61 protein-coding genes, 1 tRNA gene and 1 pseudogene (2 of these 63 only partly in view) are annotated in these 54,348 nt (G+C 66.2%); 46 read left to right on the top strand and 17 right to left on the bottom strand.

Annotation, left to right across the window (positions count from 1 at the left end):
* Together pheA and P5G59_RS11355 are read left to right on the top strand one after the other, a co-directional pair.
* A protein-coding gene (pheA, locus tag P5G59_RS11360) for a prephenate dehydratase (RefSeq protein WP_301218954.1) crosses the window boundary here: on the top strand, nucleotides 1-663 show its 3' portion. Its footprint begins 315 nt before the window's first position; 663 of the gene's 978 nt are visible here — the last part of the coding sequence; its start codon lies beyond the left edge, outside the window; it ends in the stop codon at nucleotides 661-663.
* A 30-nt stretch (nucleotides 664-693) separates the two neighbouring features.
* Nucleotides 694-1,284, top strand: coding sequence for a hypothetical protein (locus P5G59_RS11355; RefSeq protein WP_301218952.1), 591 nt, complete (start codon nucleotides 694-696; stop codon nucleotides 1,282-1,284).
* On the opposite strand, the gene P5G59_RS11350 is transcribed toward P5G59_RS11355, so the two are convergent.
* On the bottom strand, nucleotides 1,281-2,297 hold the full coding sequence (locus tag P5G59_RS11350; RefSeq protein ID WP_301218950.1) for a diacylglycerol/lipid kinase family protein: 1,017 nt from the start codon (nucleotides 2,295-2,297) through the stop codon (nucleotides 1,281-1,283). The two genes, P5G59_RS11355 and P5G59_RS11350, sit on opposite strands and share 4 nt — an antisense overlap.
* A 44-nt stretch (nucleotides 2,298-2,341) precedes the next feature.
* Between P5G59_RS11350 and serS the strand changes: the two genes are divergently transcribed.
* The 4 genes from serS to P5G59_RS11330 all read left to right on the top strand — a co-directional run bounded on the left by serS (nucleotide 2,342) and on the right by P5G59_RS11330 (nucleotide 5,947).
* On the top strand, nucleotides 2,342-3,607 hold the full coding sequence (serS, locus tag P5G59_RS11345) for a serine--tRNA ligase (protein WP_301218948.1): 1,266 nt from the start codon (nucleotides 2,342-2,344) through the stop codon (nucleotides 3,605-3,607).
* Nucleotides 3,604-4,407 (top strand): HAD family hydrolase, encoded by an 804-nt coding sequence (locus P5G59_RS11340; RefSeq protein ID WP_301218946.1) that lies wholly within the window; start codon nucleotides 3,604-3,606, stop codon nucleotides 4,405-4,407. The genes serS and P5G59_RS11340 overlap by 4 nt, the downstream gene beginning before the upstream one ends.
* A 118-nt stretch (nucleotides 4,408-4,525) precedes the next feature.
* The gene (locus P5G59_RS11335) at nucleotides 4,526-5,809 is read left to right on the top strand and encodes an LCP family protein (RefSeq protein ID WP_301218944.1); all 1,284 of its coding nucleotides are present in this window, start codon (nucleotides 4,526-4,528) and stop codon (nucleotides 5,807-5,809) included.
* A 50-nt stretch (nucleotides 5,810-5,859) separates the two neighbouring features.
* A tRNA-Ser gene (locus tag P5G59_RS11330) sits at nucleotides 5,860-5,947 on the top strand.
* Between the two features lie 344 nt (nucleotides 5,948-6,291).
* Here the strand turns inward: P5G59_RS11330 and P5G59_RS11325 are convergent.
* Together P5G59_RS11325 and P5G59_RS11320 are read right to left on the bottom strand one after the other, a co-directional pair.
* On the bottom strand, nucleotides 6,292-7,440 hold the full coding sequence (locus tag P5G59_RS11325; RefSeq protein WP_175338678.1) for a site-specific integrase: 1,149 nt from the start codon (nucleotides 7,438-7,440) through the stop codon (nucleotides 6,292-6,294).
* Nucleotides 7,441-7,453: 13 nt separating this feature from the next.
* Complete coding sequence (locus tag P5G59_RS11320; RefSeq protein WP_175338679.1) at nucleotides 7,454-8,035, bottom strand: helix-turn-helix domain-containing protein; 582 nt, start codon at nucleotides 8,033-8,035, stop codon at nucleotides 7,454-7,456.
* A gap of 102 nt (nucleotides 8,036-8,137) precedes the next feature.
* On the opposite strand from P5G59_RS11320, the gene P5G59_RS11315 reads away from it, so the two are divergent.
* The 15 genes from P5G59_RS11315 (at nucleotide 8,138) to P5G59_RS11245 (ending at nucleotide 20,998) form a co-directional block, all read left to right on the top strand.
* Nucleotides 8,138-8,335, top strand: coding sequence for a helix-turn-helix transcriptional regulator (locus tag P5G59_RS11315; RefSeq protein ID WP_208038483.1), 198 nt, complete (start codon nucleotides 8,138-8,140; stop codon nucleotides 8,333-8,335).
* A 478-nt stretch (nucleotides 8,336-8,813) separates the two neighbouring features.
* Nucleotides 8,814-9,563, top strand: coding sequence for a sigma factor (locus P5G59_RS11310; protein ID WP_175338680.1), 750 nt, complete (start codon nucleotides 8,814-8,816; stop codon nucleotides 9,561-9,563).
* Entirely contained in the window at nucleotides 9,560-10,660 is a 1,101-nt protein-coding gene (locus P5G59_RS11305; RefSeq protein ID WP_175338681.1) for a hypothetical protein, read from the top strand. The genes P5G59_RS11310 and P5G59_RS11305 overlap by 4 nt, the downstream gene beginning before the upstream one ends.
* Nucleotides 10,661-10,748: 88 nt before the next feature.
* Entirely contained in the window at nucleotides 10,749-11,402 is a 654-nt protein-coding gene (locus P5G59_RS11300; protein WP_175338682.1) for a hypothetical protein, read from the top strand.
* Nucleotides 11,403-11,407: 5 nt separating this feature from the next.
* Nucleotides 11,408-11,563 carry a hypothetical protein gene (locus P5G59_RS11295; RefSeq protein ID WP_175338683.1) on the top strand — a complete coding sequence of 52 codons (156 nt, stop codon included), beginning with the start codon at nucleotides 11,408-11,410 and terminating at the stop codon, nucleotides 11,561-11,563.
* Nucleotides 11,560-11,883 (top strand): hypothetical protein, encoded by a 324-nt coding sequence (locus P5G59_RS11290; protein WP_175338684.1) that lies wholly within the window; start codon nucleotides 11,560-11,562, stop codon nucleotides 11,881-11,883. Before P5G59_RS11295 ends, P5G59_RS11290 begins: the two co-directional genes overlap by 4 nt.
* A 5-nt stretch (nucleotides 11,884-11,888) precedes the next feature.
* On the top strand, nucleotides 11,889-12,929 hold the full coding sequence (locus tag P5G59_RS11285; RefSeq protein ID WP_175338685.1) for a hypothetical protein: 1,041 nt from the start codon (nucleotides 11,889-11,891) through the stop codon (nucleotides 12,927-12,929).
* A gap of 3 nt (nucleotides 12,930-12,932) precedes the next feature.
* On the top strand, nucleotides 12,933-14,465 hold the full coding sequence (locus tag P5G59_RS11280) for an SCO6880 family protein (RefSeq protein WP_301218938.1): 1,533 nt from the start codon (nucleotides 12,933-12,935) through the stop codon (nucleotides 14,463-14,465).
* Nucleotides 14,466-14,589: 124 nt separating this feature from the next.
* On the top strand, nucleotides 14,590-15,918 hold the full coding sequence (locus tag P5G59_RS11275) for a P-loop NTPase family protein (protein WP_301218936.1): 1,329 nt from the start codon (nucleotides 14,590-14,592) through the stop codon (nucleotides 15,916-15,918).
* Nucleotides 15,915-17,720 (top strand): type IV secretory system conjugative DNA transfer family protein, encoded by a 1,806-nt coding sequence (locus P5G59_RS11270; RefSeq protein ID WP_301218934.1) that lies wholly within the window; start codon nucleotides 15,915-15,917, stop codon nucleotides 17,718-17,720. The genes P5G59_RS11275 and P5G59_RS11270 overlap by 4 nt, the downstream gene beginning before the upstream one ends.
* On the top strand, nucleotides 17,720-18,124 hold the full coding sequence (locus tag P5G59_RS11265; protein ID WP_301218932.1) for a hypothetical protein: 405 nt from the start codon (nucleotides 17,720-17,722) through the stop codon (nucleotides 18,122-18,124). The genes P5G59_RS11270 and P5G59_RS11265 overlap by 1 nt, the downstream gene beginning before the upstream one ends.
* Nucleotides 18,121-18,591 carry a hypothetical protein gene (locus P5G59_RS11260; protein ID WP_175338868.1) on the top strand — a complete coding sequence of 157 codons (471 nt, stop codon included), beginning with the start codon at nucleotides 18,121-18,123 and terminating at the stop codon, nucleotides 18,589-18,591. The genes P5G59_RS11265 and P5G59_RS11260 overlap by 4 nt, the downstream gene beginning before the upstream one ends.
* Nucleotides 18,592-18,703: 112 nt before the next feature.
* Nucleotides 18,704-19,150 carry a single-stranded DNA-binding protein gene (locus P5G59_RS11255; RefSeq protein ID WP_175338869.1) on the top strand — a complete coding sequence of 149 codons (447 nt, stop codon included), beginning with the start codon at nucleotides 18,704-18,706 and terminating at the stop codon, nucleotides 19,148-19,150.
* Nucleotides 19,151-19,352: 202 nt separating this feature from the next.
* Entirely contained in the window at nucleotides 19,353-20,510 is a 1,158-nt protein-coding gene (locus tag P5G59_RS11250; protein ID WP_175338870.1) for an ImmA/IrrE family metallo-endopeptidase, read from the top strand.
* A complete protein-coding gene (locus P5G59_RS11245) occupies nucleotides 20,510-20,998 on the top strand; it encodes a DUF4411 family protein (RefSeq protein ID WP_175338871.1) in 489 nt (162 codons plus the stop codon). The genes P5G59_RS11250 and P5G59_RS11245 overlap by 1 nt, the downstream gene beginning before the upstream one ends.
* Before the next feature lie 137 nt (nucleotides 20,999-21,135).
* On the opposite strand, the gene P5G59_RS11240 is transcribed toward P5G59_RS11245, so the two are convergent.
* Entirely contained in the window at nucleotides 21,136-21,369 is a 234-nt protein-coding gene (locus tag P5G59_RS11240; protein WP_175338872.1) for a hypothetical protein, read from the bottom strand.
* A 546-nt stretch (nucleotides 21,370-21,915) separates the two neighbouring features.
* Nucleotides 21,916-24,639 (bottom strand): AAA family ATPase, encoded by a 2,724-nt coding sequence (locus P5G59_RS11235; protein ID WP_301218928.1) that lies wholly within the window; start codon nucleotides 24,637-24,639, stop codon nucleotides 21,916-21,918.
* 243 nt (nucleotides 24,640-24,882) lie between these two features.
* Here P5G59_RS11235 and P5G59_RS11230 point away from each other — a divergent pair, with 243 nt between their 5' ends.
* Together P5G59_RS11230 and P5G59_RS11225 are read left to right on the top strand one after the other, a co-directional pair.
* Nucleotides 24,883-25,203 carry a transposase gene (locus P5G59_RS11230; protein ID WP_175338873.1) on the top strand — a complete coding sequence of 107 codons (321 nt, stop codon included), beginning with the start codon at nucleotides 24,883-24,885 and terminating at the stop codon, nucleotides 25,201-25,203.
* Nucleotides 25,200-25,988, top strand: a complete 789-nt coding sequence (locus P5G59_RS11225; protein ID WP_175338921.1) for an IS3 family transposase — start codon at nucleotides 25,200-25,202, stop codon at nucleotides 25,986-25,988. Before P5G59_RS11230 ends, P5G59_RS11225 begins: the two co-directional genes overlap by 4 nt.
* A 303-nt stretch (nucleotides 25,989-26,291) precedes the next feature.
* Here P5G59_RS11225 and P5G59_RS11220 read toward each other — a convergent pair whose 3' ends face one another.
* From P5G59_RS11220 to P5G59_RS11210, 3 genes are all read right to left on the bottom strand, one after another.
* A complete protein-coding gene (locus tag P5G59_RS11220) occupies nucleotides 26,292-27,149 on the bottom strand; it encodes an ArdC family protein (protein ID WP_175338874.1) in 858 nt (285 codons plus the stop codon).
* A gap of 534 nt (nucleotides 27,150-27,683) precedes the next feature.
* A complete protein-coding gene (locus tag P5G59_RS11215) occupies nucleotides 27,684-28,835 on the bottom strand; it encodes a PEP-utilizing enzyme (RefSeq protein WP_301218925.1) in 1,152 nt (383 codons plus the stop codon).
* 260 nt (nucleotides 28,836-29,095) lie between these two features.
* A complete protein-coding gene (locus tag P5G59_RS11210) occupies nucleotides 29,096-29,929 on the bottom strand; it encodes a PEP/pyruvate-binding domain-containing protein (protein ID WP_301219611.1) in 834 nt (277 codons plus the stop codon).
* 105 nt (nucleotides 29,930-30,034) lie between these two features.
* On the opposite strand from P5G59_RS11210, the gene P5G59_RS11205 reads away from it, so the two are divergent.
* On the top strand, nucleotides 30,035-30,376 hold the full coding sequence (locus tag P5G59_RS11205; protein ID WP_175338877.1) for a PadR family transcriptional regulator: 342 nt from the start codon (nucleotides 30,035-30,037) through the stop codon (nucleotides 30,374-30,376).
* Nucleotides 30,373-31,002: a hypothetical protein gene (locus P5G59_RS11200; RefSeq protein WP_175338878.1), complete on the top strand. Its 630-nt coding sequence runs from the start codon at nucleotides 30,373-30,375 to the stop codon at nucleotides 31,000-31,002. Before P5G59_RS11205 ends, P5G59_RS11200 begins: the two co-directional genes overlap by 4 nt.
* Nucleotides 31,003-31,135: 133 nt before the next feature.
* Here P5G59_RS11200 and P5G59_RS11195 read toward each other — a convergent pair whose 3' ends face one another.
* The 3 genes from P5G59_RS11195 to P5G59_RS11185 are packed head-to-tail and all read right to left on the bottom strand — an operon-like array spanning nucleotide 31,136 to nucleotide 32,556.
* Nucleotides 31,136-31,651 carry a DUF2306 domain-containing protein gene (locus P5G59_RS11195; RefSeq protein ID WP_175338879.1) on the bottom strand — a complete coding sequence of 172 codons (516 nt, stop codon included), beginning with the start codon at nucleotides 31,649-31,651 and terminating at the stop codon, nucleotides 31,136-31,138.
* Nucleotides 31,652-31,711: 60 nt separating this feature from the next.
* Nucleotides 31,712-32,203, bottom strand: a complete 492-nt coding sequence (locus P5G59_RS11190) for a GNAT family N-acetyltransferase (protein ID WP_175338880.1) — start codon at nucleotides 32,201-32,203, stop codon at nucleotides 31,712-31,714.
* Nucleotides 32,200-32,556, bottom strand: coding sequence for an ArsR/SmtB family transcription factor (locus P5G59_RS11185; RefSeq protein ID WP_175338881.1), 357 nt, complete (start codon nucleotides 32,554-32,556; stop codon nucleotides 32,200-32,202). Before P5G59_RS11185 ends, P5G59_RS11190 begins: the two co-directional genes overlap by 4 nt.
* Before the next feature lie 83 nt (nucleotides 32,557-32,639).
* On the opposite strand from P5G59_RS11185, the gene P5G59_RS11180 reads away from it, so the two are divergent.
* The 6 genes from P5G59_RS11180 to P5G59_RS11155 are packed head-to-tail and all read left to right on the top strand — an operon-like array spanning nucleotide 32,640 to nucleotide 37,707.
* Nucleotides 32,640-33,950 (top strand): NAD(P)-binding domain-containing protein, encoded by a 1,311-nt coding sequence (locus P5G59_RS11180; protein WP_175338882.1) that lies wholly within the window; start codon nucleotides 32,640-32,642, stop codon nucleotides 33,948-33,950.
* Nucleotides 33,951-33,987: 37 nt separating this feature from the next.
* A complete protein-coding gene (locus P5G59_RS11175; protein ID WP_175338883.1) occupies nucleotides 33,988-34,899 on the top strand; it encodes a metalloregulator ArsR/SmtB family transcription factor in 912 nt (303 codons plus the stop codon).
* 54 nt (nucleotides 34,900-34,953) lie between these two features.
* Nucleotides 34,954-35,367: an arsenate reductase ArsC gene (locus tag P5G59_RS11170; protein ID WP_175338884.1), complete on the top strand. Its 414-nt coding sequence runs from the start codon at nucleotides 34,954-34,956 to the stop codon at nucleotides 35,365-35,367.
* A gap of 5 nt (nucleotides 35,368-35,372) precedes the next feature.
* Nucleotides 35,373-36,035 carry an arsenate reductase/protein-tyrosine-phosphatase family protein gene (locus P5G59_RS11165; RefSeq protein ID WP_175338885.1) on the top strand — a complete coding sequence of 221 codons (663 nt, stop codon included), beginning with the start codon at nucleotides 35,373-35,375 and terminating at the stop codon, nucleotides 36,033-36,035.
* Nucleotides 36,032-36,994 carry a thioredoxin-disulfide reductase gene (trxB, locus tag P5G59_RS11160; RefSeq protein WP_175338886.1) on the top strand — a complete coding sequence of 321 codons (963 nt, stop codon included), beginning with the start codon at nucleotides 36,032-36,034 and terminating at the stop codon, nucleotides 36,992-36,994. Before P5G59_RS11165 ends, trxB begins: the two co-directional genes overlap by 4 nt.
* Nucleotides 36,991-37,707 (top strand): aquaporin, encoded by a 717-nt coding sequence (locus tag P5G59_RS11155; protein WP_175338887.1) that lies wholly within the window; start codon nucleotides 36,991-36,993, stop codon nucleotides 37,705-37,707. Before trxB ends, P5G59_RS11155 begins: the two co-directional genes overlap by 4 nt.
* Before the next feature lie 81 nt (nucleotides 37,708-37,788).
* Here P5G59_RS11155 and P5G59_RS11150 read toward each other — a convergent pair whose 3' ends face one another.
* Nucleotides 37,789-38,178: a heavy metal-responsive transcriptional regulator gene (locus P5G59_RS11150; protein ID WP_040347802.1), complete on the bottom strand. Its 390-nt coding sequence runs from the start codon at nucleotides 38,176-38,178 to the stop codon at nucleotides 37,789-37,791.
* Between the two features lie 105 nt (nucleotides 38,179-38,283).
* Between P5G59_RS11150 and merA the strand changes: the two genes are divergently transcribed.
* The 6 genes from merA to P5G59_RS11120 all read left to right on the top strand — a co-directional run bounded on the left by merA (nucleotide 38,284) and on the right by P5G59_RS11120 (nucleotide 43,261).
* A complete protein-coding gene (gene merA, locus P5G59_RS11145) occupies nucleotides 38,284-39,708 on the top strand; it encodes a mercury(II) reductase (RefSeq protein ID WP_005882720.1) in 1,425 nt (474 codons plus the stop codon).
* Between the two features lie 45 nt (nucleotides 39,709-39,753).
* Nucleotides 39,754-40,416 carry an organomercurial lyase MerB gene (merB, locus tag P5G59_RS11140; RefSeq protein ID WP_301218917.1) on the top strand — a complete coding sequence of 221 codons (663 nt, stop codon included), beginning with the start codon at nucleotides 39,754-39,756 and terminating at the stop codon, nucleotides 40,414-40,416.
* A 29-nt stretch (nucleotides 40,417-40,445) separates the two neighbouring features.
* Nucleotides 40,446-40,745, top strand: a complete 300-nt coding sequence (locus P5G59_RS11135) for a hypothetical protein (RefSeq protein ID WP_005882715.1) — start codon at nucleotides 40,446-40,448, stop codon at nucleotides 40,743-40,745.
* Nucleotides 40,742-41,266 (top strand): TlpA family protein disulfide reductase, encoded by a 525-nt coding sequence (locus tag P5G59_RS11130; RefSeq protein WP_005882713.1) that lies wholly within the window; start codon nucleotides 40,742-40,744, stop codon nucleotides 41,264-41,266. Before P5G59_RS11135 ends, P5G59_RS11130 begins: the two co-directional genes overlap by 4 nt.
* 3 nt (nucleotides 41,267-41,269) lie before the next feature.
* Nucleotides 41,270-42,190, top strand: a complete 921-nt coding sequence (locus tag P5G59_RS11125) for a cytochrome c biogenesis CcdA family protein (RefSeq protein WP_058623030.1) — start codon at nucleotides 41,270-41,272, stop codon at nucleotides 42,188-42,190.
* A gap of 69 nt (nucleotides 42,191-42,259) precedes the next feature.
* The gene (locus P5G59_RS11120; protein ID WP_175338888.1) at nucleotides 42,260-43,261 is read left to right on the top strand and encodes an IS481 family transposase; all 1,002 of its coding nucleotides are present in this window, start codon (nucleotides 42,260-42,262) and stop codon (nucleotides 43,259-43,261) included.
* Between the two features lie 37 nt (nucleotides 43,262-43,298).
* Here the strand turns inward: P5G59_RS11120 and P5G59_RS11115 are convergent, their stop codons facing one another.
* Together P5G59_RS11115 and P5G59_RS11110 are read right to left on the bottom strand one after the other, a co-directional pair.
* The gene (locus tag P5G59_RS11115) at nucleotides 43,299-43,967 is read right to left on the bottom strand and encodes a cation diffusion facilitator family transporter (RefSeq protein WP_175338889.1); all 669 of its coding nucleotides are present in this window, start codon (nucleotides 43,965-43,967) and stop codon (nucleotides 43,299-43,301) included.
* A complete protein-coding gene (locus P5G59_RS11110; protein WP_175338890.1) occupies nucleotides 43,964-44,308 on the bottom strand; it encodes an ArsR/SmtB family transcription factor in 345 nt (114 codons plus the stop codon). The genes P5G59_RS11115 and P5G59_RS11110 overlap by 4 nt, the downstream gene beginning before the upstream one ends.
* 925 nt (nucleotides 44,309-45,233) lie before the next feature.
* Between P5G59_RS11110 and P5G59_RS11105 the strand changes: the two genes are divergently transcribed.
* Complete coding sequence (locus P5G59_RS11105; RefSeq protein ID WP_301218912.1) at nucleotides 45,234-46,280, top strand: IS110 family RNA-guided transposase; 1,047 nt, start codon at nucleotides 45,234-45,236, stop codon at nucleotides 46,278-46,280.
* Between the two features lie 28 nt (nucleotides 46,281-46,308).
* Here the strand turns inward: P5G59_RS11105 and P5G59_RS11100 are convergent, their stop codons facing one another.
* Nucleotides 46,309-46,635: a hypothetical protein gene (locus tag P5G59_RS11100; protein ID WP_175338892.1), complete on the bottom strand. Its 327-nt coding sequence runs from the start codon at nucleotides 46,633-46,635 to the stop codon at nucleotides 46,309-46,311.
* A 331-nt stretch (nucleotides 46,636-46,966) separates the two neighbouring features.
* Here P5G59_RS11100 and P5G59_RS11095 point away from each other — a divergent pair, with 331 nt between their 5' ends.
* Nucleotides 46,967-47,269: a hypothetical protein gene (locus P5G59_RS11095; RefSeq protein ID WP_175338893.1), complete on the top strand. Its 303-nt coding sequence runs from the start codon at nucleotides 46,967-46,969 to the stop codon at nucleotides 47,267-47,269.
* Nucleotides 47,270-47,510: 241 nt separating this feature from the next.
* On the opposite strand, the pseudogene ligD reads toward P5G59_RS11095, so the two are convergent.
* Nucleotides 47,511-47,738: pseudogene (gene ligD, locus P5G59_RS11090) on the bottom strand (non-homologous end-joining DNA ligase LigD); the annotation flags it as partial.
* A gap of 12 nt (nucleotides 47,739-47,750) precedes the next feature.
* Nucleotides 47,751-47,885: a hypothetical protein gene (locus P5G59_RS11085; protein WP_283810132.1), complete on the bottom strand. Its 135-nt coding sequence runs from the start codon at nucleotides 47,883-47,885 to the stop codon at nucleotides 47,751-47,753.
* Nucleotides 47,886-48,349: 464 nt separating this feature from the next.
* Here P5G59_RS11085 and P5G59_RS11080 point away from each other — a divergent pair, with 464 nt between their 5' ends.
* The 7 genes in view from P5G59_RS11080 to P5G59_RS11050 are tightly spaced (at most 7 nt apart) and all read left to right on the top strand, a layout consistent with a single transcriptional unit that may run on beyond the window.
* The gene (locus P5G59_RS11080; protein ID WP_175338895.1) at nucleotides 48,350-48,691 is read left to right on the top strand and encodes an NADH-quinone oxidoreductase subunit A; all 342 of its coding nucleotides are present in this window, start codon (nucleotides 48,350-48,352) and stop codon (nucleotides 48,689-48,691) included.
* Entirely contained in the window at nucleotides 48,682-49,875 is a 1,194-nt protein-coding gene (locus P5G59_RS11075; protein WP_175338896.1) for a hypothetical protein, read from the top strand. Before P5G59_RS11080 ends, P5G59_RS11075 begins: the two co-directional genes overlap by 10 nt.
* A 7-nt stretch (nucleotides 49,876-49,882) precedes the next feature.
* A complete protein-coding gene (locus P5G59_RS11070; RefSeq protein ID WP_175338897.1) occupies nucleotides 49,883-50,830 on the top strand; it encodes a complex I subunit 1 family protein in 948 nt (315 codons plus the stop codon).
* Between the two features lie 6 nt (nucleotides 50,831-50,836).
* Nucleotides 50,837-51,400, top strand: a complete 564-nt coding sequence (locus P5G59_RS11065; protein ID WP_175338898.1) for an NADH-quinone oxidoreductase subunit J — start codon at nucleotides 50,837-50,839, stop codon at nucleotides 51,398-51,400.
* A complete protein-coding gene (locus P5G59_RS11060) occupies nucleotides 51,397-51,702 on the top strand; it encodes an NADH-quinone oxidoreductase subunit NuoK (RefSeq protein WP_175338899.1) in 306 nt (101 codons plus the stop codon). Before P5G59_RS11065 ends, P5G59_RS11060 begins: the two co-directional genes overlap by 4 nt.
* A gap of 6 nt (nucleotides 51,703-51,708) precedes the next feature.
* Nucleotides 51,709-53,571, top strand: coding sequence for an NADH-quinone oxidoreductase subunit 5 family protein (locus P5G59_RS11055; protein ID WP_301218907.1), 1,863 nt, complete (start codon nucleotides 51,709-51,711; stop codon nucleotides 53,569-53,571).
* Nucleotides 53,568-54,348, top strand: partial view of a complex I subunit 4 family protein gene (locus P5G59_RS11050; RefSeq protein WP_301218905.1) — the 5' portion only. Its footprint extends 758 nt past the window's final position; 781 of the gene's 1,539 nt are visible here — the first part of the coding sequence; its start codon is at nucleotides 53,568-53,570; the stop codon falls past the right edge of the window. The genes P5G59_RS11055 and P5G59_RS11050 overlap by 4 nt, the downstream gene beginning before the upstream one ends.

Here is a 54,348-nt window from a genome sequence, read left to right as displayed (position 1 = left end):
GTCGCCCGGCCCGGCACCACGCTCGCCGACGTGCGCACGGTGAACGCGCATCCGGTCGCCTACGCCCAGTGCCACCAGTGGCTCGATCGCAACCTGCCGGAGCACGGACACCTGCCCGCCTCCAGCAACGTCGCCGCCGCCGCGTCCCTGTTCGAGGGAAGCGCGGCGGATGCGGCGGTCGCCCCTCCCGGCATCGTCGACCACCACGACGTGGTCGTGCTCGCCGACAACATCGGGGACAACCCGAACGCCGTGACCCGGTTCGTCCTCGTCAGCACCACGCGCAGCGTCCCCGAGCCGACCGGGGCCGACAAGACCAGCCTGATCGCCGAGCTCCCCGACGACCGCCCCGGCAGCCTGCTCGACCTGCTCGAGCAGTTCTCCACCCGGGGGATCAACCTGAGCCTGATCGAGTCCCGCCCGGTCGGCGACGCCCTCGGCCGGTACCGGTTCGTGATCGACGCCGACGGCCACATCCGCGACGAGCGCGTGGCCGACGCGCTGCTCGGCCTCCGCCGTTTCAGCCCGTCGGTGATGTTCCTCGGGTCCTACCCGCGGGCGGACGGCATGCGCATCGAGTTCGACCAGCGCTACCGCGACGAGGTGTTCACCGAGGCCCGCGAATGGCTCGCCTCCCTGACCGACGAAGCGCCGTCGGCGTAGGCTGCGCTCAAGGACAGTCGGGAGGTCATCATGGTCGCCGAGGAGCATGACGGCGAGAATCGGACCGGCGGTTTCGACCCGCGGTTCGATCCCGCGTTCCAGCGCGGATACCAGCCGCGGCCGGGCGAGCGCACCCAGACGAGGGTGCGTCCCGACGCGCCGGACTCCGCGTACCGGAGGCCGTCCTCCGTGCTGCCCGCGGCCCCCGACGAGGTCGCCGAACCCGAGTTCGCGCCGATCCCGGAACGCGCCGCCGCGCCCCTCGACGACCTCGACCTCCCGCCCCAGCCTGCCGCGACGACGATCGTGGCCGGGCCCGGCGTGCTGGACAGGCTCGACCCGAACCCGCGCCGCAACCCCGTCATGCTGGCCCTCTGGCTGGTCGGCGCGGGCTTCGTCGTGCTCGGCATCGTCCTCTACGCCGTCTCGGTGACCTCCTCGTACAACGGCCCCACCCCGAGCACCGACGTGACCGCTCTCGTCTTCGCGCAGCTCGGGTGGATGCTCGCCGGCCCGCTCATCACGGTCGGCCTCCTGACCCTCGTCGGGCTGCTGTTCCTCACCCTTCTGGCGGGACGCCGCTCCCCGCAGCAGCCGCGCGCCCGCGACGAGGTCGACTAGCGCTCGGGCAGGGCGGGCACCCGCACCAGCAGGGCGCGCTCGTCCACCCGGAGGTCGAGCGCCACGATCTCGCCGAACGCGTCGCCGTCGAGCTCGAACGGCTCTGGCGCATCCACCGCCAGCTGCACCGCTGCGCCGCGGAGGTAGCTGAGCCGGGTGCGCACGGCGCGGTCGGTGAAGCGGATGATGCGGCGGCCGAGGGCGGACTTGCGCAGCACCCGGTTCTCCCAGGTCATCTTGCGCCAGATCGCCAGCCAGCCGAACACGGTCGCCGGCTGCAGAATGGCGACATCGAGCAGGCCGTCATCGATCGCGGCGTCCGGGATGAGCTCCATGTTGCCCGGCAGCGCGCCGCAGTTGGCGATCAGGATGGTGCTCACATGCGCCGAGCGCTCGTGCCCGCCGTCGAGGCGGAACCGGATGCGCACCTTGCTCGACTTCGGCAGCGCACGGAACGCGGCGTCCACATAGGCGAGCCAGCCGAACCGGCGCTTCAGCTCCGGCCGGGCGCCGGCGATCATGGCCGCGTCGATGCCGACACCGGCCATGACGAGGAAGGCGTGCTCGGTCGCGTCGCCATCGGGCCGATGCGCGGTCGCGATCCCGAGGTCGATGCGCCGCGTCTCGCCGGCGAACGCCACCGCGCAGGCGCTCTCCACGCTCGTGAACGGCACGCCGAGGTTGCGCGCGAGCAGGTTGCCCGTGCCCGCCGGGATGAGGCCGAGGGCCGCGTCGCTGTCGCGCAGCGCCTCTGCCACCGACCTGACCGTTCCGTCGCCGCCCGCCGCGAGCACCAGCGAGGCGCCGCGGTCGAGGGCCGCGCGCACCTGCGCCTGGCCGCCGTCCTCCGGCGTCGTCTCTAGCCACAGCAGCTCGATGCCCTCGGGATGCCGCTCGGCCTCGGCCGCGGCGGCCGCAGCCTCCACCGCCGCCCTGACGCGCACGACATCGACCCGCACCGGGTTGTAGACCACCGCGACGACCGTGCGCTCGTCCCCACCCCGTCCGTTCACCCTGCTCACGCTACCTGTTGCGCATCGGTCGATAAGCTGGTCAGGTGATCGATCCCGTGCTCCTCCGCGAGAACCCCGATGTCGTCCGGCGCTCCCAGGAGGCGCGCGGCGGCTCCGTCCAGCTCGTCGACGAGGCCATCCAGGCCGACATCGAGCGGCGCGCGGCCATCACCGCGTTCGAGGAGCTGCGGGCCGAGCAGAACGCGTTCGGCAAGGAGGTCGCGAAGGCGCCGAAGGAGCAGAAGAAGGAGCTCGTCGCCCAGGCGCAGCAGCTCGCCGGCCGCGTCAAGGAGGCGCAGCAGGCCGCGAACGACGCCGACGCCCGCTTCGAGAAGCTGATCCGCAGCATCGGCAACCCGATCGTCGAGGGCGTCCCGGCGGGCGGGGAGGACGACTTCGTCGTGCTCAAGACCGTCGGCGACATCCCGAGCTTCGACTTCGAGGCGCGCGACCACCTGGAGCTGGGCGAGCTGCTCGGCGCCATCGACATGGCCCGGGGAGCCAAGGTCGCGGGCGCGCGCTTCTCGTACCTGCGCGGGATCGGCGCGCGGCTCGAGCTGGCGCTGATGAACATGGCGCTCGACAAGGCCGTGCAGAACGACTTCATCCCGATGATCACGCCGACGCTGGTGAAGCCCGAGATCATGCAGGGCACGGGCTTCCTCGGCGCGCACGCCGACGAGGTGTACCACCTCGAGAACGACGACCTCTACCTGACCGGGACGAGCGAGGTGGCGCTCGCCGGCTACCACGCCGACGAGATCATCGACATCGACCAGCCGCTGCGCTACGCAGGATGGTCGACCTGCTACCGCCGCGAGGCCGGCTCCGCGGGCAAGGACACCCGCGGCATCATCCGCGTGCACCAGTTCGACAAGCTGGAGATGTTCGTCTACACACGGCCGGAGGAGGCCGAGGCGGAGCACGAGCGGCTGCTCGGCTGGCAGGAGGAGATGATGCAGGCGCTCGGCCTCAGCTACCGCGTCATCGACACCGCCGCCGGCGACCTCGGCTCCAGCGCCGCCCGCAAGTACGACGTGGAGGCGTGGATCCCGACCCAGGGCCGCTACCGCGAGCTCACCTCGACCTCGAACTGCACGACGTTCCAGGCCCGCCGCCTCGACATCCGGTACCGCACCGAGAGCGGCAAGACCGCTCCGGTCGCGACCCTCAACGGGACGCTGGCGACCACGCGCTGGCTCGTCGCGATCCTCGAGACGCACCAGCAGGAGGACGGCTCCGTGCGCGTGCCCGAGGCGCTGCGGCCGTACCTCGGCGGCCTTGAGCTGCTGGAGCCGGCGCGTTCGTGAGCGACGACTCCCGCCTGCTGATCACGCTCGACGTCGACGGAACCCTCATCCATGAGGACGAGACCGTCGGCGCCGCCGTCCGGGCCGCCGTCGACCGCGTGCGCGACGCCGGGCACGAGGTCATGCTGGCGACCGGCCGCAGCTGGGAGACGGCGCGGCCCATCCACGAGAAGTTCGGTCTCACCAGCGAGTTCGTGGTGTGCGCTAACGGCGCGCTCACCATGCGCCGCGACGACACCGTCGAGGGCGGCTACCGGCGCGAGTTCATCGAGGTGTTCGACCCGACCGAGGTCCTGGAGACGATCCGCCCGCACCTCCCGAGCGGCAGCTTCATGGTCGAAGGACCGACCGGTTTCCGCCGGTACACCGAGGGCATGACCGACTGGGAGCTGGTGAACGCCGAGCAGGTGCCGTTCGAGGAGCTGCTGCAGCATCCCGCGACCCGCGTCGTCGTGGTCTCGCCCGAGCACGACACGGAGGAGTTCCTCTCGATCGTCGACCGGATGGGCCTGCAGCGCGTCAGCTACGCGATCGGCTGGACGGCGTGGCTCGACATCTCGCCCGACGGCGTCAGCAAGGCCACGGCGATGGAGCGGGTGCGTCACGCGCTCGACATCCCGCGGTCGAACGTGGTCGCGGTCGGCGACGGCCGCAACGACATCGAGCTGCTGACGTGGGCCTCCGCCGAGGGCCTCGGCGTCGCGATGGGGCAGGCCCCCGACGAGGTGAAGGCCGTGGCGACGCGGTCGACCGCCCCCGTGGTCGAGGACGGTCTCGCGCACGTCCTCGACGCCCTCTGAGCGACCGACGCGCGCCTTCCAGAGCATTGCCAGCCTGCCGTGCAAGGCTTTAAGACGGCGTGTGCTGCATTTCTGTACGCGCCGCTCCCCGTGCACGACCGATTCCGGAAGGAAGTGAATGAGCGAGATGCACACCCGCGCGCAAGCGCGAGCGCAGGAGAAGGCGGCAGGACCAGCGGTCCGGCACGGAAGACTCAAGCAGCAGCACCCCCTCTCCTTCCTCCTCAAGATCTTCGTCGCCGTGATCGCCGTGATCGGCGTCACCGGCGTCTCCCTGGCCGCCTACGCCGCGGTGGATGTGGTCAGCAGCGTGAAGAAGTCGGTCAAGCTCGTCGACGCGAAGGGCAACGAGACCACGCCGGGCGTCGGCGCGATGAACGGGGCCTTCAACGTCCTGCTCGCCGGCAGCGACAGCGGCGGGGGCAACGCCGCGTACGGTGACCGGGAGGAGAACCTCAACGACGTCACGATGCTGCTGCACGTCTCCGCGGACCACAAGAACGCCACGGTCGTCAGCTTCCCCCGCGACATGTTCGTGTCCATCCCGTCGTGCCCCGACCCCAAGGGCGGCAGCTTCGACGCGATGAGCCGCCAGAAGATCAACAACTCGCTGAGCTACGGCGGCCTGGCCTGCACCGTGCTGACGGTGGAGAAGCTGACCGGGCTCGACATCCCGTACGCGGGTGTGATCCAGTTCGACGGCGTGATCGAGATGTCGAACGCCGTCGGCGGCGTGCCGGTCTGTGTCGCAGGCGACATCAAGGACCCGTACACGGGCCTGGACGTGAAGGCCGGCCAGAACGTGCTGCAGGGCTCGCAGGCGCTCGCGTTCCTCCGCACCCGCCACGGCGTCGGCGACGGCTCCGACCTCGGCCGCATCAGCAACCAGCAGGTGTTCCTGTCGTCGCTCGTCCGCACGATCAAGAGCGCCGACGTGCTGAGCAACCCGGTGAAGCTGTACGGCCTCGCCAAGGCGGCCACGAGCAACATCACGCTCTCGGACAGCCTGAACAACCCGACCACGATCGTCTCCATGGCGATGGCGCTGAAGAACATCGACATCAGCAAGGTCGTCTTCGTGCAGTATCCCAACCACTACGTGGACAACGGGGTCGCCCCGACGGTGGATGCGGCCGACCAGCTGACGAGCGCCCTCCAGAACGACCAGCCCGTCGTCGTGACCGGCGACACCGGCGTCGGCTCGCAGGCCGACCCGAACGCGCCGACCGGGCAGGCTCCCGCGACGCAGGCCCCTGCCACGCAGGCCCCGGCGACGCAGGCCCCGGCGGACGGCTCGGGTTCCGGCTCGACCGCCGGCGGTTCGGGGGCTGTCGAGCTGCCGTCGGACGTGCACGGCCAGACCGCGGCCCAGTACACCTGCTCGAAGCCGTTCGAGGGCTGACACCACTCCGGTTCGCTAGAATCGGTCGACGCCGGCTCGCGCCGGCGCCAGGAGGGCTGTCCGAGCGGCCGATGGAGCCAGTCTTGAAAACTGGTGGGCAGAAATGTCTCGTGGGTTCGAATCCCACGCCCTCCGCCAAGGAACGGGCGCCTCGATCCCAGTAAATCACTGGGATCGAGTCTTTGCTGCCAGACCTGCGGCGCTCGATTTGACAACAAACTGACAACAAACGCCGCCGCGAGTTGGTGATCCGGGGCCTCTTTCTGCGATCGCGGCCGTCGCAAATGCCGATTGTCAGCGGCTACCGCTTCAATGTGGACATGATCGATGTCGGTTGGCTTCTCGATACGTGGCGCGCTGCCCGGTGGGAAGCGATCGTCATGATCTGGAACGCGATCGTGGCAGACGTAATCGCCTACCCGTGGTTCGTTTTCGTGCTCGCTGTCCTTGTCCTAGGGGCCGGCGTCAAAGGATTGGGCAAGCTAGCCAAGTACGTTGGCGGCGCTTACTGGTCTGCTCACCACTGAGGACTGACGCTCAGCGAGATGCGGTCGTGCCACAGAACGTCTGGCTGCGCCGTCCAGAGCTTCAGCTACCGCGTCCAGGTCGTCGTCGAAGAGGTCCGCGTAAACGTCCAGCGTCATCGCGGCTGAGGCGTGGCCGAGCATCCTTTGGACCGCCTTTACGTTGGCTCCCGCGCTCACGGCGAGGCTGGCGGCGGTGTGCCGCAGGTCATGGACGGTCATCGGGTCAAGGCCGGCCCTGTCGAGTGCGCTCTTGAACCATGTCCGTTGACCCCGTGTGGCTCGCTTCATGTGCTCACCGAACCGGCCGGAAAACAGCAGGTCGTTCGGCTCCTTGCCTGCGGCTGCGCTGGCCAGCGCGTCGATGAGGAATGCCGGGAACGGTACCGACCTGCGCTTGTGGCTCTTCGGGGTTCCGACGATGGTGGCGGGACCGACCTCTACCGCGTTTTCCGAGACGGCGAGTCGGCGACGAGTGAAGTCGACGTCGCGCACGCGGAGGGCGATGACTTCGCCCCAGCGAAGGCCGGTGTAGGCAAGTAGGAGGACGAGAGCTTCGTGTTTGCCGCTGGCATAGGCGAGGTCGTGAACCTGTTGATGGGTGAGGTACCGGTGAGCGCGAGGAACCTTGCGGGGTAATCGCGATCCGCGGGCTACGTTGACAGGCACGCGCCGGTCCTTCACGGCGATGTCCAGGATTCCGGCAAGCACACCGAACGCGCGCAAGACGGTCGTAGCGGACCTTTCTGCGCTCAAAGACGTAACCCAGGCCTGGACATCCGAGTGTCGTACATCACCGACAGGGACGCGTCCCCAACGCGGCTCGACCTGGAGTCGCCACGCGATCTCGAGCGGTCGGAGCGAGGACGGTTTGAGGTGAGTCTGGTTGGCTAGCCACTCATCGCCGAGGGATGCGATCGTCACCCTCGCCGCACTTGCATCGATGTACTCGCCGCGTGCCTTGTTCGTCTCGACCGTGGCTAAGTAGAGCTCGGCTTCTCGCTTCGTCTTGAATCCGCGCTTCGTGGTCTGACGGTGATCAGGGGTGCGGTACATGACGCGATAGCGTCGACCACCGGCAGATTCATACGACAGAACGCTGCCCATCTCGCCCTCCTCTTTAGGGTGCTGCCACCTCTTCGATGCCCGCCGAGGTGAGAAGCGCTGCGACGCGCTCCAGCTCGTGCTCGACCAGCTCCAGGCGCGCCTCGACGCTTGAGTCGAAGGTGAGATCAGAGACTCCGGACGCCGCTCCGACGTCGCGAACGATCCGGAGGCGGTCGAACTCACGTCGAAGGGTCCCGAGTTCGCGAAGCGAGTTCAGGACGGAGATGTCCACGCGTTCGGCGGCCAATCGGGGCCGATACGAACTCGAGGGGGTCGCTGAAAGCCAGCAATCGAATTCGGCCACGGTCATTCCGTCGAAGTCTTCGCCGAGATTTTGCAGGTCGAGTTTGTCGTTGGGCCGCCCGATTGGCGAGAGCAGCATACTGATCGGCACATCGAGGCCCCGTGCGATATTCAAGAGCTGGCTGACGCTGATGTCGGCCTTCCGGCCGGATTCGATGTTCTCCAGGATCGCGGGGGTGATGTTCCCACCGGGAATCGCCGCTGCCAGGTCGCTGGTCGTTCGAAATCCACGTTCACGTCGCGCCAGTCTGATGCGCGCGCCGATGCTGGTCTCCGATCGAAAGTCTGCCATTTCGACAGCCTATCGCCACTTCTGTTGTCAAGTCACGGATTTCTTGCTATGGTCGTTTCAACAATTGCAGCACTCCTGAGTTGTCGAAACGGAGGAGATGAGATGACAGGAGAGTTCATTCAGCCCGCTGAGGTGGTTGAGATCACCGGGCTGTCGATCGCAGCGCTCGCCCAACTCCGGTATCACGGTAAGGGCCCGCGCTTCTATAAGCCGACCCCACGCACCGTGCTTTACAAGCGGGCGGAGGTGTTGGCATGGCTGGAAGCGAGCGCGCAGACGAGGACCGGAGCGTACGCGTAGCCGAACCCCCGACAGAGCCTCCCGGCGTCATTCAGGACTTCGTGGACGGATATCTCGTCCCGGTGGATCCGATGGATGATCTGCGGTGCGAGAGCTGTCAGTAGAACAGCTGGTTCACCTCGGCGTGCCGCCCAAGCGCGACCCCTGTTCGGGGGTAGCGTGCGGCACCAAATGGAGCGGCTGATTCTTACCCTCTTCACCGTAACGCTGGCCTCGCTAAGCGAGTCAGGGCGGCGGTGAGGCATCGTGGCTGAGATTCCCCAACTTCAGAGTCGAAGCCGCCACTCCACCCTCGAATCCGGGCGCGCCGCCCCGGAGCCCATATCCCCGGCGCAGCTCGGAACATCCAACCTTCCTAATCCAAGGAGGGCTCCTGCGCGCCCATGCGCGCTGACATAGCCCTGTTCTGACGAGCCGTCGCCGGCTCGAACCCGGTCCTTCGCAGTAGCCACTTCCATGCAAGGAAGGTTGTGATCTCGTGGCTGGAGGAACCCAAGTCCGCTCGCGGGCGGATGCTTTTCTCACGGAGTTGCTCCGTGAAGTCGACACGTTGCGGCCGTACGTTCGCTTTCAACTGCGCGGCTGGCCGAATGAGGTCGACGCCGTTCTGCAGATCGCCCGGGAGACGGTCTGGCACCGATCCTCCACGTATGACCCGGAGCGTGGATCGCCGCACGCGTTCGTGTTCGGGATCACCCGTCACGTCGTGCTCCGGCAGATCGAGCGGAAGTACGGCCCGACGGACGATGTCACTGTCGACGCGGACGTGGAGTCCGAGTCGGACATCGACCCGCTCGAGGCGATGATTCGCCGCTTTGACGCGCACCGGTGGATGGTGCTGGTTGCCGATTACGTCGGCGCATCCGACTGGCACGTGATGAGCGACCTGAGCCTGGCCGACGGCGACGCCGAGCGGGTGGCAGAAGCCCACCAGCTGTCCAAGCGCGGTGTCCGCACGATCCGTGAGCGAGTCTGCCAGACCGCACGAACCGTGCTCGCCGCCCTTGCAGCGGCGGACGCGGGACTGCCAATGACCGGTTCGGTGATCGTGTCCTGCGTGCCCGAGACCGGCGGTTTTCGGGAAGTCGCCGAGATGATCGGCGACGACGCAGACACCATCGCAGCCACTCTCCACATCCATCCCGGATCGGCGCGAGCCCGAATCGCGACCGCCAAGCGATTGCTGATGATCGCTCGGGACGTCCTCGAGCTGGAGGTGGCGGCATGATCAGTGCGGGCGCGGCGGCCGCTCATGCCGTGACGCATCCGAAAACGACGCGGAACCTGCTGATCGTCGCGGCCATCATCGTCTTGGTCGTCCCCGTCACGCTTGTCGCCGTGCCGGTCAGCTTGGTTCTCGCGATGGGAACCAACGGATTCGGCGGCGGGGGAGTGTGTGGTGGATCCTCGCCCTCGGTCGAGGCGGGTCAGAATGTGGACGGGTACGGGCCGCAGCAGTTGAAGATCGCCGCGACGATCATCACCGTCGGCCAGCAGATGATCGTGCCCCCGCACGGGCAGACACTCGCGCTGATGGTCGCGATCGGTGAGTCCGGCCTCCGCAACCTGGACCATGGCGACGCGGTGGACAACACCACGATCGGCGTCTTCCAACAGGGCGCCGGTTACGGCACCCCAGCGGAGCGGATGAACCCGGCGACCGCTGCCGCCGCCTTTTACACCCGCATGCTTCACGTCCCGGATTGGCAGACCCTCGCGCCAACCCTGGTCGCCCACGCGGTCCAAATCAACGCCGACCCGAACCACTACGCCCCGTTCTGGACTCCCGCCGAGCAGGTCCTCGCCGCCCTGACGGGAGCAAGCGCCGGAGCGTGTCAGGTACCGGCGGACGCTCGCGCGGCCGCCGCGGTCCTGGTCGGCGCGATCCAGGCGAAGAAGCTGAACTTCCTCGAGCCCCGCTACCAGCAGCAGGTCGTCAACATGGCTGACGGTACTGCGACGCCGGACTGCACGATCGACCCGCACATCCTCCAGCTGATCGTCGTGGCCGTCCAGTCCTTCCAGCAGGTCGGGGTCAGCGATCTAAACCGGCGCTGCACCGGCATGACCCCAGGGGCGGGAACCGCGTCCGCGCACTGGAAGGGCAAGGCCGTCGACTTCTACGCGATCAACGGCCAATCACTGACCGGCGCGGACACTCTCTCGGTTCAGCTAATCCATGCCCTGGACCCGTACGCCCCGCACGGGTCATCGATCGGTCAAAGCGACTGCCGGTCCCGCGCCCGCGTGACGCTCGGTGTCCTTACGAACCTCACCAGCGATTTCCCTGATACCTGCAACCACCAGCACATTCAGGTGCCCTGACCAAACGAGTCTCCAAGATGCGCGCCACAAATCGCTCCGAGCCGGAAGTTCTAAGTGAAGGGCGCATACGAAACCGAGGTGAACTGAGATGAACAAGAAGCTGATCGCACTCGCTGCCCTCCTCCCGTCCCTGGCACTTGCCGGCTGCGCCGCCGCAGCCCCCGCCAGAAACCCGTCGTTCACTACCGTCGCGCCGACCAAGCCGACACCGACCGCGTCGAACGTTGCGACCCCCGCCGCCGACGGGATCGTCGACACCGTCTACGTCCAGGTCTTCCCCGGCCGCACCTTCAAGTCGGCGCACGGCTGCCGGTGCACCCTCCCGAACTCCCCGCAGGAACTCTTCACGGTCGGAACACCGGTCGTGTTCATGAAGATCACGATGATCGGCGAGTGGAAGCCCTCCCAGGGTGGCCAGACCTACCAGGACGTCACCGGCACCACGCTGAAGGGCACCCAGTTCGACGGCCGTCCCGAGCCGGCGGTCCTAGACACGGCCGATGGGCCGGCGGCAGCGAAGGCGGCTGGTTTGCCTTGGCTCCCATCCGGCCTGTTCGGGAAGAAGTCCGATTGGACGATCCCGAACGATAAGCAGCGTTCCTTCGGCGCCGCTTGGTACCTCCCCGCTGGGGTCGACCGACTGATTCTCACTGTCGACGTGCCCTCCGAAGGACAGCCGCTGCAGTTGGTCGTCCCGCTGCCGACCTCGGCAACGAGCGCTTCGGACGCGAGCGGGGAGTGACCGTCATGGACCTCATCCTCAATCTGCTTCGTCTCCTGCTCATCGTCGGCATCGCGCTGCTCGGGATCCTCGGATCCGGGCTGCTGGCGGCCCGGCGGATGAGCGAGACCACAGAGCCCGAACCATCGACCGACCTCACGGAAAGGAACCAAGAATCATGAACACCCTCAACGAATCCCTCGTGACCGTCCACGCACGCACCATCACCGTGGCGGCCATCCCCAACCCGAGCCCGGACTTCTCTGGTCCCGGCGTCGGAGCGTTGCAGGCGATCGCCAACGTTGTGTTCGCGATCGTGCTGATCTTGGCCATCATCGGTGGGCTGATCGCCGCCGGGTTCATCGTCGTCGGCCACGTCTCCAGCAACGGGCGCGTGCAGAAGGCTGGCATCATCGGCCTGCTCAGCTGCGTCGCCGGCGTCGCCGTGGCCGGCAGTATCGCGGGGCTGATCAACTGGGGCCAGTCGCTCCACGTGGCGTGATCCTCATGATCGACATCGCCGCCGCCCCGCCTGACCCGTTTGCACCGAACTACGGATGCTTCCTCTCCGATTTCGGTTGCCAAGCCTCCCAGACGATCGCGCAGTTCATGGGGTCCACGATCAAGAACCTCGGCGACTTCATCGCCACGATGATCGCCGGGTCCTTCAACACGAACATTGACCAAGGCAGTTGGAACATCGCGCACTCGCAGTTCCTGTTCTGGATCGCCGTCACCGCGCCGGTCATCCTGATCGTCGCGCTCGTCCAGATCGGGATCGCGATGATCTTGCAGGACTGGTCCCGGATCGGCCGCACTGCCGCCGGCGCCGCCCTCGCCATCCCGTTTAGCGCGATTTGCGTGTGGGGGATGCAGAAGGCTTCCGGGATCACCGACGACATCACCAGCAGCCTCACCACCGTCGCCCAAGGCGGCGACCTCGGCAAAGGCCTCCTCCGGGTGGTCGGCCTGCTCGACGTTCCCGGGCAGGCGGCCAACGCGGTCATGCACAGCGCGAAGTTCACCGAGGGCGGCGTCATCTTCACGATGGCGGCCCAAGGCGCGCACGGCCCGGCCGCCGTCGGCGATTACGTCATCGCACTCCTGGTCGTGGGGTTGATGATGATCGCCTCCCTGTTCTTGTTCATCGCTATGTCGATCCGGGAGTTCGGGCTCCTCGCCCTGGCCGCGATGGCCCCGGTCGGGTTGATGATGATTGGCCAACCCAAGCTCACCGCGTGGGCACAACGCTGGATGAACCTCTCCGTCGGCCTGCTGATTGCCAAACCGCTCGCGGCAGGCGTCGTGCTCCTAGCGGTGGAGCTGACGAAGACGTCCGTGAGCATCGGGGTCATTCTCGTCGCGGCCGGCGCGGTGATCGCTGCCTCGTTCAGCCCGTTGTGGGCGACGAAACTCGTCTCCTTCGCGGGAGCCGAGGTCGGCACCGCCCTCCACCATCGCTTCTCCGTCCGGGACCAGTTCTCGCGCGCGAGCACCGCTTCCGCACCCGTCCGCACCGCGGCACGGGTCATCAAGGTTGGGAGATAACTGATGACCACCCTCACCGCCGACCAGATCATCACCGAAGAAGGCGCACCCCGGGTGCGCTTTGCCGCCCGGGAACGCCGCGGGATCTTCCTGGGACTGACCTTCCTGCAGCTGGTTGTGATCGGCGCCGCTGTCGCGATCCTGCTCTCCACCCTCTTCATCGACAGCAACGCCATCTGGGTGATGCTGCCGATCGTCGCCGTCGTCGTGTTCTTTGCCCTCGCCACCTACCGCCGCGAACCGGTCATCGTGATCGTCGCCCAAGCCGTCCGCTACCTGTTGCGGAGTATGGCCGGGCAGACCGTGTTCCGCCGCGACGTCTGGTTCCGGGTCACCGTCGCCTCCCTCAACGTCGGCCACGCCCAGGTCGCTGCGGCGACCCCGGTCGTGACCTCCAAGTTTCTGCTTCCGGGTGCGCTGGGGGATGTGCAGATCGTGCAGATCCCCGGTGCTGGCGGGTTCATCTACAACGCCCGCGGCCGGCTCGCCTCAGTCACCGTCAAGGTGGGGTCGAAGGCGTGGGCGCTGCGCGACAAGGGCACTCAGGAGGCCGCGTACGACGGGTTCGTGGAATGGCTCAGCTCCCTGGAGAATTTGCCCGGCGTCCGGGAAACCACCATCCGGATCCGCGTCGACCGGGCCTCCTCGAACGAGCTCCGCGACTATCTGGTCGTTCGCGAGAACGAGCACGACCCGCAAGTCACCGCAGAGTTGCGCGGCGAGTATTGGGCGTTGACGCAGGCGGCGTCGAAGCGGTCGATGGGGTTTACCAATTACATCACCCTCACCTTCGACACCGCCGCCCTCAACGGCGCCATCCGCGACGCCGGCAAGGGCCTGACCGGGCTCGCCGCTGTGCTCAAGGAGCGGGTGGCGGGGATCGAGACCTCGATGGAGCACGCCCGACTCACGCCCGCAGGCTGGCTGACCTCGGATGAGCTTGACCAGCTGAACGCTCTGTCCGCCGACCCTGTGGCCGCGGCCACACGGCGTGAGCAGGACTCGAGCGTTGTGTCCGCGCCGTCGCCGGTGATGGGGATCGACGAGGGCTGGGATGCGCTGCGGGTGGATGAGTCCTGGCATCAGACGTTCTGGGTTGCCGAATGGCCCCGCACCGACGTCCGTACCGGGTTCCTCGAGCCGCTCCTCTATGCCGGGGACGCGACCCGGGTGATCACCCTGCAGGTGCGGCCGGTGGCGACGCACAAGGCGCTGGCCCAGCTGAATCGGGCCCAGTCCGACATGGAAACCGCCGCCACGATCCGAATGAAGCTGTCTTCCCGTGTACCACTCACCCACCTGCGTGAGGAGGAGGACCTCGCGGTGCGCGAGCACGACCTCGTCGACGGTTTCGGCGACGTTCAGTACCGCGGTTTCGTCACCATCTCCGCCGAATCGAAAGACGCGCTGGCGAAAGCCCGCACGGACATCGAGCAGGCCTCCCACCCGGCACGGCTGGTGCTGGCCTCCATGTCCGGGCAGCAAGCCGCCGGATTCGTCACCGGCGCCCTGCCAGTACCGCTGGAAGGGGAGTGAAACCATGAAGCCGAACACGGTCATCGGCCGCATCCCCGCCAATGAGAAGCCCGGCGCCAACGGCCGTCATGGCCGGAGCGCCGACCCGGAGAAGAGCTCGTCCTGGAAGCTGCAGAGTGCGGAGTTGCCGGCGTCGAAGATGCCGGCGTGGGGGTGGAAGCAGCCGCACAATCTGCGTGGCCCACTGCGCGCCACCCCGCCCGCACACCGATGCAGCTCGAAAGTCCTCGGGGGCGCGTATCCGTTCCTGGCTGAGACCGGGGACATCCTCACCGGTGCGTATATCGGCGAGAACCTGCTCTCCCGGGCGCCGTTCTGCTTCGACCCCTGGGACGCCTATTCTGCCGAGGCCGTCCGCTCGCACTCCGTCGCCATCCTCGGGGTGAAGGGGACGGGCAAGTCGATGCTCGCGAAGTCCTGGTCGTCCCGGCTCGCCCGGCTGGGCCGGAAGGTCGCGGTCCCGCACGACCCGAACGGGGAGTGGGTGCGCGTCGCCGCGTACGTCGGCGGTACCTCCATCTCCGTCGGTCCCGGTAAGGCCGCCCGGATCAACCTGCTCGATGAGGGGCCACGCGACCTGTCGTTTTCGGATGAGGACTGGAACCAGAACGTCCTCCAGTACCGGCGGGCGACGGTGAAGACGATCATCCGCCGCCTCCGCGAAGGCGGGAACCTGGAACCGGTCGAGCACACCGCCCTCGACGTCGCCCTCGACGCACTGCGCGGTCAGTCGACCGTCACCATCACGCACGTCTACAGCCGTCTGGTGGACCCCGATGAGGCGCTGCCGGTTGAGGTTGCGGACGCCGGCCATCGGCTCGCGCACTCGTTGCGCCGGATGGTGTCCGGTGACCTGACCGGGTTCTTCGACGGACCGTCCACCGTCCGCTTTGACGCTGACGCCCCGATGATGGTCGTCGACACCTCCGCACTGAAAGGCGCATCACCGGAAGCGCAGGCACTGGCCCGGCTCGCGACCGCGAACTGGATCCGCCGCTCCAGCCTGGGTGCGAACCGGCAAGCCCGAGTCATCATCCACGAAGAGGCGGCGGTCGAGCTCCTCAACGATGTCTCCGGTGGTGATGGTCTCGCCGACAGGGTCGAGGACGAGAAGGTCGCACGCCACCTTGGCACCTCCAACTGGTACCTGCTGCACCGGGTCGCGGACCTCGATGCATTGGGTGATCGCAACAGCGCTCTGCACTCGCGTGCGCTCGGACTTCTCGCGGACTGCGAGACCCGCATCTCCTACGCGCAGCACTCGGGCGAGATCGCCCGGTCGCGGGAGATCCTGGGCTGGAACGACACCCAAGCCGACCTCGTCCGCAAGCTGCACAAGGGCGAAGGGCTGTGGCAGATCGGGCAGGACCGGGTCGCGAAGGTGCGCAACATCTGCACCGATTATGAACTCGGCATCTTCCGCACCGACGCCATGGGCGGTGAACGAGCATGAGAACTCACGGCTCTTCGTGGACTCAGCTCGCGCTCTACTGTCTCTTCGCCATCGTCGCCGCCGGCGCCCTCACCACCGGCATCGCCAGCGCTACCATCACCGCCACCTGCGGCGCCGGCGGCCAGCCCGGAAGCGTCTTTGCCGGCCTCCAACTGGCCATTGGCGGCGACCCCAGCGGATTCGCACTCGCTGCCGGATGCATGGCACCCGTGACCCTGATCCGAGTCCTCGACATCCTCGCGGTCTTAATTCTTCTGAGCCTCGTGGCGGCGGTTATGGTCTGGTGGCTTCGGTACCGCCAGTCGGATCGGCATTTCATCCACGAACTCCGCGGCCGCGACGGCGTTGCCAAACCTGGCGAGGTCCGCAAACACACCTCCGCCCGCACCGCCCTCCTCCGCGCCAAGAACCTGCGCCCATCGTTGGTGAACCCGGAGCCATCTGCCGCCGGGTGGAAGGTGGGCAGTGCGCACGGGCAGGACGTCTACGTGTCGATCGAGGACTCAATCGTCGTCGAAGGCGCACCACGCTCCGGCAAGGGCTACCGGTTCATCATCAACGCCATCCTCGACTGGGACGGCCCCCTCATCACTACCTCGACCCGCAACGACAACCTTTCCGCCACCATGCGCGAGCGCGCCCGCGTCGGCGAGATCACCGTGTTTGATCCCCAGGAGCTCACCGGTGTCCGCTCGGCGCTGCGGATCTCCCCGGTCGCCGGGTGCGAGGACCCCCTCGTAGCGGACCAGCGCGGGCAGGCGATCATCGCCGGCACCGCCCTTGGTGCGTCGAAGACCAATCAGGAATGGGCGCAAGTGTCCTCCTCGGTGCTCTCCCGCCTGCTCCACGCTGCAGCAGTATCCGAACGTGGCGCCGATGCGTTGGCGCGGTGGGGTTCCAACCCGCGGCTCGCGCGCGAAGCCGTGAGCGTGCTCGCAAGCCAGGGGTCGCCCGGCTGGTCGGAAGACTTGGACGCGATCATCAACGGCGATGAGAAGCTCCTGGCGAACTCCTGGTTCGGCGTCTTCGGCGCGCTCCGCCCTCTCTCCATCCCGTCGATCCGGAAGGCGATGACACCCGGGCCGGGGGAACAGTTCGACCCCGACGCGTTCCTCGCCGGCTCTAACAGCCTCTACCTGGTCGGCACCGGCGCTGGCGCTGGCTCGGTTGGTGGGTTCCTCGGCGCGGTCCTCGACGACATCGTCGAGACCGCACGACGGAAAGCCCTTGCCTCACCCGGGTCGCGGCTGGATCTCCCGCTCGCGCTGATCCTGGACGAGATCGCGAACATGTTCTCCTGGCCCGCACTGCCGCGCATTATGGCGGACGGCGGCGGCATCGGCATCTCCACCATCGTCGTCCTCCAGGCCCTCTCGCAGGCCGAGACCGCCTGGTCGCGGTCCGAGGCCGACACGATCTGGTCGGCCGCCACCGCCAAGCTCCTCCTCGGTGGCGCATCCGACGTCGACCACCTCCGCGACATCGAATCCCTTCTCGGGACCCGGCGGATCCGGAACACCGGGCACTCCTACAACGACAACGGATCGTCCACGAACGTGCAGAACGAAAAGGTCCCGGTCATGACGATCGACGAGATCCGCCGCATGCCCGAGACCGTCGGACTGCTCGCGTATCGCAACCGGCGCGGCATCCTCCTCGACCTGCGCGGCTGGACCGACCGCGACGACGCCCGACAGGTCAGCGACGGGAAGAAGCTCACCGAGCTCGACCAGCAGGCCGTGTTCGCCGAACAGTACCAAGCCGCGCTCGATCGCCGAGGATCAGCGGGAGAGGGAAACTGATGTCCAACCGTCGCCGTCCCGCCCGGGACAACACCTACCGGACCAACTATCTGCACTCTGGAGCCTGGTTCGCCCGCCGCGACTGCTGGTTCCTCGAGGAAGGGTCGCGCAACGGCACCATCCGCTGCGCCCTCTGCCTCGGCGCTGGCAGCGCCCGCAGCCTCGAGCTGCACCACCTCGACTACCGCGGTGTCACCCAAACCCCGCACGGCTGGACCGCCCACGAGCGGCATGAGGACCTGACGGCCCTGCACCCGCGTTGCCATGAGTACGTGCACCAGCTGATCGACCGCGACCGCGCCCTCTCGGGGTTCGTCTCGCGCCGCACCGCTTCCGTCCAAGCGATCGCCCGGCTGCAGGCCAAGATCGCCCACTACATCGAATCCGCACTGGAACAGCAATGACCGACGACACCCCCCTCGAAGACCTCGTCGCCTCACTCGCCGAGCGATGGGAGGACCAGCCTCCTCGGCAAAGTCCCGGCATGCTCGGAATCCGGGTCATCAACTGGCGCACCCTCGACGACGCAGATGCGGCAGAGGTCTGGACCAACTTACGCGGCTGGGTGATCTGGTTCACCCGCCGGTACAACCTCCCCACCCGCAAGATCCCGCCCTGCTGGTACAAACACGGGGCCCTCGTCGAAGAACTCTCCGCCCTCCACACCGCATGGCTCGTCTCGTTCGACAGCCTCGACGCCGGCTACGGACCCATCGGCTGGCACGAGCGCCTCGCGGTCGCCATCCCGCGGCTTGCGTCTTGGTACAACGGCGAATGCCACAACGGGCATACGGAACTCCCACAAGCCGGCGGCAATGCCGTCCCTGCGGAGTGGGCCGACTGGATCCGCCAAAGCCACGCCCATGAGTGAGCGTCGGCGAGGCGATTTGCGCGCGCCCAGCGCGCATTTTCCGACCTCGGACCGGAAGTTCTAGGTGAGAGCGACCCGACCAACGGGGCGCGAAAGGAAAGGAAAAGGAACGATGAGCACTCGAGTCCCGATCAGCATCGAAGGCAACCTCGTCGCCGACCCCGACTACGGCGAATCCCAGAACGGCACCAAGTTCGCCAAGTTCACCGTCGCCGTCACCGACCGCAAGCTCGAAGACGGCAAGTGGGTCGACGGCGACACCCAGTACCACCGCACCACCGTCTTCGGCCGGACCGCCGAGAACGTCCGTGCCAGCCTCGCCAAGGGCGACACCGTCATCGTCAACGGCAACCTCGAGTTCCGCCACTGGACCGACCAGGCTACCGGCGAACCCCGAGCCGCCACAGAAGTCGTCGCCGACAGCGTCGGGCCGTCGCTCCGCTACACGACAGCGGAGGTGACCCGTCGCGGCCCAAAAGCTGACGGCCTGGACGCATCCGCATCCGCGTCCGGGCCGGTCGCAGGTGCGAGCGGCCCGGCGGGCATTGGAATCGCATGACAGGAGGGCGGGCGAGGGTGTAACGATCGACCTCGCCCGCCCTTGCCGCACGGCTTGCTGCCCCACAAGAGGGGACTCGCACCAGCGTTCTGACGACGGTGGTACGCCCTAGGATTTCAGGTGCCCAGATGAGGCAAATAGTGCTTGAGCGGAAATGCGAGCCGCCTACGATAGGGATCAGTTGGTGACTGGAGGGGCTGTGATGACTGTTCGCATCCCCGTGAGCCCGGAGGTGCTCCGATGGGCGGTCGATCGTGCCGGCTGGAGCGAAGAAATTGTCCACGGCCGGTTTCCTCGCTTCGAAGATTGGCTGGCTGCTGATCCGGCGCCGACTCTAAAGCAGTTGCAGTCCTTCGCGAACGCTGCTCACGTTCCTTTCGGTTATCTAATGCTGGAAAGCCCACCGGAGGAAACCGTTCCGATCCCTGATTTTCGAACGCGGGGCGATGAGCATCGGGACGAGCTTTCTACAGATCTTCGAGACACCATTTATGCGTGTCAACGTCGTCAGGCCTGGTACCGCGACTTCGCCATTGCGCACGGTTTCGATCGAGTTCCCCTAGTCGGCTTCGCTGCTATCGGGGACCCTGTTGAGCCCGTAGCCGAACGCATTCGTAACGTAATCGGCTTCGGTCTTGAGCGACGCAGCGCGTTTCGAAGCTGGGAGGCAGCGTTCAGGCAGCTCATCGATCTGATCGAAGAAGCAGGCGTCCTGGTGTCTGTCAACGGCATCGTTGGCGCCGACACGCATCGTGCACTAGATCCGGAAGAGTTCGGCGGCTTTGCACTCGTAGACGACTATGCCCCACTCATCTTCGTCAACGCGGCCGATACGAAAGCGGCTCAGATATTCACGATCGTGCATGAGCTGGCGCATATTGCGGCAGGAGAGTCCGCGCTTTCTGACGCCGGAGTGGCCAGGCCAGATCGCGACGCGCACGAGCGTTGGTGCAATCAAGTCGCTGCCGAGGTTCTAGTTCCCCGCGCGACACTGAAGAACGCATACGCCGGAGAGGCCAGTACCTCTGAATTGGAGCGCTTGGCTGCCCTGTACCGAGTAAGTACTCTCGTGGTTCTTCGCCGGCTCTTCGACGTTGATCTGATCAGTTGGGATGAGTACCGGCCACGGTACCGAGAGGAGCTGGATCGAGTGCGGGAGCTTGCCCGTCGAGTCAAGGATGGGCCGGGCGGGGGAAACTTCTATAAGGTTCAGCCCCTGCGGCTTGGGCGCCGATTTGCGCGTGCGGTCGTCGCAGACGCTCGAAGCGGAGGCACGGCTTATGGGGACGCCTATCGTCTTCTCGGAACGACGAAGCCCGAGACTTTCGGCAAGCTTGCCGATGAATTAGGGGTGGCGTGATGTACCTCCTCGACACCAACGTGTTCATCGAAGCGAAGAATCGGTACTACGCGTTCGATCTAGCACCGGGTTTTTGGGAATGGCTTGAGGCTGACGCGGCGGCAGGCGCGATTGGGAGCATCGACGAGGTGAAGGACGAGCTCACGGACGGCGCGGACGAGCTCGCGCAATGGGTCCGGACCCACCCGGGCATGTTTGCCTCGGCTGACGCTCTCACCGCGGTGAAGCTTGCGGAGCTGTCGAAGTGGGCTAGCTCCGGACAGTTCACCCAGGCAGCGGTCGACGAATTTCTCAGCGTGGCTGACTACTACCTGGTTGCGCATGCAGCGGCTCACGGCCACACGGTTGTAACTCATGAGGGGTACCAGGCTGAGGCAAAGAAGCGGATCCTCATCCCCAACGCGTGCCGTGCTTTGGGAGTTCCGTATTGCAATACGTTCGCCATGCTCCGCTCGCGAGAGGTGCGTCTGAGTCTGGATGCGGCGTAGGCCGTGTTTTAGTGCGAGCGAATGAACAGGGACAGCAGCCACACATAGCCCAAGATGGGCAGGCCAACTAGCGCATCCATTGCAAGCTCAAGTAGCAGCCGCACGCTCCAGTGAGCCCTTGCTCGAAGCGGACGAATTCACACGCCGACCGCGAGCGCCAAGAGTGCCGTCCCGATCAGCACGATGATTCCCAGCACTACGATGCCCACGATCGACCAATCGATCAACCCGGCCACCGCTGCGAAGAAGGCGCCGACCAAAAGCACGATGAATCCCGCCAGCATCTTGCTCGTCACACCGCGCCAGAACTCTTCGCTGCGCGCCCAGCTTCCTACCCAACTACGCGGCTTGCTTTGCTGCTGCTCACCCACAACCCGAGCTTGGCACAGGTTGGTGAGCGCAGGCGTTGAAGCGTGCAGATGGGACTGCGGAACGGTCTGCAAAGAGTTGAGGAGCGATTCTCTAGAATCACGAGCGGTCGTCGCGGGCCTGCAGGACACTGGTGAGATGAACGTTGATCGACCACAACCGCGACAGTGGGGCGCTACCGGACGTGAAGCGGCAGAACTCTGCCGAGAGTGGATGCGCTACCTCGGCGCGGTCGACACAGTGTTGTCGCAGGGGCCAGCAAGCGAAGTCTGTGACTTGTACAGCTCCCGCTGGCTCGCGTGGGTCGCGAGTCGTCGCGGAAATCTCGACGCCGAACTGGTAGAGAGAGCAGCAACCACTTGCGCGAACGACGGACGCCAAGCGTTGGTTTTTGTTGCCGGCGGCGTTTTCCCGACGGTGCAGGACCGCGCGGACGCCCTAGCAGTCGGGTTGCTACGGTTTGACGCGCGTGGCGGCGATCTCGACGGTGCGAATGCTCTAGGCCGCCGTCTAGTCGCAAGCGGTCTTGCTGTGGTGTAGCGGCAACATCACCCCAAACCAGGGCCGTTGGCACTCGTGGGGGATTCACTCGCGACCGTGCCCACGACCTGCCGAGCGGCCCGGTTGAATTCCCTTCGAGCAGCTGCACGCGATTTATCCATGGTCTCCTCTAGGGATCCACGTTGCATGGTTTCGACAAGTTTGGTCCGAGCGGATGCTTCGGTCGGAGCAACAACGACCGCCATGTTGTGCGCCTTGCCCCTCGTCAGCCCAACGTAGAGGCCGGAGGCATCGACGTCGGGGCCAACCACCGATAGGTCCGTCGTTTCACCTTGCACGCCGTAAACGGTCGTTGCATACGCCAGGTGGAGATGCGATCCGGCGTACTCGTGAGTTATCCGTCTGAGATCGGTCGAATCGCTGGCTGCCGCCAGCAGTACATGCCGATCGGTGACGCTCTTCACTACCCAGTTTTGCCGGTTCTGGACGTCCGCCGAGGTATCGTTTCGACGGGTCTGAACGACATCTCCGGCGAAGATTGCCTGGCCGTTCTGGCCAATCGCCAGTTCGCGAGTATCGACTGTCCCAGCCGCAATTCGGTGAGCCTGGATTTCTTCGCTGACAGACTGCGCCTCTGCGTGTGTTGCGGTTACGAGCGCAATCGACCGGTGTGCGTCCGCGGCGCTCAACCAGGCGCCGACCATTGCGTTGCGGGCATCAGCGTCGCTGCTTGCGAGCACCACGTGCCCAGTGCTTATGAGCTCCTGAGCCGTACGCAGCGCCTCTTCCTTGTCATCAGGCCTGCGCAGTCTGAGGCTCAGGTCTCCCCACGTTGGATCCTCGAATCGATGGATCGTCGTGAGCTCAACTTGTCGAGTAGCGCGCCGCCAGAACAGAGCCATCGCGCCGGAGTGACCGACTGGTAGAGCTTGGTGCTGGTCGCCTACAAGGGCAACGCCGGCCCCCGTTCGGCTGACGACATCCAGAAGGGCGCGCGCAGCTTCGAGATCGAGCATCCCAGCTTCGTCGACGACGATTCGGTCGCCGGGGCGAATCGCCATATAGGGTCCCACGTACGTTCGTCCCGTCGTCGGGTCAACGTCACCGATCTTCAAACAAGACCACTCGACAGCGCCAGCTTCGTTGTTGATCCAACGCCAGCCATGATCATGCAGAAGTTGATGAAGGGACGACGATGAGCTCTTCGTTTCGCGACCCGCTACCGCAGACGCCTTCTTCGTCGGTGCGACGATGATCATGGCGCGACCCCGACGGCGGAGCGACGCACCTGCCACCTTGAGCATGGTCGTCTTGCCCGTGCCGGCCGCCCCGGAGATTGTCACGATGCGATCCGAACTTGCGATTGAGGCGGCACCCTCCACCTGTCCCTCATCGAGCGTTCGGTCGGGACCAATAGCCTTCGCGACGTCAGCGATTTCCGCAGCACTAGGCGCCTCGCCGGGCGCCGCGAGCGACTCGGTCAGATGTGCAACGGTGGCCTTGAGAGTTGCGGTGGAGGTCGCCATACGCCTCTTGATGTGTGCAGGAATGTCCGGATCCGACAGCAGCGTCACCGTGTACGTCCGCGCGGCGAGGGAAGTCACTTCGTCCACGATGTCCACGAGGTCGGTCCGGTCCGCGATGACACCAGATGCGGCGATCGCCCGGATCGCCCCGGCTCGGACATCCATGTCGCTGAACCTACCTCCTGTCGCGGTCGACCGTGAGTCGGCATCAACGATCGCCTTGGCCGCAAGCAGCTGCAGGTCGAGGTCCTCGATGGCTACTGACATTGCCGCATTCACGTCCCGCGTTCGGCCGAGCTCCGGATCGATCGCGTGGAGTTCGGACATCACGACGGACGCCCAATCCTCCTCGTTCAGCTGACCCGGCTTGTTCGGCCGGCCCGCTGCCCAAGCCCACTGATCAATCTGAGTCAGAAGGGTGGCGGAAGGCTCCTCGCCGGAATGCTGCTCCTTCCACTGACGCAGATGCGTCGCCTTATTCGCTTCGATCTGCGCAGAGCGCTTCGACAGTGGCCGCACCAGATGCTGTAGTTGCGCGATCTCCCCATCCGAGTTCAGGGTCAAGCCCTTCGCAGCCAGCGCAGCGACCCACGTCGGGTCGGTCCTTGAGGCCAGATCGCCTTCGGCGTTCACGACGTTCTGGAAGCGCAAGGCCACGCGAGTGTCGACGTTCGACCACTTCCCATCGAGCCCTAAGACCTTGACGTTCAGCCAGAGGTGGCGGTGCTTGTGCGGGTCCAGCGAACGCGACCGCTCATGCTGCAACTCGACGACTTCGATGCGAGCCAGATCCTCCCGAATGGCACCTTGCTTCCCTCGGCGGGCGTTGAGCTCGGACTGCCAGAGCTTGATGATCCGACCCCGCAGCCGGTCCTGCAGATCCTCGTACGCGTCCGCCAACTCCGTGTCCAACATCGCCGCGATCGAGAACGACTTCGGTGCATTGATCGTCGCATCCAGAATGAGATCCGCGACCGCAGACTCCAGATCGCGGCCCCGGCGTTCACTGGTGACAGGGTCGACGCCGTCGACCCAATTCTTCAGCTGGGAACGGGTGAGCAGGTCGTCCCGGATGGTGCCATTCTCGACGATGTAACGGGTCATCACCGCGTCCGCGTAGCCGGCCGCGGCTAGGGCGCCGTCGGCAGTCTTGGCCGTCAGGGTCGCGTCGCAGACGCCACCGAAGGCGTAGCGGACCGCCTGCTTGACCCCTTGGGCCGCCTGCCCGCGCTTCCAACGCGCCACTCCACCTCTCACACTTAGAACTTCCGGTTGCGCGCGCATTCTGGCGCGCACGGAGCGCGCACACTCGAAGAGTGCCTACGTGCATTCGCTCTTTTCCTTTGGCTTGTCGTCCCTCTTGTCTGCTCTCGTTTCTGGTCTCGTTCTCTCGTTGGTCTCTTTCGCCTTGGTTCCCTTCGTTGTGGTGTTCCCCCGTTTCTTCGGTCACTTATCATCGGCCTTGTTTGGTTCGGGAGGTTGGTCTTTATGGCTAGACGTTTCCCTCGGGAGTTCCGTGTTCGTGCGATCGAGTTAGTCCGGATCAGCGACCGCCCGTTGTCGCAGGTCGCCCGCGAGCTCGGCATCTCGAACTCCGCGTTGTATCGGTGGGTGGCCGAGGACGACTTCGCGAAAGAGCAGGCGGAGAAAGCCGCCGGGGTGGTGCCGGTGCTCGATGCTGATGAGCAGGCCGAGCTGGTCCGGTTGCGCAGGGAGGTGCGCCGCCTGGAGACGGAGAACGAGATCCTGAAACGCGCGGCAGCGTATTTCGCGAAGGAGAACGTGCTCCCAAAACATCTTTCCGACTGATCGAGCAGCTGACGACCGAGAACCCGAAACGGTTCAAAGTCGCGACGGTCAGCCGGTTGTTAGGGGTCTCCCGCTCCGGCTACTACACCTGGGCCAAGCATCATGTCTCTGCCCGCAAGGCCCGGGATGAGGAGATCGCCGCGGTGATCGGACGACTCCGGTCGGAGAAGGGGGCGTTCTTCCACACCTACGGGTCACCCAGGATGCACGCCGAGCTGCGAATGGGGCACGGGTTCAGGATCGGTCGGAAGCGGGTGGAGCGGATCATGCGCGAGCGCGGCTGGGCTGGCGCGGTCAAACGCAAGTTCCGGTTCCGCGCCAACCCGGCCACCAGCGAAGATAAGGTCAACCGCAACTTCCACGTTCCGGGCCCGAACCGGCTCTGGCTGGGTGACATCACCGAGCACCACACCGCGGAGGGGAAGGTCTACTGCGCCGTCGTCCTGGACGCTTACAGCCGGCTCGCGATCGGCTGGTCGATCGGATCCCGGATGACCGCGGACCTGGTGGTGGATGCGTTGCAGATGGCCCGCTGGAGGCGGTTCGGGGTCCGCGGGGCGATCATGCACTCCGACCATGGTTCCCAATACACCTCCTGGGCCTTCACCTCCCGCGTCCACGAAGCCGGCCTGATCGCCTCCATGGGCAGCGTCGGCGACTGCTACGACAACGCGATGATGGAATCCTTCTGGTCCGGGATGCAGATCGAACTCCTCGACAGCCAACCCTGGGCCACCAGACGGCAACTGGGGACGGCGATGTTCTCCTGGATCGAAGCCTGGTAGAACCCCCGCCGCAGGCACTCCTCCCTGGGCTACCACTCACCGGCCGACTACGAGAAAATCGTCCCGACGACAGTCACCCTGGCTGCCTGAAACGACACATCAAACTGTCCGAAGAACCGGGGGAAGATCACCTTGGTTTCCTTCGTTGCTTCTTGTCTCTTCGTCTCGCCTCTTCTTGTCACGGCCATCTCTCCCGCTCAGCATTTGTCGCCTCTTGCTCCGACCCCGCCTCGCGCCGCTCCCGAGCGTGAAAGAACCCCGACCCACTCAAGATGGGTCGGGGTTCTTTTCGCTCGCTCGTGATTACTGGTCGAGCATCCCCGCGATGCTGTGAACCGCCGCGAGGACGCGGGAGGCCGAGTCGCGAATCACAGTGACATCCTCGTCACTCCATCCGGCGATGTAGCCGATGCTGTACGCGCTGGTATCGAATCCGCACAGACCAGCGACCACGAAGGCGACCGACTCAGCCTCGACCTCCATGCGGCCGCGGTGCTGTCGATACTCCTCGACGCTGTCGATATGGCGGAGCTCAATGTGCGCCGTCTCGTGAATCAGAGTCTTCGCGGACTGCTCGACGCTGATGCCTTCCGCGAGGATCACTCGCAGCGTCTTGGGGTCGGTGTATCCGCTGGCACGGGTCAACGGCTCGCGGCTGATCGTCCATCCTCGGGACTCCAGGTGATCGCTCAGCGGAGCAATCAGGCCGTGGTCTTGGTCGCCTGTGAGTTGCTGCGTGGGATCACTTGGGAGCGGGTCGGCTCCCTCGATCGGGTCGGTCTGCGCGATGTCGAAAACGGACAGAGTCGGGAAGTACCGGACGACACGCCCTTCATCGGACGAGGTGTCATCGTCAGCAGCGGTCTCGGTCTTTTTCTCGCGATACCCGAAGATCTTGATTGACTTCTCACCCTTGCGGACCTGTCGCCCTTTGGCCTGCCATTGCCGGAAACCGGCGACCATGGTCGCGTCCGGTTTCTGCGCGAGGATCAGCAGAAGGTTGTTCAGGCTGTAGTTGTGGAATGAGCGGGCGAACTCAAGGAATGCCCGCCACTGGCCGCTGTCGGCGAGCTGCTGGACCTGCTCCACGATCGACGCGTGCAGTGCCTCCGCCTCTGCCTGTCGGTCCGCCGCGTCTCGGGTGATGGTCGTGTTGCTCATGATTCGCTTGCTCCTTTGTCCACTCGTCTTTCTCGCCGTCCCGGCACGAAGATCAAGAACGGGTGGAGGTCGAGCAGCGACCGACAGGAGCGGTTGCTAAGTGGAGGAGCGCAGCGACGGAGTCTGCAAATAGCGAGGGTCGGGAGCGGAGCAGCCGGAGGCCGTTACGATCGCAGGCCGGAGCGGGGAGAAGACACACATATCGCGCCGACACAGTCGGCTCCGCGCAAAAGGTCCAAACTCAGTTCCGGAAACCCCCATGCGCGTCCGCGCGACTGGCCCATCTGCCGAGTCGCGCTGTTTGCGTATCGGGTGCCATGTCGCGGAGTTATCGTGAACTATGTCGACCAATGGCTCGGTGGAGTGCTCTTGCTGCGGTCGGGAACGGCTCCGGCGCCAGGTTCATGCGCTCGGTGAGCGCCATGACGTGTACGTGTGCCGACGCTGCGGCTTCTGGATTGCCTTCTTCTGGCGCGGAGACCGCACAGACGTCACTGGTTGAGGAGCTCGTCGGATTCCTCAGTGGCGGATCCGTCAGTCGAGCACGGGTGCGACGGTCCCGGCTCCGCCATCGACCGTAACCGTTTGCCCGGTGCGCAACCGTGCGGTTGCGTCGCCCGTGCCCACGACCGCGGGGATGCCGTACTCGCGAGCGATCAGCGACGCATGGGCTGCGAGCGTGCCGCCGTCGGTGACGACGGCCGCAGCGAGCGAGAACAGCTGGGTCCAGGCAGGTGCGGTCGCTTTGGCGACGAGGATGTCCCCGGACCGGAAGTCGGCAAAGTCTTCCGGTCCGGTGACGACCCGAACCGTGCCCGTTGCCCGTCCGACGCTGGCGGGGTGGCCAACGATGACGCCGTCAGGAAGAGGCGTCGCGCCTCGGGCTCGATTGACTGCGCGGGCGATGGGGTCCCCGATCAGTCGCGGTGGCGTGCCGAGTGTGAGCGGCGCATCTAGGCGTCGTTGCCTCTCCCAGCCGGCGAGTCGGCGGACCGCGTGCTCGTGGTGATCGGTAGTCGGGTCGCGGAGTTCGTTGTGGGTGAGGAAGAAGTCATCGTCAGGGTCCGCGATCGCTCGGGCAGTTGTCAGTTCATGACCGATGTGCTGAGCGCATTGGCGCAGCAGGGGCCAGCCGAGCGTGAGGTCGCGGGTTTGTTCCTCGCGGAGGATCGCGTATCGCTGCGCCACTTCGACGAGCGCGTCGAACCTGACCACGAGGCGCGGACGGTCACTCAGTGCTGCCCGTGCGGCGGCTTCGACATCGGATCGCTTCTGCGGGAGGGCATCGATTCGTGCGCGGTCATCGGGTGCCCTTTCTGGCGCCGTCGTCTGAGGGGACGAGTGTTCTCCGGCTGTCGGGAAGTACCAGTCCAACGAGTAGACCGCATGAGCGGGAGGGGTGGTTTCGGTTCGCGTGAGGCCGCGCAGCAACGCTTCGGCGCCCGCTTCGCCGGCTGCGGTCCCGTCGAGGCGTGAAGCCAGGTGTTTCGACCAGAATGTGGAGAGCGCGCCCTCCATCTTCCAGGCGGACCCTCCTACGACCGCGAGCCACCAGAGGTACTGGCCGGCGAGTGAACAGATGTGGTCGACAAGCTCCTCCGCTTCGCTCACGGTCGTGGGAGCTGGGGCCGCTTCCACGAAAGCTCGATAGGTCGGAAGGATCCGCTCACGCCAGTCGGCCTCCATGCCCCGCAGGGTCGCGTGATCGGCCGCGGGAGGGTTGCTCGAGACCCGCGCGAGCACGTTGTAGAGGAACCATGGCGCGCGCCCCCGGCTCTCGATTAGGACGTGCCAGAGCGTGGGCGCTGATGGTGTCGGGGTCGTGTTGTAGTACCAGCCATTCACGGTGGCGTAGGGGAACGGGACTTTCACTCGTGCTGATGCCCACATTCCTGCGAGGTATCCCGCTTCCAGACGCGGAATGATCCATTCGGCGAACAGTGGAGTCATTGCTTCGGGGAGCCATTCGCCGAGACGGAAGTTCCTGGACCACAGTCCCGGTCCGGGCGGGTCCAGTCGACCGGTTCGGGAAGCGCCGTCATCGGTCGGGCCTGGATGAGGAACAGCCGGCCCCCATCATCGATGGCCCACTCGATGTCTTGCGGTGAGCCGAAAACCCCTTCCGCCTGATACGCGAGCTCCGCAACCGCAATCGCCTCGGCGGGGCTGAGGACATCTTGGTTCTGCGCGCGGTGGGCGTGGCCGTGCTTCACGATCCATTGCTCGGCGGTCGCCTCTCCGGAGACAAGCGGTTCAGCTAGGCCGCGGACAGCGCTGACCACTGCCTCGTCTCTGGTCCCCGTCAACGGGTTCGCGGAGAAGGCGACTCCCGCTGCGACCGGGGCAACCATCGTTTGAACGAGAACCGCCATCGGCGATCGGGCCACAGGGGACCGCCGTGATTCGTACGCGGAAACCCGCTCGGTTGCAGCTGAGGCGAAGACACTCCGAATCGCCTTCGCGAGATCGGGGATCTCCACGTCGAGCAGGGTCTCGTACAGACCGGCATAGGACGCGTCGGCGAGGTCTTCGGCGGACCCGGATGAACGCACCGCGAAGCGGCCGTTTCCGAGGTGTGCAGCAGCGCCCGCGACGGCTTCATCGAAGCGCCGGCCGAGCTCCGCTAACGCGTCGTCAGTGATGACGAATCCCTGGGGCACCCGAAATCCGGCCGCTGCGGCGACCGCGAGGTTGGCGGCTTTGCTTCCCCAGAGCGTCCGGTCAGCAGCGGCGTCGGACAGCTCAGGAAGTGCTCGTTGTTCATCCAACTGAATCACCACCAATACGTAGCGACACTACATGTAGCAGTGCTACTATAAGTCTCGCCGGGACGGAACACCAGCGCGTTCTCTTCGCCCCGTCGCTACGCCGGAGGTGGTGGGGTCGTGAGATCTGAAGCTCTCAAAGGGCACCTGGACGGGCTTCTCCTCGCGGTGCTCGAGAACGAACCGCGCCACGGGTACGCCATCATCGAAGCGTTGCGTGCCGGCAGTGGGGGAACGTTCGACTTGCCGACCGGCACCGTCTATCCGGCGCTCCACCGGCTGGAGCGAGCCGGCCTCGTGGGCAGCCACTGGCATGTCATCGGAGGCAGACGACGCCGGGAATACGAGCTCACCGCCTCCGGTCGGCGCGCGCTCCGCGACGAACGGGCGGGCTGGGCGGAATTCGCAGATGCCGTCACTGCCCTCCTCCACGGGAGTCGTCCGTCGGAGGGCGCATCATGAGACGGACTCTCGGCGCTCGCGCGGAGTCATGCGAACAGAGCGACGTCATCGAGGCGTATGTGGCTGAGCTGCGTTCCTATCTGCGTGGACCCGCCATGGTCAAGTCGCGGGTGGTCGAGGAGATCGCCGTCGATCTCGAATCGGCGATCGGAAAGTTCAGGAGGCTTGGCCTTGATGCCTCGGAAGCCGCCGCGGCGGCCGTTGCGGAGATGGGGCAGGCGAAGGAAGTCGCGGAAGGCTTCGCTGATGAGCTCGCGATCGCGGAAGCGCGTGCAACGCTCCGGTCGCTACTGATCACCGGACCGTTGGTCGGCTTCTGGTGGTTGATGCTTCTGGCGCCTGCCGGCTGGATGTCGCAGCCTGGTGAGCTGATCGCGGCCATCCCGATCCTGCCCGCTGTGGCAATGGCCCGTCGCAGCCGGCGTTCTCACGCTCGCCACGACAGGATCGCTCATTCGTTGGCTAGCAGCGTCACCACCGCGACGCGCGATTCTCGCCGCTGCATCCGTGGGGACGGTCTGCGTCGCGGCCGATCTGCTCGTTCTCACAACCTTAACCGTGCGACTGGCGAGCGGATCCGGGGGATCAATCGCGGTGGGACTCGTCGCTATGGCCGCCATTGCTAGCCTTGTGCGTCTGCCTTTTGCGGTCTGGGCGACGTCACGCTGCCTGTGCACGCGATCACTCCTCCCGCCGGTTCGACCTTTGACGACCTGAGCGTCAGCCCGCCGGCGAAACGAAAATGTCGAGCGGGATCTCTCACCCGCGGGTTGTCACTGGTGACCTGTGGTTGCGGTGTTTGAGCACGGCGCGGACGATGAGCGGAGTCCCGACGATCGCGGGAAGGAACCAGAACGACCAGGTGGGTAGGAGGCGCCAAACGGGGAGTTGGGGTCCGTTGTCGACGTAGAAGGCAGTGAGCATGGCTACGTACGAAATACCCATAGCGATGATGTGGGGTGCATCCCCTGGCCGGTGGAGCCGCCGATAAGCGAAGCCATACGTGGCGGCGGCGGCCGCGACCGCTCCGGCCGCAACGAGGGGTGCGTCGGTCGGCCAGCGGAATGCCGACATCGCGCAGGCGGTCGTGAAGACGACCAGGATCGCACCGAAGTAGAAGCGCCCGGCGACAATGTGCCGGCCTGAGCCTTTGCGGCTGAACATCGCGATGAGTCCCGTGACGATCGCAACCAGCGCGGTCGTGACGTGGATTCCGAGCAGCACCAGGAAGGCGAGGGAGAGCGACGCGACGTCGAGTCCGAGTAGGGGGGCCATGTGCACGAGCGCGTCTCCCTTCGTCGCGCTCAGGCTAGACCTGGAGGCGGTGTCCTCGGGCTACGCCTTCCGTCGCTCGATGAGGATGGTGTCTCGCCATTGCCCCGCCCACGGCCCGTAGGTCATGAACGCGATGCGTTCACGGTGGCCGACTTGGCGGAAACCGGCGCGGTCGTGGAGGTGGAGGCTGGCAGTGTTCTCACGGAAGATGCTGGACTGGATGGTCCAGATGTCGGCGGCGTCGCAAGCCGTGATGAGTGCGTCCAGGAGTTGTCGTCCGAGTCCGCGACCGCGTGCGCGGTCGGCGACGTAGACCGAGTGCTCGACGACGCCGCGGTACACCTCCCGGCTCGACACGGGCGACACCGCCGCCCAGCCCGCCAATCCGTCGTCGTCAACCGCCACCAATCGGCCGACCGTCAGCTTTCCGGCGTCGAAGTGCTCCCAGGTCGGTGGAGCGGACTCGAAGGTGGCGTTGCCTGTGGCGATGCCCTCCGCGTAGATGCGCTCGACTTCCGGCCAATCCTCCGGCCTGAGCGCCCGGATGGTCATGCCGCCGCGGTAGCCAGGAGTGCGGAGACGCGGTCGAGGCTACCCGGGACGAGCTTGTAGTACGCCCAGGTACCCCGCTTGGAACGGGTGAGGTAACCGGCGTCCATCAGGATCTTGAGGTGGTGGGAGACCGTCGGCTGGCTGAGGCCGATCGGTTCGGTGAGGTCGCAGACGCAGGCTTCGTCGCCGTCGGAGGCGGCCACGATCGAGAGCAGCCGCAGCCGGGTGGGATCGCTGAGCGCCTTGAACGCGACGGCCATCGCTTCGGCGTCCGCGAGTGAGAGCACGTCCTTGGTGACCGGTGTGCAACAGGCACCGACAGGGGTGATGGGGAGTGCTTCCAGGGTGCTCATGGATCCATCCTAGCGACAATATTGACAAACTTCGATGGATGGGTGCAGGATCAACGCATCGAAGAACATCAATGGAGGATGAGATGACTCTGGTCGACCTGACCACCCCCGCCGCGCGCAGCAGCCGTCTCGACGGGCTGCCTGTCGCGATCATCGGCGCCGGCCCGATCGGACTGGCCGCGGCAGCGAACCTCGTCGAACGTGGCATCGACTTCGTCGTCTACGAAATCGGCGCCGACGCTGGAGCGAGTATCCAGAAGTGGGCGCACATCAGGTTCTTCTCGCCGTGGCGGCACCTGGTCGACCCGGCTTCTCGCCGCCTTCTGGAAGCCACCGGGTGGACCGCTCCGGAGGCCACGGGGCTGCCGACGGGCGGCGAGTTCGTCACCGCGTATCTCGAGCCGCTTTCGAAGCTGGACGCGATCGCCTCCCGCATCCGCTACGGCGTCGCCGTGGACGCGGTCAGCCGGGAGGGCATGGACCGCACACGCAGCGCCGGCCGCGCCGACACCCCGTTCCTGCTGCGCATCACCGACGCCGACGGCGTCCAGGAGGTCACCGCCAGTGCCGTCATCGACGCCTCTGGCACCTACCTCACCCCGAACAGCCTGGCCTCCTCCGGTCTCGACCCGCTCGGGCTCTCAGCGGTCGCCGAGCATGTCTCGCACGCGCTCCCGGATGCGGTCGGCCGTGAGCGCGACCGGTTCGCGGGCAAGCGCGTCACCGTCGTCGGCGCCGGGCACTCGGCCGCGAACACGCTGCTGAACCTCGCCGCGCTGAAGCGAGAGGTACCGGAGACGCAGATCACCTGGCTGATCCGCAACGCCAGCGCCATCCGGGTCACGACCTCCGAGGATGACGAACTGATCGCCCGCACCGCGATCGGCAAGCGCGTCGACCGGCTGATCGCCACCGGCGCGATCCAGCAGCTCGACCGGTTCGAGATCCTCCGCCTGGCTCCCATCGACGGCGGTGTCCGGCTGATCGGGCAGCGCGCCGGCGAGCTGGTCGAGCATGACACCCACGTGGTCGTCAACGCGACCGGGTTCCGCCCGAACCTGGACATGCTGCGCGAGATCCGGCTGGAGCTCGATGACATCGTGGAGGCGCCGGCTCGGCTGGCGCCGCTGATCGACCCGAACGTCCATTCGTGCGGCACGGTCGAGCCGCACGGGTTCGCCGAGCTGCGGCAGCCGGAGCCGAACTTCTTCCTGGCCGGGATGAAGTCCTACGGCCGCGCCCCGACGTTCCTGCTCGCCACCGGATACGAGCAGGTCCGCTCGATCACCGCCTACCTCGCCGGCGACATCGCCTCCGCGACGAACGTTCAACTGGTGCTGCCCGCCACGGGCGTGTGCTCCACCGGGACGTCCGGGTCGTCCTGCTGCTCCTGATCTCACTCCGGCACCGCGTGCGCATAGACTTGCGTCTATGGGTGGGGTGCCGGAACCGGACGCGCTGCGCAGCTTGAAGCGAATCAGCGATCCCACGCGGGCGCGCATCCTCCGACTCCTGCTCGACGCCCGCGACGGACGCGGCTCGGTCACCCGCCTCGCCGAGAAACTCGGGCTGCGGCAGCCGACCGTCTCCCATCACCTGAAGCTGCTACGCGAGGAGGGCCTGGTCGAGCGCACCCAGGAGGGCCGCACCGCCTGGTACACGATCACGGCGGATCAGCTAGACAGGGTCGCCGAACTCGTCCGCCACGAACGACCCGCCGAAGACGGCGCAGCGACGGATCGGATCATCGAGGACCTCGCCCTCCGCTACCGCGGCGTCCTGTCCCGGGAGAGCGTCGAGCAGTACGTCCAGGACAGCTACGACCGCCTCGACGGCCGCAAGAACCGGGCATCGCTGACCAGCGCGTTCGCCGTCTCCCGCCTCGACGCCCTCCTCCGATCCACCGGCGAGCGGGCCGGGGTGCCCGAGGTGCTGTTCGTGTGCGTGCAGAACGCCGGCCGCTCCCAGCTCGCGTCGGCGATCCTTCGGCAGCTCGCCGGCGACCGGGTCCGCGTCCGTACCGCCGGTTCCGAACCCGCTGACGCGGTCCGCTCGACGATCGTGACCGTGCTGGATGAGGTCGGCACCCCGCTCGGTGGTGAGTTCCCCAAGCCGTTGACCGACGAGGCGGTTCGGGCTGCGGACTACGTGATCACGATGGGTTGCGGCGACGCCTGCCCGATCTACCCGGGTCGCGAGTACCTGGACTGGGACGTCCCCGACCCCGTCGGCCAGCCCCTCGCCGCAGTTCGCGCGATCCGCGACGACATCGAGGAACGCGTCCGCGGCCTCCTGACCCGGATCGATGCTGAACGGCTCGTGAACACCCCGGCGACCGACTAGCAAAACCATAGACGTGCATCTATGCTTTCTGTACGAGAGAAAGCGAGCCCCGCCATGTCTGACACCAAGCCCACCGTCCTCTTCGTCTGCATCCACAACGCCGGCCGCTCCCAGATGGCCGCCGGGTACATGCGCGAACTCTCCGGAGGCCGCGTCGACGTCCTCTCCGCCGGCTCCGAGCCGAAAGACCAGATCAACCCGGTCGCGATCCAGGTCATGGCCGAGGAGGGCATCGACATCGCGGGCGAGCAGCCGAAGATCCTCACCACCGAGGCCGTCAAGGAGTCCGACGTGGTGATCACGATGGGCTGCGGCGACACCTGCCCGATCTTCCCCGGTAAGCGCTACGAGGATTGGGACCTCACCGACCCGGCCGGCCGCCCGGTCGAGGAGGTCCGCCCGATCCGCGACGATATCAAGCAGCGCGTCGAGAACCTGCTCGCCGAGCTCCTTCCCGCGGCGGTGTGAGACCCATGACCATCGACGCGACGGGGCGCCGAGCCCAACCGGAACTCGCCTACCCGGAACAGTATCTGCGCCGCCTGGCCGACGAGCTGGCGGCCAAGTTCGAGGGCATCTTCAACCGGGAGACCGTCGAACGGTACGTGCTGGAGTCCTACACCGCCTTGCTGCGCACCGCGACGGTGAAGGCGCACCTGGCGACCCGCACCATCCACTTCGCGACCGAACGGCTGACCGCGCTCGCGCAGGCCAAGGGCGCCCTGCCGGTGATCTGGCCCGAAGTGCTGTTCGTCTGCGAGCAGAACTCCGGCCGCTCCCAGATGGCTGCCGTCCTCACCGAGGCACTCTCCGGCGGCCGCGTCCACGTCCGCTCCGCCGGATCGATGCCCGCCCACGAACTGAACCCGGCCGTCGTCGAGGTGATGACCGAACTCGGGCTCGACATGAGCCGCGAGTTCCCCAAGCCCCTGACCGACGACGTCGTCCAGGCCGCCGACGTCGTGGTGACGATGGGGTGCGGCGACGCCTGCCCGATTTACCCTGGCAAGCGCTACCAGGACTGGGAACTGCAGGATCCGCAGGGCCAGCCCGTCGACACCGTCCGGGGCATCCGCGACGAGGTGGAGCAGCACGTGCGCGAGCTGCTCAAGAGTCTGGAGGTGACGCCCGCGTGAGCGTCGAGAACGTCGTCGTCATCGGCTCCGGCCCCGCCGGCTACACCGCCGCGATCTACCTGGCCCGCGCCGGCCTAGAACCGATCGTGCTGACCAGCTCCGTCGAGATCGGCGGAGCCCTGGTCAACACCACCGAGGTCGAGAACTTCCCCGGATTCATCGACGGCATCCAAGGCCCCGACCTGATGGAAAACCTGCGCCAGCAGGCCGAACGCTTCGGCGCCCGCCTCGTCTACGACGACGCCACCGCCGTCGACCTCGCCAGCGACATCAAGACAATCACCACCGGAGGCGGCGTCACCTACCAGGCGCACGCCGTCGTCCTCGCGATGGGGTCAGCGCATCGCAAGCTCGGCGTCGCCGGGGAGGACCGGCTCTCCGGATATGGGATCTCCTGGTGCGCGACCTGCGACGGTGCGTTCTTCCGCGACCAGGACATCGCCGTCGCCGGCGGTGGCGACTCCGCACTGGAAGAGGCTATGTTCCTCACCCGGTTCGCCAACTCCGTCACCCTCATCCACCGCCGCGACGAACTCCGCGCCTCCCAGATCATGCAGGACCGGGCTCTCGCGAACCCGAAGATCACCGTGCGCTGGAACACCCAGATCGACGAAGCCCACGGCGACGACAAGCTCAACGGGCTCACCCTGCGCGACACCGTTACCGGGCAACCCGGGACTCTTGATGCCACCGGACTGTTCGTCGCGATCGGCCACGACCCCCGGAGCGCCCTCGTCGCCGGACAGATCGACCTCGACCCCGACGGCTACGTCAAGGTCGCCCATCCCACAACGGCGACCAACCTGCCAGGCGTGTTCGCCTGCGGCGACCTCGTCGACCGCCGCTACCGGCAAGCGATCACTGCGGCCGGCACCGGCTGCGCCGCCGCGCTCGACGCCCAGCATTACCTCGCGGGACGTGCCCCGGTCGTGAAGCAGGCCGTGGCAGTCAACGCATGAGCGCGACCACGGAGGCTGCGAAACAGATCCGGATCCCAACTATCGCGGTCCTCCGTCCGGCGCTGGCCGAGTTCGTTGGAAGCGCTGGACTCACTGCGGTGGTCGTGGGGTCTGGGATCGCGGCTCAGCATCTCTCGCCCGGAGACACTGGGCTCCAACTGCTCGAGAATGCCCTAGCCACGGCCCTGGGACTGACCGTGCTCGTCCTGGTCTTCGCACCGAGCTCCGGCGCTCAATTCAACCCGGTCGTCTCGCTTGTCGACGCGGCCGCTGGCGGGAGGCCCTGGCGAGGCCTGTGGTCGTACATCCCCGCGCAGGTCCTCGGCTGCCTTGTCGGGGCGGTGCTGGCGAACCTGATGTTCGAGCAGCCGGCTGCCCGATGGAGCAGCACCGAACGCGCGACTCCAGCGCACCTGCTCGCCGAAGTCGTCGCAACCGCCGGGCTGATCCTGGTCATCTTCGTCCTCGCCCGCACCGGCCGCGCTGCCATCGTCGCCCCAGCAGTCGGCGCGTACATCGGAGCCGCCTACTGGTTCACCAGCTCCACCAGCTTCGCCAACCCCGCCATCACCATCGGCCGCACCATCACCGACACCTTCGCCGGCATCGCACCAGGAAGCGCGCCCTGGTACATCGGCGCTCAGCTCATTGGGGCAGGCCTCGGGCTGGCAGCTGTGCGAGTCTTCGCCCCCAACTCCAGCGTTACGCGCTAGATGTTGCTGGCCATAACGTTGTGGTCACGTAGGAAGGTCGCGGCAGGAGGCTCCGCCTCTGCGCGCGTCATCTCGGATTGGCTACAGGTACCTGCAGACCTCGTCGGCGTTGCAGGTCTCGGGTTCGGGTTCTGCGGCTGCGTCGCGGAGGGCGGCAACGTTGTCGCGGAGGGAGACGAGATCCGAGATCTGGCGCTCAATGTCCTTCAGACGAACGTCTAGGAGGTCCCGGACGTGGCCGCAGGGAATCTCGCCTCCATCGCGGATGTCGAGGATCTGTTTGATCTGCGCGAGGGTAAGTCCGGCAGCCTGGCCGCGGTGGATGAAGTCGATCCGAGTCGCTGCTTCCGGATCGTAGTCGCGGTATCCCGACGCGGTGCGCTCGGCCGCGGGAAGCAGGCCCTGCTCCTCGTAGAACCGCAGGGTCTTGGCGGTGGTGCCGGCCGCCTCGGCGAGTTCGCCGATCCTCATCTGGGTCTCCGATGTGTCACAGGTCGCACTTGACCTTCCCCCGTACTGGAAGGTCCATTGTGGCTGCATCAAGAGCAATTCTCAAGACTCAGGGGAGGAATCGGGATGCAGTCCAGGTACGACCTTGCGATCATCGGATCGGGTGGCGCCGCGTTCGCCGCCGCCATCCGCGCGACCACGCTCGGCAAGTCGGTGGTGATGATCGAGCGCGGCACTTTCGGCGGCACGTGCGTGAACACCGGCTGCGTGCCGTCGAAGGCGCTCATCGCCGCCGCTGAGGCCCGCCAGACCGCTGCCGAGGCGGGCAACCGTTTCCCGGGGATCGCCACCACAGCGGACGACGTGGACATGCCCGCGCTGATCAGCAGCAAGCAGGACCTCGTCGAGGAACTTCGGGGTGAGAAGTACGTCGACGTCGCCGACGCCTACGGCTGGCAGATCCGCCACGGCGACGCTGCGTTCGCCGGCACGCCAGAAGCGCCCGTTCTTGAGGTCACCGCGACTGACGGTGCGGTCGAGACGATCGACGCTGATCACTACCTGGTCGCCACCGGCGCCAGCGCATGGGCCCCACCGATCGACGGTCTTGAGGAGGCCGGCTACCTGACCTCGACCACGGCGATGGAGTTGACCAAGGTTCCCGACTCGCTGCTGGTGCTCGGCGGCGGCTACGTCGCCTTGGAGCAGGCCCAACTGTTCGCCCGGCTCGGGTCGAAGGTCACCCTGCTGGTTCGTTCCCGGCTGGCGTCGAAGGAGGAGCCGGAGGTATCCAAGGCGCTGCAGGAGGTCTTCGCCGACGAGGGCATCCGCGTGGTCCGCCGTGCGGTCCCGACCCACGTTGCCCGTGACGACGTCAGGGGCCAGGTTGTTGTCACCGCTGACATCTCCGGCGGCGAGCAGGAATTCCACGCCGAACAGGTCCTCGTCGCCCTCGGCCGCCGACCGGTCACCGATGGGCTGAACCTCGATGCGGTGGAGGTGAAGACCGGCGACACGGGCGAGATCGTGGTCACCGACCAACTGCAGTCCTCCAACCCCCGGATCTGGGCAGCCGGCGACGTGACCGGGCACCCCGAGTTCGTCTACGTCGCCGCCCACCACGGCAACATGGTCGCTGAGAACACGTTCGCTGGCGCTGAGCGGTCGGTGGACCACAGCCGGCTGCCGCGGGTGACCTTCACCAGTCCGGCGATCGGCGCGGTCGGGATGACCGAGGCCCAGGTGCTCGCTGCCGGGATCCGCTGCGACTGCCGCGTCCTGCCGCTGGACTACGTGCCCCGGGCGCTGGTCAACCGCGACACCCGCGGCTTCATCAAGATCGTCGCCAACGCTGAGACCGGCGAGATCCTCGGCCTCACCGCCGTCGCCAAAGACGCCGGCGAGCTCGCCGCCGCCGGTGTCCACATCCTCGGCAAGACCGTCACCGAGGTCGCCGACGCATGGGCGCCCTACCTGACCATGACCGAAGGCATCCGGATCGCCGCCAAGGCCTTCACCACCGACATCTCCAAGCTGTCCTGCTGCGCGTGACCCGCAGCCGACAGCCTCCACCCGACTCATGAAGAAGGTACCGCCATGTCGGAGCTCACGACGCAACTGCCCGAACGACTCAACAACACCGAAGAGACCGGCCTTGACGCCGTCCTATTGATCCCGCTGCTGCGGCTGATCGTCGAGGGCGGCCCGGTCACCGTCGAGCAGTTCGCCGCGGCCGCCGGCCGTCCGGTCGACGACGTACGCACGGGTCTGGCCGCGGTGCCGGACACCGAGTACGACGACCAGGGCCGCATCATCGGCCAGGGCCTCACCCTGCGCCCCACCCCTCACCGGTTCACCGTGGCCGGTGAGGAGCTCTACACCTGGTGCGCCCTGGACACCCTGATCTTTCCGACCCTGCTCGAGCGCGCGGCGAGCGTGGAGTCGGTCTCCCCGACCAGCGGCGAGCCGATCCGGGTCACCATCAACCCCGTCGCCGGCGTCACCAGCGTCGAACCCGCCACCGCGGTGGTGTCGCTGGTCAACCCCGACCAGATCACCTCGATCCGGTCCTCCTTCTGCAACCAGGTCCACTACTTCACCTCCGATGAGGACGCCGCGGGCTGGCTGGCCGAGCACCCCCGCGCCGAGGTCGTGCCCGTGGCCGTTGCCTATCGGATCGGTACCGACCTCACGACCGGCTTCCTCAACCAGTTCCAGGCCAACGCGGCAGTGGCCGACGACGGCCACTGCCGCTGCTGACCAAGAACACCGAAGGGAACTCCACTCCGATGAAGTCCAACCACGACGACCAACCGGGAGGCAGCGGCCTGCTCCTCGGAGCCGGGGCCGCGCTGCTCATGGTCGCCTGCTGCGCCCTACTTCCCTTGCTCCTCGCCGGTGGTCTGCTGGCCAGTGTCGGCGGGTTCCTCGGCAACCCCTGGGTGATCGGCACCGGCATCGCCGTCCTGGTGCTCGCGGTCCTCGCGACCACGCGGCGCCGCAGCGGCGGCAACAACGCCAGGCATGGCTGTTGCCCGCCTGTGAACTCCACCCACCCCAGCGACACGAAGGACGACCAGAACCGATGACGCTTACCCGCACCCGCCGCGCGACCCTCTCGGTCGCCGGCCTCCTGCTTGCAGGCTCCCTGGCTCTGACCGCCTGCGGAAACACCGACGCCACACCAGCCGCAGATGCGGGCACGCCAGCGGCGGTTACTAGCATCGACGGCCAGATGGTCAGCCTGCCCGCCAGCGGGAAGCCGACCGCGGTGTTCTTCTTCTCCGTCGGCTGCGGCGAATGCGTTGAAGGCGTCCGCTCCCTCGGCGAGGCCGCCACCGCTGCCGAGAAGTCGGGTGCTGGGGCGAGCTTCCTCGCCGTCGACATGGACCCCGGCGAGTCCAAGGAGACCATCGAGGGATTCATGGAGTACGTCGACGCCGAACACGTCCCGGCCGCCATAGACGAGGGTGCCGCCTTGTCCCAGCGATTCGACGTTGCCGCCCTGTCCACCCTCATCGTCATCGACGGCGACGGCAAGGTGACCTTCCGTGCCACCGAGCCCGACGCGAAGACGATCACCGCCGAACTCGTCAAGGCCGGAGCCTGATCCATGGGCGGATTGCTCAGCCTCGCCTTCGCCGCCGGCATGGTGGCGCCGGTCAACCCATGCGGGTTCGCGCTGCTGCCGGCCTGGATCAGCCAGACCCTCGGCGACGCTGACGCCTCGCCCGTCCCGGTGCGGCTGCTGAGGGCCCTGCGGTCCGGAATCGCACTGGCGATCGGGTTCGCCGGCACCCTCGCAGCTGCGGGCCTGCTGGTGAGCGCCGGGGCTCGGGGCCTGATCCAGGCAGCGCCCAAACTCGGTCTCGCCGTAGGCGTCCTACTGGTGCTCCTCGGCCTGTGGATGCTGGCCGGCCGTTCGATCTCCGTGCGGTTGCCCCGGATCACCGGCCGAGCAACCGAAGGCCTCCCGCCAACCGCCCGGATGCTGGTCTTCGGGATCGGCTACGCCCTCGCCTCCCTGTCGTGCACCTTCGGAGTGATCCTTGCTGTCATCGCCCAGGCACAGGCCACCGCCAGCTACGCGGGGCTGCTGCTGGTCTTCGGTGTCTACGCCGCCGGCTCAGCCAGCATCCTGCTGCTGCTCGCACTCGCGACCACCGCCGCGGGTACCGGCCTAACCCGCCACGTCGCACGCCTCGGGAGTTATGGCCCCCGGATCACCGGCGCCGTCTTGCTGCTCACCGGCGTCTACCTCGCGTGGTACTGGTGGCCCGCCGCCACCGCCGACAACAACCTCGTCGCGACCGGCCGTGCCGGCGGTGTCGCCAGGCTCTCAACGACCCTGTCCGGCTGGGTTCAGGCTCACACGGCGCCGATCGCGGCGCTCGCGGTCATCTCCCTCCTCGTAGTACTCGCCCTTGGCGCCGCCCATAGGCGGCGTCGAGCCAGTTCCGAATCGCCGGAGGCCTGCTGCGACACCACGAACGTCGGGCTCGGCGTGTCAGGCGGCGACCACGAGGGTCAGTAGCCGACGGCTGAATGGGGGGCTTGGTCCGGGACTCAGCGACTCGACTGGAACATTCTTCGAAGGACGTGCATGACTCACCGCAACTCGCCACTGTCAGTCGAGGGACGTCGGCGGCTGGTCGAGCGTTGCAAGACCCGGCCGATCGCTCACGTGGCAGCTGAGATGGGAATCTCCCGCGCTACCGCGTCAAAGTGGGTCCATCGCCATCGTGAGTTCGGTGAGGTCGGTCTGCTCGACCGCTCATCGACGCCTAAGCAATCCCCGACAGCCACCCCCAACGTCGTTGTTCGCGAAGTCGAACGCATGCGGCGCGAGCACAAGTGGTCAGCGGCTCGGATCACGTTCGAGCTCGAACAGGTCGGCATTCAGATCAGTCGGCGCACGGTGAGTCGCATCCTCACCGACCTGCAGCTCAACCGGCGCCGCTTCATCGACCCGACCGGGGAAAGTAACCGCGAAGCGAGGAAGATTGTCGCTCGGTGCCCCGGCCACATGGTTCACCTGGACGTCAAGAAGGTCGGCCGAATCCCCGATGGCGGCGGATGGCGGGCTCATGGCAAGGACAGCCCGGAAGCTCGCGCCGTCGCGCGGACGAAAACCCGCGGCACGCGAGCCGGCTACGTCTACCTCCACTCAGCGATTGACGGCTACTCACGCCTCGCGTACACCGAGGCTTTGCCGAACGAGCAGGCCGCGACGGCCGTTGCGTTCCTCGCGCGAGCGCGGGCATGGTTCGCGGCTCATGGCATCACGCACATCGAACGGATCGTGACCGACAACGGATCCTGTTACCGCGCCTCAGCGTTCGCCGATGCACTGGCCGGGTCGCGGCACCAACGGATCACGCCCTACACGCCCCGCCACAACGGAAAGATCGAGCGGTACAACCGGATCCTTGCCGAAGAGTTCCTCTATGCACGGACATGGACCTCAGAAGACGAACGCGCCAACGCCCTCGAGCGCTGGAACCTGCACTACAACTACCACCGCCCGCACGGTGCCGCGGACGGTCAGCCGCCGGCCACGCTCGTGCCAATTCGCGTCAACAACGTCCTGGCCTCATACAGCTAGACGTCGCATAGGGCGGTCTCAAGAGCGCTCCTGTGTGTCAGCTCTGACGGTGCCAACTATCGTCGCTGCCGTCCTCGAGCACCATCCCAATGGAGGTCGCGCAGGCGTCCCCGCGCCACGCCTCGACGCCCTCGCGAAGAGCGAAGGCGGCGATGACGACTCCCGCGAGCGAGTCGGCCCACCACCAGCCGAACCCGCTGTTCAGGAGCAGGCCGATCAGAACGGCAGCCGACAGGTAGCTGCAGATCAGCGTCTGCTTCGAGTCGGCCACCGCGGTCGCGGAGCCGAGCTCGCGTCCGGCACGGCGCTCGGCGTAGGACAGGAACGGCATGATGATCACGCTCAGTGCTGTCAGCACTATCCCGACGGGGGAATGCTGGACCTCGACACGGACGAACAGCGTCAGTAACGAATTGACAATGACGTACGCAGCCAGAGCGAAGAACGCGACCGCGATCACTCGGAGAGTGGGTCTCTCCCAACGCTCCGGATCACGCCGGGTGAACTGCCAAGCGACGGCTGCGGCGGAGAGGACCTCGATCGTCGAGTCCAATCCGAACGCGACAAGCGCCCCGGACGATGCGACACTGCCGGCCGCGATGGCCACGACGGCCTCGATGAGGTTGTAGCCGATCGTGGCGGCGACGATCAAGCGGATGCGCCGTTGAAGGATAGGGGATCGTTCGTGCGTGATGGGTGCGGTCATGCGCAGTGGCAGTCCTCACCTGCGCAGCACCCCGGCTCCACGAACAGTGTGACGCGTAGCAGCTCGTCCAGTGCCGGGGCGATGTGGCCGTCGGCCAGTCGATACCAGGTTCGGCGGCCCTCAGGGATGGCTTCGACCAGCCCGCACCCACGCAGGCAGGCGAGTTGGTTCGACATCACCTGGCGGGAGACGCTGAGGGCGTTGGCGAGGTCGGACGGAAAGGCCGGCGCTTCACGCAGAGCGAGCAGGATGCCGACGCGGGTGGGGTCGGAGAGTGCGTGGCCGAAGCGGGCCAGGGCGGCGGTGTGCGTGATGGTGGCCGCGGGGGCGATGGTCGTCATGGGTCTCTCAGTGGGTGAGGGCGAGGGCTTCGATCTGCTCCGGCGTTCCGGTGACGACGAGCCGAAGGTCGTTGTCATCGGTCTCCACAGACCAGGTGACGAACGCGCAGCACGACTGTTCAGCGGCGACGAGCTCGCTGAGCTCTGCGATCGAGTCATCGCTGCGGGTGTAGTCATGACGAGGCGGTCGTCGGTTCTCGTGCGACTGACGGCGAATCGGTCATCGAAGCGATGCCAGCGCTCAACCTGGGCCCGGCCGGTATCGGGCGAAAGCGTACACGCGATTGGAATCGAGTTGAGGGGGCCGACATGGGACATACCGCGATGATACAGCGTTCGCTGTATCAAGTGGCAGGCTGCTCGAAATCGCGACAGCCGATCTCGCAGGAGATACGCGGGTCGCGGGCGTCGGAGATCGACTGGACGTTCCCCAGTGCGATACCGCTCGGGTAACGACGGGAGGAGCCGCCTCCGGCGGCGCTGTTCCCAGAGCTTTCTGTGTCTTTCCGCCGCCCGATCGTAGCTCGTTCCCGGTGCTTCCGTGCCGGGCTTTCGCGGCATATCCTCCTTCCGCTTCGCTTTAGTCCGGTATTCCACGGTCCCGGCACTCCGCACCTCCCACTCGCCACTGATCTCCCCGCCGGAAAGGCAAACAAGACTCTAATGAGACCGGTTGGTCTGGGACTGGCTGGCAGACTGACGTCCGGTTCGACGTCGCGTGACTCAAAACAAAAATGGCCCCCCGGGTGCCTTTCGATCGATCTGTCCGCGCGCTGAACTGGGCGTCGGTTTGTCTGTTCCGATGGCTTGATAGAAGGTCGTCCGCGGCCGGGGAACCGGCTTGCGTGACTCATAAGAGTTCCGCCTCGAAACACTTCCAGACCGACGAACTGCACTGTTCGCCAACCGGAAGGGGACCATCGGAGTGAGCTCCGTGGCTGATCACTATGACCACGTCGTCGGCGTCGACACGCATGCACGAACACACACCTATGCCGTGCTGGAATCAGGGACCGGACGCCGCCTCGACGCGGCGACGTTCCCGACAACTGCGAACGGTCTCGGCCGAGCACTGGCTTGGATTCGGCGGCGCGCTCAAGGTCGCGTCCTGGTCGCGATCGAGGGTGCGAGTTCCTATGGTTCGGGTCTCAGGCGAGCGCTGATCGCCGCTGGCGTCGACGTTTGCGATGTCCGGCCGCCGAAGCGGGCCGCTCGCGCTGGCCACGGCAAGTCGGACGAGATCGACGCCATCGCCGCGGCCAGGACCGCGCTTGCCTCCGACGTCGAACGGCTGACGACCCCGCGATCGGACGGGCTGCGCGCAGCGCTGCGTGTGTTGCTGGTTGCCCGACAGGCGATGGATAGCCGGCGAACCGCGGAGCGGAACGCACTAGCCGCCCTGCTGCGCAGCTTCGACCTCGGCATCGACGTCCGCAAGCCACTCACCGACACCCAGGTGAAGGAGGTCGCCGGCTGGCGGCAGCGCTCAGCCGAGGACGCCGCGATGGTCACGATCCGGCAGGAAGCGCGTCGGCTGGCGGTCTCGGTCCTAGCGCTCTCCGCGCAGCTGGCTAAGAATCAAGCGGCGTTAGCCGGGCATGTTCAGGAGCTTGCGCCCGGGTTGCAGCAGTTGCTCGGAGTTGGCGCTGTCACCGGCGCCATCCTGGTCACCGCGTATTCGCATCAGGGGCGTGTCCGCAGCGAGGCGGCGTTCGCCGCTCTGGCCGGAGCGTCTCCGCTGGAGGCCTCGAGCGGGAACACGACCCGGCATCGTTTGAACCGGCACGGCGATCGGCAGTTGAACCGGGCGTTGGATGTCATCGCCCGGGTCCGGTTGAGTTGTGATCCTCCAACCCGCGACTATCTGGCCAGGCGGCTGGCCGAAGGCAAGAGCAAACGCGAGATTCGACGCAGCCTGAAGCGCTACATAGCCCGGCAACTGTTCGGTCACCTGAACTCGGTTATGGCGTGACCGCGGCGCTCACAGCCAAGGGATGTGATCAGTGCCCTCTGTTCCAGGCGACATCGTGAAGAAGATGTCTGCGGATGATCTGTCGGATCAGTTGTTCGGGCGTCGTCTTAAGCGCTGCAGCCAGCCTCAGGATCTCGATGCGCTCCTCCTGAGAGAAGTGCAGCGTCAACAGCGACCCCCCGCTGTCTTCCGTTCTGGCCAAGAACGCGTTGTTGTCGGCTATCCCACTCATGCCCACAGGATGGTCCACGTGAAGCGTCGCCACTAGCACTCTGAATGCCTTCTCATCCGCGTGGTCGGCGAATTGGGCACAGCGGTCGTTGTGTCCGAAGCGGCCAAGGAAATGGAGCCGCACGGAGGCGGCGCCGTATTTGTCGGATGGAACGCCTCCGGCGTGCTGTTCCCCTTGGTTTTCTTTCCGATCCGGCAGCCGATCATAGCGAGCTCCACCAGCTCCGTTCCCTCCACGCGCTATTTGCAGACTCCACTCGCTGCGCTCCCTGCGCTTAGCAACCGCTCCCTCCGGGCACTGCGCTGCCTCCGCCCGCTCTCGATCTCTGTGCCGGAACGGCAAGAAAAACGATCAGGAGCAGGACAGCACAAACGCCCCCAACTGATCGGCCGACCCGGCAGACCAATTTGACACCGGCCCATAGAAGGGTCGATCAACCAGGGGAGTGATTGAGATGCGGGTATTCGCCATCGATACGAGCAACATGGGTCCGGAACTGCAAGGCGGACTGGTCGGGGTGGTCGGCTCGACGAGCCCCTCGGCCGAGGAGAAGCGGGAGTGCGTGGAGACGGTTAGCCGGTACGCCGTCGATGGATGGGCGATCGCCGCCGATCCACGCACACCGATCGGCCGTCTGGCGGCGCTCACGGCTGAGACGGCGTGTGTGCCGTTCGTCGCCTTCAACCGGGTAGCCCAGCGGGGTGGTCCCGTTGTCGGGCCGGCGACGGTCGCGGCGACGACTCGCGAACTGTCCTGACGGGGCAAGCGAGAAGCGGGCCCGGTCCGCGGGCCCGCTTCCGTCCGGCGTGGTCAGTCACCTACGCCAGGGTCCGAGCTGACCGTTGCTGCGTCTCCTTCCTCGTCGGCTGCCTTGTCGGCGGTCACGATCTGCTCCTCGTCGCTGGGGCTGTAGCCCCACGCGGCGCGCTGGGTGAAGTAGTTTCGCCCGGATCGAAGTCGAGCAGCATCCGTGTGGGGCGGCGGTCCGTGTTGAACTGCTATTGCGGGACGTGGATTTCGAGCGCAGCAGTTTGAGCTACCCAGACGAGTGTCGCGCGATCGGTGACCACCGGATAGCGCTTCTCCCGGCCGGAGTGAAGGATGGTTTGGCGCAACACCCAGTCCGGGACGCCCATGCCCACATCCTTCTCGAAGAACGCCTCGATCGGCGCCGAAGTCAAGCCGACGCCATCAGGCCAGCGGTTCCGTGTCACGGGCCGGCCGGCTAGGTGGGGGAGTTACGCCGCCGCGATGCTCGCGTAGTAGTGGATGACGTCGCCCTTGGTGGTCCCGGTCTCCAGGTAAAGCACCTTGTCCAGGCTAGTTAGGCGCAACCGTCTCCCGTCTACATCGACAACGGAGGTGGCCGGCATGGCACGACAGTACTCCGGCGAGTTGAGGTCGGCGACTGCACATCCGACCCATCCCTGCTGCTAACTTCCGACTGCGGTGTAGCGATGATGCCACAGCAGATGAGCGGTTGGCCAACCAGCTTCGCCCCTTTCGAGTCGATCGCGACCACGTGGGCAACGGGCAACGGGCAACGGGCAACGGGGAACACGATCTTGAAGCCCCGGGTCGGAGGCGTGAAGGAGTTGGCTTACGTAGCGGGCATGCCTGGAGGAGACGTCGAAACCTTCCACGAGAACGGCGCCTTGCACGACCGCAACGCGGGTCCGGGCGAAACCGTGACTCGCCCCGCCGCCAAAGATCGGCACCTGAGATTCGCTGGCGTCCTGTTGTACTCACCACGGTGTTGTTAGTGTGGCGGGTATACCCCTAGTAGGCATCAGTTTCTCCCGATCTGGGGGGGAATTCTGGACAAGGAGGTGGCGCAATGATCTATGTTCTGGTGCTGCTTACCGTAGCTCTGCTCCTGCTTGTTGCGCTTTACGGCGTATCCCGGCTGGTGCGCATCTCGGGTCGGGTGTTGGTTCAGGAACCGTTCTTGTCGGGTATGCCAGTGACGGAGCATGCGGTCTCTCGGTACCACGTGCGTTGGTACACGATTGCGATCGTCTTTCTGGTGTTCGACATGGAGATGGTTTTCATGTATCCGTGGGTGCTCGCGGTGCGTGAGACGGGTGCCGGTTCCGTGGTCGAGATGTTCGCCTTCCTTGCTGTGCTGGTTACCGCGGTCGTTTACGCCTGGCGCGAGGGCGTCTTCCGGTGGACGTGACCCGCCGTCTGTTACGGCTCGCGATTCCTCGAGCATTTGTTGTGGGTGCGTCCGGCTCGACGGCGGTCCGATTTGCTGTGGAGCGTGAGTTGCGGCGGCGGGGCTGGGGTGAAGCCCTCACCCCAGCGAACGCCGACATCCTGGTCGTGTGTGGGAGCGGTGAAAACCGTTTCAACGGAGTGGTCGACCGCCTCTGGGACCAGATACCGAGTCCTCGCGTGCTGGTTCGTGTTGCGATGCCGGATGCGGTTGCCCGGCAGCTCGACGAGGCGCGTACGGAAATGTGGGGTCTCGCGGGCCTACGGGCTGATGCAGCGGCGAGTATCGGTGCTGGCGTTCGCGGCATGGACCCCGATGGCATGGACTGGAGCTCGACCGTTCAGCCGCACGAAAACGTCGACGCGCACACGACTGGTCACGACATGGACAACCATGACGTGGCCGGCATGGGCGATATGGATATGAGTTTGGAGATGCCTGGTGGCATTTCGATGGCCGATCGGGGCCGGGACCGCGATGGGTTGAAGCTCGATCAGTTGCATGTTGCTCTCGGGCCGGCTTTGTCAGCGTGGCCATCAGGGCTTATCGTGCGTCTTGTGGTTCAGGGCGACGTTGTGCAGGCGGCTGAGCCGGAGGTCGTCGGTGACTGGGCACGCTCGTCATTTTGGTTCGACGCGGGGGCCGATGATCAGCAGAGGGTGAGGGCTGCTGCTGCTGCCGATTCGTTGCAGCGCTTCCTGAGTGTTGCGGGCTGGGAGAGCGCGGCTGACACCGGTCGTTGGCTGCGCGATCAGCTGCTGGAATCCGCCCCCGGAGCAGCGGTGCATCCTCGCTTTGTTCGTTGGATTCGGCGGGTTCGTGGTTCGCGGGTCCTGCGCTGGTCGATGAGCGGGCTGGGCCAGGTTGGTTCGGGTGCGCCCGGAAGTCTTCGTGGGGATGTGTGGGCACGGTGCGTGCGATGGGTCGAGGAGATCGCAGCGGTCATCGAGGATCCCGTAGCCAATGGCCAGTCAGCCGCTGGTGCGTGGGGTGTGCAGCGTGCCGAGCACGCGCGCGCCGTCCTCTCGATGTTGCCTTTGGTTCTGGCAGGCCAGGAGTTCGCCGCCGCGCGGCTGATCGTTGCCTCGTTCGATCCCGATCTGGAGGCGTTGCACGCGCGCTCGCTTGGTGGCTCCCACGGGTGAGGCGGCGATGTTCGAGGACGCACTGTGGAGCACCCTGGTCGCGGTGGGACTGCTCGGCGTGTTCGGGTACGCCGTGGCTGCTACCACGGCGCTGATGCGTGCCCGGCAGGCCGGCTCCCCGTGGACCGGAGCATGGGCGGCACCGGCGCGCGAGGTGGCCCGGCTACTGGTGCGGCAGCGCACCGCTGTTCCCGGTTCCGACCGTTTGCTCGCGCGAGTCGGCGGCGCCCTGTTGCCCATCGCCGCGATCATGGCGCTGCTGGTACTGCCATTGGACAGTCAGCCGCGGGGTCCCCATGCGATCAGCGATCTTTCCATTGGCGTGGTCTGGTTCAACGCGATGGAGGTGCTTGCGTGGGTGGCGGTCTGGATGGTCGGTTGGGGGTCGAACTCGGCGTGGGGAGTGGTCGGCGCGAATCGTTTCCTCGCCCAGGGTCTCGCCTATGAGTTGCCGCACATGTTTGCTCTGGTGACGGTGGCCGTCGGCGCCGGATCCCTGCGGGTCAGCGACATTGCCGCTGCACAGACCGGAGAACTCTGGTTTGTGGTGGTTATGCCGGTGGCCTTTATCGTGTTCCTGCTCTCGGTGATGGGGTTCTCCTTTTGGGGGCCATTTGATCAAGCTGTTGGTCGTGACATCGCCGGTGGAGTGGCGGCGCAGTTGTCCGGCGTCGATCGGTTGGTCTTCCTGGTCGGTCGGTATCTGATGTTGACGGTGGGCAGTGCGATGGCGGTCCCGCTTTTCCTCGGCGGTGATGCCGGACCGGTGCTGCCGGGGTGGTCGTGGCTGCTGGTGAAGACAGTGGCCGTACTGGCGGTGTTGGTGTGGGTGGGGCAGCGGTGGCCGACGATCCGGATGGAGCGGTTCACCGAGATCAGCTGGATTGTGCTGCTGCCGGCGGGGATTCTGCAGGCGCTGGTGGTCTCGATCTTCGTCGTAGTCGGATGGATGTGAGCGCTGATGGTCGACGCGATCGTTTTCGGGGTGTGTGCTCTGGGGTCGGTGGCGTGCGGCGTCACGGTGTTTCGGGTGAATTCGATGGCGCGTGCAACGTTCGCGTTGCTGGCCTCGTTCGTTCTCGCGGCTGTGCCGATCCTGTTGCTGGGGCTGTCGTATCTGGGTGTGCTGGTCATCTTGATGATGGTGATGGAGATGATGATCATGTTGGTCTTCATGCTCATGTACATGATGAATCCGGCCGGTCTGATGCCAATGAAGATGGTGCACAACAACCGGATGTCACTGATCATCGCGGCCGTCGTCTTTGTCGTCCTCGCCGTGGGCGCGCTGGTCACACCGTGGCCGCGGACGGGCAGCGTATCCGCCCTCGAGCCGACTAAGGCTTTGGGGCTAGATATCATGGGCCCGCACATGCTGGTCATGGTGATCATCGGGATCGTCCTCTTCGCGACGATGGTCGCGGTGATCGTGCTCTCCTCCGCGCGCGGCCGGTACGACCGGTTTGGTGACGACCTGAGTATCCGGCCACCACAGGACCCGGTGAGAGGGGGCTTGGGCCGATGACGCTGCCCCTGTTCCTGATCTTTGCTGCCGCCCTGTTCGCGGTCGGCCTGTACGGGCTGCTCAGTCAGCAGTCGATCGTGATGATCATGATGGGTCTCGAGCTGGCCATCAACGGCATCATTGTGGCGGCAGCCGCGGTCTGGTACTTCATCATCCCGGGAAGCCCGGACGCGCAGACCGTCATTCTGGTGGCGATGGCGGCGATGGCGGTGGAGATGGCGATGGGTTTCGCCGTAACGACCGCGATCTTCCGCACCCGGGACGTGGACATGGTCGACTCCGCATCCGATCTGAAGGGCTAGCCGCCGGTGATTCTTCTCATTCTCGCTGTGCTGCCCGCGACGATGGCGATTGTGCTGCTTCTCGCCGGTCGGCGGGCGGATGCGATCGCTCCGGCGGCCGCGGTCACGGTGGGGTTGGTCGAACTGGGCTTGGCGATCGATGCGACGATTATGAGACCGACGTTCCACGTCGCAGCCCTGGACGGGGTACCGGCCGCTCTCGCGGTGGATGGGCTAGCTGCGATCGCCGTGATCACGGTCGCCGGTGTGTTCCTGGCTGTATCTGTTTTCGCGGTCGGGGACATTGGACGCGGCGAGGCTCGGGCCCGCTTCTTCGGCACGCTGCTGCTGTTCGTCGCCGCCATGTTGGTAACCGTGACCGCCACGAACGTGTTCACGCTGCTCGCAGCCTGGGAGATCATGGGCGCCACCTCCTACGCGCTGATCGGATTCTGGTGGCCCGACGCAGATCGGGTGCGGTCGGGCGGAATCGCGTTCATCACGACACGATCCGCAGACGTCGGCATGTATGTAGCGGCCGGGGCTGCGCTGGCCGGTGGTGCGGCTGGCCTGAATCTGACGCAACTCGGAAGCATCCCCGGTGGCTGGCGCGATGTGGCCCTGGCCGGTTTGGCCCTGGCGGCTCTCGGCAAATCGGCGCAATTGCCGTTCAGTTTTTGGCTCGCGCATGCCATGGCCGGCCCGTCCCCGGTGTCGGCCCTGCTCCACTCGGCCACCATGGTTGCCGCCGGAGGGTACCTCCTGCTACGGATCGAACCCGGCATGACGGCCACCGGCTGGCTGGGCCCCGTGGTGGCCTGGGTCGGCGCGTTGACGGCACTGATGCTTGGGGCTGTTGCGGTGGCGCAACGCGACCTGAAGCAGTTGTTGGCGGCATCGACCTGTTCCCAGATTGGCTTCATCGTGCTGGCCGCAGGCGTCGGTGGCATCGCCGGCGGGGCAGCCCAGTTCGTGGCGCACGCAGCGGTGAAGAGTCTGCTATTCCTGGTGGCTGGCGCCTGGCTTGCCCTGTTGGGCACAAAGGATCTGTTGCGGTTGCGCGGTGCTGCCCGCACGCATCCGGTAGCCGGTGTCACGTTTACGATCGGGGCACTGGCCTTGGGAGGGCTGCCGCCGCTGTCGATCTGGGTGGCCAAAGACCAGATTCTCGCCGCGACACTTCCGAGCTCTGCAGCCCTGTACATCATCGGTCTCGCCGCGGCCGGGTTGAGCGCGGCCTATGCGGCCAAGGCGCTGGCCGTCGTCTGGACGAAACCCGCAACCGATGATCCGCTGGCCGCAATCAGGGCGGGGCATATGCCGGTCAGTGAGCTGCTGCCGCTGCCGGGATTGGCCGCCGCAGCAGCCGTGCTCGGTGTTTTCGGTATCCCGTCGTTCTCCGCCGCATGGGCGCGGACGCTCGGTCTACCTCAGCCCATTGTGCCTGCCCCCTGGGAGCTAGTGGTGTCGGCGTTGCTGGCGGTGACGGTGATCGTTGTCGTGGCGCGGTGGCAGCATCGGCGGCTGGAGGGTGCGAACGAGCTGCTCGCCGAGTTCGGGTGGTTGCGGGACTGGCTCGGGCTTGAGGCTGGAATCAACGCCATCATCGTCCGTCCGGTCACCGCGCTGTCCGTGTGGTGCGCCCGCTTCGACGACCGGGTCATCGCGCACGTCGGGGATGCCCTTGGCGCCGGCGCAATGCGCCTGTCCCGCTTTGTGGATTCCCGCCTTGAGCGCGGCCTCAGCGGGGCGGTCGGCGCTGTTGCCGGCGGTGCGCGCAAGCTTGCCGCATCCGCTGTTCGCCCGCAGACCGGGCTGATTTACCAGTATTACGTCCAGGCGATCATCATCCTGGTCGTGCTTGCCGCCGTCTTCGTTCTCGTGAGGTGACCGTGCTCTCTGGCGTCGTATTCCTGCCCACGGTCGTGGCTGCACTGCTGATGGTGGTGCCGCGAACCCGGGTGCGGTTCTTCGCGTGGGCTTGGGTGGTGTTGGCGTCCGTTGAGCTTGCGCTGATCGTTCTGCTGTGGATCGGGTATATCGGCGGCGGGAGGACCGGATTCGCGTACGAGGAGAACATTCGCTGGCTGCCGACGCTCGGCTCCGGTTATCACATCGGCGTCGACGGGTTTTCGCTGCCGCTGGTCGCGCTGACCGGAGTGCTGTTCCTGGCCTGCGCCATCTACTCACTACGCGAACAGCGCAGGACCCGCGCCTGGGTGGTGTTGTTCCTATTTCTGCAGACCGTCTCCTTTGGCCTGTTCGTGTCGCTGGATCTGCTGGTGTTCTTCGTCTTCTTCGACCTGTCGATCGTCGCCATGTACTTCATCATCGCCGGATGGGGTCACGCCGGCGCCGCACGGGCGGCCCTTCAGTTCTTCCTCTACACCTTCATCGGATCTCTGGCGCTGTTGCTCGGGTTCATCGGCCTTTATCTGGCCAGCACACCGCACACCTTCGACATCCCGGAACTGGTGCGGCAAGACCCGCTGAAATCCAGTCCGGTGCTCGCCGGGGCCATCTTGTTCGCCATCAGCCTGGGGCTTGCCATCAAGACCCCCACGGTTCCGTTCCACACCTGGTTGCCGCCGGCGCACACCGAAGCGCCGACCGCGGGTTCGGTGATCCTTGCCGGCGTGCTCCTGAAGATGGGCACCTACGGCTTCG

This window comes from Leifsonia virtsii (assembly GCF_030433675.1).
Classification (GTDB): Bacteria; Actinomycetota; Actinomycetes; order Actinomycetales; family Microbacteriaceae; genus Leifsonia; species Leifsonia virtsii.
The sequence above is the reverse complement of the archived record's forward strand: the minus strand, read 5'-3'. Positions and strand labels throughout refer to the sequence as shown.

Bases quoted from the DNA above. Each gene is read 5' to 3' on its own strand.
- P5G59_RS11355 (WP_301218952.1), top strand. From the start codon at position 694: ATGGTCGCCGAGGAGCATGACGGCGAGAATCGGACCGGCGGTTTCGAC.
- P5G59_RS11335 (WP_301218944.1), top strand. From the start codon at position 4,526: ATGAGCGAGATGCACACCCGCGCGCAAGCGCGAGCGCAGGAGAAGGCG.
- P5G59_RS11325 (WP_175338678.1), bottom strand. From the start codon at position 7,440: ATGGGCAGCGTTCTGTCGTATGAATCTGCCGGTGGTCGACGCTATCGC.
- P5G59_RS11320 (WP_175338679.1), bottom strand. From the start codon at position 8,035: ATGGCAGACTTTCGATCGGAGACCAGCATCGGCGCGCGCATCAGACTG.
- P5G59_RS11315 (WP_208038483.1), top strand. From the start codon at position 8,138: ATGACAGGAGAGTTCATTCAGCCCGCTGAGGTGGTTGAGATCACCGGG.
- P5G59_RS11305 (WP_175338681.1), top strand. From the start codon at position 9,560: ATGATCAGTGCGGGCGCGGCGGCCGCTCATGCCGTGACGCATCCGAAA.
- P5G59_RS11300 (WP_175338682.1), top strand. From the start codon at position 10,749: ATGAACAAGAAGCTGATCGCACTCGCTGCCCTCCTCCCGTCCCTGGCA.
- P5G59_RS11295 (WP_175338683.1), top strand. From the start codon at position 11,408: ATGGACCTCATCCTCAATCTGCTTCGTCTCCTGCTCATCGTCGGCATC.
- P5G59_RS11290 (WP_175338684.1), top strand. From the start codon at position 11,560: ATGAACACCCTCAACGAATCCCTCGTGACCGTCCACGCACGCACCATC.
- P5G59_RS11285 (WP_175338685.1), top strand. From the start codon at position 11,889: ATGATCGACATCGCCGCCGCCCCGCCTGACCCGTTTGCACCGAACTAC.
- P5G59_RS11280 (WP_301218938.1), top strand. From the start codon at position 12,933: ATGACCACCCTCACCGCCGACCAGATCATCACCGAAGAAGGCGCACCC.
- P5G59_RS11270 (WP_301218934.1), top strand. From the start codon at position 15,915: ATGAGAACTCACGGCTCTTCGTGGACTCAGCTCGCGCTCTACTGTCTC.
- P5G59_RS11265 (WP_301218932.1), top strand. From the start codon at position 17,720: ATGTCCAACCGTCGCCGTCCCGCCCGGGACAACACCTACCGGACCAAC.
- P5G59_RS11260 (WP_175338868.1), top strand. From the start codon at position 18,121: ATGACCGACGACACCCCCCTCGAAGACCTCGTCGCCTCACTCGCCGAG.
- P5G59_RS11255 (WP_175338869.1), top strand. From the start codon at position 18,704: ATGAGCACTCGAGTCCCGATCAGCATCGAAGGCAACCTCGTCGCCGAC.
- P5G59_RS11250 (WP_175338870.1), top strand. From the start codon at position 19,353: ATGACTGTTCGCATCCCCGTGAGCCCGGAGGTGCTCCGATGGGCGGTC.
- P5G59_RS11245 (WP_175338871.1), top strand. From the start codon at position 20,510: ATGTACCTCCTCGACACCAACGTGTTCATCGAAGCGAAGAATCGGTAC.
- P5G59_RS11230 (WP_175338873.1), top strand. From the start codon at position 24,883: ATGGCTAGACGTTTCCCTCGGGAGTTCCGTGTTCGTGCGATCGAGTTA.
- P5G59_RS11220 (WP_175338874.1), bottom strand. From the start codon at position 27,149: ATGAGCAACACGACCATCACCCGAGACGCGGCGGACCGACAGGCAGAG.
- P5G59_RS11215 (WP_301218925.1), bottom strand. From the start codon at position 28,835: ATGGAGGCCGACTGGCGTGAGCGGATCCTTCCGACCTATCGAGCTTTC.
- P5G59_RS11200 (WP_175338878.1), top strand. From the start codon at position 30,373: ATGAGACGGACTCTCGGCGCTCGCGCGGAGTCATGCGAACAGAGCGAC.
- P5G59_RS11195 (WP_175338879.1), bottom strand. From the start codon at position 31,651: ATGGCCCCCCTACTCGGACTCGACGTCGCGTCGCTCTCCCTCGCCTTC.
- P5G59_RS11190 (WP_175338880.1), bottom strand. From the start codon at position 32,203: ATGACCATCCGGGCGCTCAGGCCGGAGGATTGGCCGGAAGTCGAGCGC.
- P5G59_RS11185 (WP_175338881.1), bottom strand. From the start codon at position 32,556: ATGAGCACCCTGGAAGCACTCCCCATCACCCCTGTCGGTGCCTGTTGC.
- P5G59_RS11180 (WP_175338882.1), top strand. From the start codon at position 32,640: ATGACTCTGGTCGACCTGACCACCCCCGCCGCGCGCAGCAGCCGTCTC.
- P5G59_RS11175 (WP_175338883.1), top strand. From the start codon at position 33,988: ATGGGTGGGGTGCCGGAACCGGACGCGCTGCGCAGCTTGAAGCGAATC.
- P5G59_RS11170 (WP_175338884.1), top strand. From the start codon at position 34,954: ATGTCTGACACCAAGCCCACCGTCCTCTTCGTCTGCATCCACAACGCC.
- P5G59_RS11165 (WP_175338885.1), top strand. From the start codon at position 35,373: ATGACCATCGACGCGACGGGGCGCCGAGCCCAACCGGAACTCGCCTAC.
- P5G59_RS11155 (WP_175338887.1), top strand. From the start codon at position 36,991: ATGAGCGCGACCACGGAGGCTGCGAAACAGATCCGGATCCCAACTATC.
- P5G59_RS11150 (WP_040347802.1), bottom strand. From the start codon at position 38,178: ATGAGGATCGGCGAACTCGCCGAGGCGGCCGGCACCACCGCCAAGACC.
- merA (WP_005882720.1), top strand. From the start codon at position 38,284: ATGCAGTCCAGGTACGACCTTGCGATCATCGGATCGGGTGGCGCCGCG.
- merB (WP_301218917.1), top strand. From the start codon at position 39,754: ATGTCGGAGCTCACGACGCAACTGCCCGAACGACTCAACAACACCGAA.
- P5G59_RS11135 (WP_005882715.1), top strand. From the start codon at position 40,446: ATGAAGTCCAACCACGACGACCAACCGGGAGGCAGCGGCCTGCTCCTC.
- P5G59_RS11130 (WP_005882713.1), top strand. From the start codon at position 40,742: ATGACGCTTACCCGCACCCGCCGCGCGACCCTCTCGGTCGCCGGCCTC.
- P5G59_RS11125 (WP_058623030.1), top strand. From the start codon at position 41,270: ATGGGCGGATTGCTCAGCCTCGCCTTCGCCGCCGGCATGGTGGCGCCG.
- P5G59_RS11120 (WP_175338888.1), top strand. From the start codon at position 42,260: ATGACTCACCGCAACTCGCCACTGTCAGTCGAGGGACGTCGGCGGCTG.
- P5G59_RS11115 (WP_175338889.1), bottom strand. From the start codon at position 43,967: ATGACCGCACCCATCACGCACGAACGATCCCCTATCCTTCAACGGCGC.
- P5G59_RS11110 (WP_175338890.1), bottom strand. From the start codon at position 44,308: ATGACGACCATCGCCCCCGCGGCCACCATCACGCACACCGCCGCCCTG.
- P5G59_RS11095 (WP_175338893.1), top strand. From the start codon at position 46,967: ATGCGGGTATTCGCCATCGATACGAGCAACATGGGTCCGGAACTGCAA.
- P5G59_RS11085 (WP_283810132.1), bottom strand. From the start codon at position 47,885: ATGCCGGCCACCTCCGTTGTCGATGTAGACGGGAGACGGTTGCGCCTA.
- P5G59_RS11080 (WP_175338895.1), top strand. From the start codon at position 48,350: ATGATCTATGTTCTGGTGCTGCTTACCGTAGCTCTGCTCCTGCTTGTT.
- P5G59_RS11070 (WP_175338897.1), top strand. From the start codon at position 49,883: ATGTTCGAGGACGCACTGTGGAGCACCCTGGTCGCGGTGGGACTGCTC.
- P5G59_RS11065 (WP_175338898.1), top strand. From the start codon at position 50,837: ATGGTCGACGCGATCGTTTTCGGGGTGTGTGCTCTGGGGTCGGTGGCG.
- P5G59_RS11060 (WP_175338899.1), top strand. From the start codon at position 51,397: ATGACGCTGCCCCTGTTCCTGATCTTTGCTGCCGCCCTGTTCGCGGTC.